This is a genomic window from Nocardiopsis lambiniae (assembly GCF_031845465.1).
Taxonomy (GTDB): Bacteria; Actinomycetota; Actinomycetes; order Streptosporangiales; family Streptosporangiaceae; genus Nocardiopsis; species Nocardiopsis lambiniae.
The window spans coordinates 171,461-228,716 of sequence record NZ_JAVREP010000005.1 but is presented as its reverse complement, the minus strand read 5'-3'; the positions used below and the strand labels follow the sequence as shown (position 1 = coordinate 228,716).

The 57,256-nt window shown below is 70.9% G+C and carries 52 protein-coding genes and 2 pseudogenes (2 of these 54 cut by a window edge); 25 read left to right on the top strand and 29 right to left on the bottom strand.

Going from position 1 to position 57,256, the window contains the following annotated elements; genetic code table 11:
- From RM479_RS10245 to ctaC, 4 genes are all read right to left on the bottom strand, one after another.
- Window positions 1–789 carry the 5' portion of a L,D-transpeptidase gene (locus RM479_RS10245; RefSeq protein WP_311511481.1) on the bottom strand. 489 nt of this gene lie to the left of the window's left edge, so 789 of the gene's 1,278 nt are visible here — the first part of the coding sequence; the start codon lies at window positions 787–789; its stop codon lies off the left edge, out of view.
- A gap of 155 nt (window positions 790–944) precedes the next feature.
- Window positions 945–1,370: a cytochrome c oxidase subunit 4 gene (locus RM479_RS10240; protein ID WP_274812000.1), complete on the bottom strand. Its 426-nt coding sequence runs from the start codon at window positions 1,368–1,370 to the stop codon at window positions 945–947.
- Window positions 1,371–1,376: 6 nt separating this feature from the next.
- Entirely contained in the window at window positions 1,377–3,053 is a 1,677-nt protein-coding gene (gene ctaD / locus RM479_RS10235; protein WP_311511480.1) for an aa3-type cytochrome oxidase subunit I, read from the bottom strand.
- The gene (ctaC, locus tag RM479_RS10230; protein WP_449589941.1) at window positions 3,053–4,000 is read right to left on the bottom strand and encodes an aa3-type cytochrome oxidase subunit II; all 948 of its coding nucleotides are present in this window, start codon (window positions 3,998–4,000) and stop codon (window positions 3,053–3,055) included. The genes ctaD and ctaC overlap by 1 nt, the downstream gene beginning before the upstream one ends.
- Before the next feature lie 461 nt (window positions 4,001–4,461).
- On the opposite strand from ctaC, the gene RM479_RS10225 reads away from it, so the two are divergent.
- Entirely contained in the window at window positions 4,462–4,704 is a 243-nt protein-coding gene (locus RM479_RS10225) for a sulfurtransferase TusA family protein (protein ID WP_397221850.1), read from the top strand.
- Window positions 4,705–4,852: 148 nt separating this feature from the next.
- On the opposite strand, the gene rpsD is transcribed toward RM479_RS10225, so the two are convergent.
- From rpsD to RM479_RS10190, 7 genes are all read right to left on the bottom strand, one after another.
- Window positions 4,853–5,464: a 30S ribosomal protein S4 gene (gene rpsD / locus RM479_RS10220; RefSeq protein ID WP_311511478.1), complete on the bottom strand. Its 612-nt coding sequence runs from the start codon at window positions 5,462–5,464 to the stop codon at window positions 4,853–4,855.
- A 301-nt stretch (window positions 5,465–5,765) separates the two neighbouring features.
- Window positions 5,766–6,737 (bottom strand): carbohydrate kinase family protein, encoded by a 972-nt coding sequence (locus RM479_RS10215; RefSeq protein ID WP_311511477.1) that lies wholly within the window; start codon window positions 6,735–6,737, stop codon window positions 5,766–5,768.
- A 277-nt stretch (window positions 6,738–7,014) separates the two neighbouring features.
- Window positions 7,015–7,362 carry a HesB/IscA family protein gene (locus tag RM479_RS10210; RefSeq protein ID WP_311511476.1) on the bottom strand — a complete coding sequence of 116 codons (348 nt, stop codon included), beginning with the start codon at window positions 7,360–7,362 and terminating at the stop codon, window positions 7,015–7,017.
- Between the two features lie 391 nt (window positions 7,363–7,753).
- On the bottom strand, window positions 7,754–8,350 hold the full coding sequence (gene pspAB / locus RM479_RS10205; RefSeq protein ID WP_311511475.1) for a PspA-associated protein PspAB: 597 nt from the start codon (window positions 8,348–8,350) through the stop codon (window positions 7,754–7,756).
- A gap of 31 nt (window positions 8,351–8,381) precedes the next feature.
- Complete coding sequence (gene htpX / locus RM479_RS10200) at window positions 8,382–9,302, bottom strand: zinc metalloprotease HtpX (RefSeq protein ID WP_311511474.1); 921 nt, start codon at window positions 9,300–9,302, stop codon at window positions 8,382–8,384.
- Window positions 9,303–9,528: 226 nt separating this feature from the next.
- Window positions 9,529–9,807, bottom strand: a complete 279-nt coding sequence (gene pspAA / locus RM479_RS10195) for a PspA-associated protein PspAA (protein WP_274811787.1) — start codon at window positions 9,805–9,807, stop codon at window positions 9,529–9,531.
- On the bottom strand, window positions 9,804–10,568 hold the full coding sequence (locus RM479_RS10190; protein WP_311511473.1) for a PspA/IM30 family protein: 765 nt from the start codon (window positions 10,566–10,568) through the stop codon (window positions 9,804–9,806). The genes pspAA and RM479_RS10190 overlap by 4 nt, the downstream gene beginning before the upstream one ends.
- A gap of 96 nt (window positions 10,569–10,664) precedes the next feature.
- Between RM479_RS10190 and RM479_RS10185 the strand changes: the two genes are divergently transcribed.
- Entirely contained in the window at window positions 10,665–11,330 is a 666-nt protein-coding gene (locus RM479_RS10185) for a DUF3043 domain-containing protein (RefSeq protein WP_311511472.1), read from the top strand.
- A gap of 152 nt (window positions 11,331–11,482) precedes the next feature.
- The gene (locus tag RM479_RS10180) at window positions 11,483–12,487 is read left to right on the top strand and encodes an aldo/keto reductase family protein (RefSeq protein WP_311511471.1); all 1,005 of its coding nucleotides are present in this window, start codon (window positions 11,483–11,485) and stop codon (window positions 12,485–12,487) included.
- 232 nt (window positions 12,488–12,719) lie between these two features.
- Here RM479_RS10180 and RM479_RS10175 read toward each other — a convergent pair whose 3' ends face one another.
- Window positions 12,720–12,926: a hypothetical protein gene (locus RM479_RS10175; protein WP_274811791.1), complete on the bottom strand. Its 207-nt coding sequence runs from the start codon at window positions 12,924–12,926 to the stop codon at window positions 12,720–12,722.
- Between the two features lie 212 nt (window positions 12,927–13,138).
- Here RM479_RS10175 and RM479_RS10170 point away from each other — a divergent pair, with 212 nt between their 5' ends.
- From RM479_RS10170 to RM479_RS10125, 10 genes are all read left to right on the top strand, one after another.
- Window positions 13,139–14,128 carry a bifunctional adenosylcobinamide kinase/adenosylcobinamide-phosphate guanylyltransferase gene (locus RM479_RS10170; RefSeq protein ID WP_311511559.1) on the top strand — a complete coding sequence of 330 codons (990 nt, stop codon included), beginning with the start codon at window positions 13,139–13,141 and terminating at the stop codon, window positions 14,126–14,128.
- Window positions 14,125–14,913 carry an adenosylcobinamide-GDP ribazoletransferase gene (locus RM479_RS10165; RefSeq protein ID WP_311511470.1) on the top strand — a complete coding sequence of 263 codons (789 nt, stop codon included), beginning with the start codon at window positions 14,125–14,127 and terminating at the stop codon, window positions 14,911–14,913. Before RM479_RS10170 ends, RM479_RS10165 begins: the two co-directional genes overlap by 4 nt.
- 298 nt (window positions 14,914–15,211) lie before the next feature.
- Entirely contained in the window at window positions 15,212–16,726 is a 1,515-nt protein-coding gene (locus RM479_RS10160) for a leucyl aminopeptidase (RefSeq protein WP_311511469.1), read from the top strand.
- A 129-nt stretch (window positions 16,727–16,855) separates the two neighbouring features.
- Window positions 16,856–18,232 carry a dihydrolipoyl dehydrogenase gene (lpdA, locus tag RM479_RS10155; RefSeq protein WP_311511468.1) on the top strand — a complete coding sequence of 459 codons (1,377 nt, stop codon included), beginning with the start codon at window positions 16,856–16,858 and terminating at the stop codon, window positions 18,230–18,232.
- Window positions 18,233–18,337: 105 nt separating this feature from the next.
- Window positions 18,338–20,095, top strand: a complete 1,758-nt coding sequence (gene sucB, locus RM479_RS10150; protein ID WP_311511467.1) for a 2-oxoglutarate dehydrogenase, E2 component, dihydrolipoamide succinyltransferase — start codon at window positions 18,338–18,340, stop codon at window positions 20,093–20,095.
- 142 nt (window positions 20,096–20,237) lie between these two features.
- Window positions 20,238–20,807: an NADPH-dependent FMN reductase gene (locus RM479_RS10145; RefSeq protein ID WP_311511466.1), complete on the top strand. Its 570-nt coding sequence runs from the start codon at window positions 20,238–20,240 to the stop codon at window positions 20,805–20,807.
- A 317-nt stretch (window positions 20,808–21,124) separates the two neighbouring features.
- Window positions 21,125–22,057, top strand: a complete 933-nt coding sequence (locus RM479_RS10140; RefSeq protein WP_311511465.1) for a TIGR01777 family oxidoreductase — start codon at window positions 21,125–21,127, stop codon at window positions 22,055–22,057.
- A gap of 9 nt (window positions 22,058–22,066) precedes the next feature.
- Entirely contained in the window at window positions 22,067–22,774 is a 708-nt protein-coding gene (gene lipB / locus RM479_RS10135; RefSeq protein WP_274811798.1) for a lipoyl(octanoyl) transferase LipB, read from the top strand.
- 85 nt (window positions 22,775–22,859) lie between these two features.
- Window positions 22,860–23,807 (top strand): lipoyl synthase, encoded by a 948-nt coding sequence (gene lipA, locus RM479_RS10130; RefSeq protein ID WP_311511464.1) that lies wholly within the window; start codon window positions 22,860–22,862, stop codon window positions 23,805–23,807.
- A gap of 223 nt (window positions 23,808–24,030) precedes the next feature.
- Complete coding sequence (locus RM479_RS10125; RefSeq protein WP_311511463.1) at window positions 24,031–24,750, top strand: DUF4191 domain-containing protein; 720 nt, start codon at window positions 24,031–24,033, stop codon at window positions 24,748–24,750.
- An 80-nt stretch (window positions 24,751–24,830) separates the two neighbouring features.
- On the opposite strand, the gene RM479_RS10120 is transcribed toward RM479_RS10125, so the two are convergent.
- The 5 genes from RM479_RS10120 to RM479_RS10100 all read right to left on the bottom strand — a co-directional run bounded on the left by RM479_RS10120 (window position 24,831) and on the right by RM479_RS10100 (window position 29,520).
- Window positions 24,831–25,064: a helix-turn-helix domain-containing protein gene (locus RM479_RS10120; protein ID WP_274811801.1), complete on the bottom strand. Its 234-nt coding sequence runs from the start codon at window positions 25,062–25,064 to the stop codon at window positions 24,831–24,833.
- A complete protein-coding gene (locus RM479_RS10115) occupies window positions 25,064–25,717 on the bottom strand; it encodes a DUF2975 domain-containing protein (RefSeq protein ID WP_311511462.1) in 654 nt (217 codons plus the stop codon). The genes RM479_RS10120 and RM479_RS10115 overlap by 1 nt, the downstream gene beginning before the upstream one ends.
- 138 nt (window positions 25,718–25,855) lie before the next feature.
- Window positions 25,856–27,250: an LCP family protein gene (locus tag RM479_RS10110; RefSeq protein WP_311511461.1), complete on the bottom strand. Its 1,395-nt coding sequence runs from the start codon at window positions 27,248–27,250 to the stop codon at window positions 25,856–25,858.
- Between the two features lie 220 nt (window positions 27,251–27,470).
- A complete protein-coding gene (locus tag RM479_RS10105) occupies window positions 27,471–28,898 on the bottom strand; it encodes an LCP family protein (RefSeq protein ID WP_311511460.1) in 1,428 nt (475 codons plus the stop codon).
- A 151-nt stretch (window positions 28,899–29,049) separates the two neighbouring features.
- Window positions 29,050–29,520, bottom strand: a complete 471-nt coding sequence (locus RM479_RS10100) for an RDD family protein (RefSeq protein WP_311511459.1) — start codon at window positions 29,518–29,520, stop codon at window positions 29,050–29,052.
- 399 nt (window positions 29,521–29,919) lie between these two features.
- Here RM479_RS10100 and glnA point away from each other — a divergent pair, with 399 nt between their 5' ends.
- Window positions 29,920–31,344: a type I glutamate--ammonia ligase gene (glnA, locus tag RM479_RS10095; protein WP_274811806.1), complete on the top strand. Its 1,425-nt coding sequence runs from the start codon at window positions 29,920–29,922 to the stop codon at window positions 31,342–31,344.
- A 216-nt stretch (window positions 31,345–31,560) separates the two neighbouring features.
- Entirely contained in the window at window positions 31,561–34,590 is a 3,030-nt protein-coding gene (locus RM479_RS10090) for a bifunctional [glutamine synthetase] adenylyltransferase/[glutamine synthetase]-adenylyl-L-tyrosine phosphorylase (RefSeq protein WP_311511458.1), read from the top strand.
- On the opposite strand, the gene RM479_RS10085 is transcribed toward RM479_RS10090, so the two are convergent.
- Both RM479_RS10085 and RM479_RS10080 read right to left on the bottom strand, forming a co-directional pair.
- Window positions 34,578–35,687: a sensor histidine kinase gene (locus RM479_RS10085; RefSeq protein ID WP_311511457.1), complete on the bottom strand. Its 1,110-nt coding sequence runs from the start codon at window positions 35,685–35,687 to the stop codon at window positions 34,578–34,580. The genes RM479_RS10090 and RM479_RS10085 overlap by 13 nt on opposite strands.
- Window positions 35,684–36,358: a response regulator transcription factor gene (locus RM479_RS10080; protein WP_311511456.1), complete on the bottom strand. Its 675-nt coding sequence runs from the start codon at window positions 36,356–36,358 to the stop codon at window positions 35,684–35,686. The genes RM479_RS10085 and RM479_RS10080 overlap by 4 nt, the downstream gene beginning before the upstream one ends.
- Window positions 36,359–36,529: 171 nt before the next feature.
- Here RM479_RS10080 and RM479_RS10075 point away from each other — a divergent pair, with 171 nt between their 5' ends.
- Window positions 36,530–37,129: a D-alanyl-D-alanine carboxypeptidase family protein gene (locus RM479_RS10075; RefSeq protein ID WP_311511455.1), complete on the top strand. Its 600-nt coding sequence runs from the start codon at window positions 36,530–36,532 to the stop codon at window positions 37,127–37,129.
- 93 nt (window positions 37,130–37,222) lie between these two features.
- Here RM479_RS10075 and RM479_RS10070 read toward each other — a convergent pair whose 3' ends face one another.
- The 3 genes from RM479_RS10070 to RM479_RS10060 form a co-directional block, all read right to left on the bottom strand.
- The gene (locus RM479_RS10070; RefSeq protein WP_311511454.1) at window positions 37,223–39,022 is read right to left on the bottom strand and encodes a carbohydrate-binding module family 20 domain-containing protein; all 1,800 of its coding nucleotides are present in this window, start codon (window positions 39,020–39,022) and stop codon (window positions 37,223–37,225) included.
- A gap of 376 nt (window positions 39,023–39,398) precedes the next feature.
- Window positions 39,399–39,740 carry a hypothetical protein gene (locus RM479_RS10065; RefSeq protein ID WP_311511453.1) on the bottom strand — a complete coding sequence of 114 codons (342 nt, stop codon included), beginning with the start codon at window positions 39,738–39,740 and terminating at the stop codon, window positions 39,399–39,401.
- A gap of 73 nt (window positions 39,741–39,813) precedes the next feature.
- Window positions 39,814–40,461 (bottom strand): hypothetical protein, encoded by a 648-nt coding sequence (locus RM479_RS10060; RefSeq protein ID WP_311511452.1) that lies wholly within the window; start codon window positions 40,459–40,461, stop codon window positions 39,814–39,816.
- 666 nt (window positions 40,462–41,127) lie between these two features.
- Between RM479_RS10060 and RM479_RS10055 the strand changes: the two genes are divergently transcribed.
- Window positions 41,128–41,334 (top strand): hypothetical protein, encoded by a 207-nt coding sequence (locus RM479_RS10055; RefSeq protein WP_311511451.1) that lies wholly within the window; start codon window positions 41,128–41,130, stop codon window positions 41,332–41,334.
- A gap of 65 nt (window positions 41,335–41,399) precedes the next feature.
- Window positions 41,400–44,399 carry a helix-turn-helix transcriptional regulator gene (locus RM479_RS10050; protein WP_311511450.1) on the top strand — a complete coding sequence of 1,000 codons (3,000 nt, stop codon included), beginning with the start codon at window positions 41,400–41,402 and terminating at the stop codon, window positions 44,397–44,399.
- 106 nt (window positions 44,400–44,505) lie between these two features.
- Here the strand turns inward: RM479_RS10050 and RM479_RS10045 are convergent, their stop codons facing one another.
- The 3 genes and pseudogenes from RM479_RS10045 to RM479_RS10035 all read right to left on the bottom strand — a co-directional run bounded on the left by RM479_RS10045 (window position 44,506) and on the right by RM479_RS10035 (window position 47,462).
- Entirely contained in the window at window positions 44,506–45,180 is a 675-nt protein-coding gene (locus RM479_RS10045) for a hypothetical protein (protein ID WP_311511569.1), read from the bottom strand.
- A 200-nt stretch (window positions 45,181–45,380) separates the two neighbouring features.
- Window positions 45,381–45,440 (bottom strand): annotated as a pseudogene (locus RM479_RS10040) (RNA polymerase subunit sigma-24); the annotation flags it as partial.
- 243 nt (window positions 45,441–45,683) lie between these two features.
- Window positions 45,684–47,462: an NAD+ synthase gene (locus RM479_RS10035; protein ID WP_311511449.1), complete on the bottom strand. Its 1,779-nt coding sequence runs from the start codon at window positions 47,460–47,462 to the stop codon at window positions 45,684–45,686.
- A gap of 244 nt (window positions 47,463–47,706) precedes the next feature.
- On the opposite strand from RM479_RS10035, the gene RM479_RS10030 reads away from it, so the two are divergent.
- Window positions 47,707–49,068: a glutamine synthetase family protein gene (locus RM479_RS10030; protein ID WP_311511448.1), complete on the top strand. Its 1,362-nt coding sequence runs from the start codon at window positions 47,707–47,709 to the stop codon at window positions 49,066–49,068.
- Between the two features lie 89 nt (window positions 49,069–49,157).
- Here RM479_RS10030 and RM479_RS10025 read toward each other — a convergent pair whose 3' ends face one another.
- Window positions 49,158–49,655: a hypothetical protein gene (locus RM479_RS10025; RefSeq protein ID WP_311511447.1), complete on the bottom strand. Its 498-nt coding sequence runs from the start codon at window positions 49,653–49,655 to the stop codon at window positions 49,158–49,160.
- A gap of 252 nt (window positions 49,656–49,907) precedes the next feature.
- Here RM479_RS10025 and RM479_RS10020 point away from each other — a divergent pair, with 252 nt between their 5' ends.
- The 4 genes from RM479_RS10020 (at window position 49,908) to RM479_RS10005 (ending at window position 52,545) form a co-directional block, all read left to right on the top strand.
- A complete protein-coding gene (locus RM479_RS10020) occupies window positions 49,908–50,762 on the top strand; it encodes a Rieske 2Fe-2S domain-containing protein (RefSeq protein ID WP_311511446.1) in 855 nt (284 codons plus the stop codon).
- A 204-nt stretch (window positions 50,763–50,966) separates the two neighbouring features.
- Entirely contained in the window at window positions 50,967–51,290 is a 324-nt protein-coding gene (locus RM479_RS10015; RefSeq protein ID WP_274811823.1) for an ArsR/SmtB family transcription factor, read from the top strand.
- Window positions 51,290–51,550, top strand: coding sequence for a hypothetical protein (locus RM479_RS10010; protein WP_311511445.1), 261 nt, complete (start codon window positions 51,290–51,292; stop codon window positions 51,548–51,550). Before RM479_RS10015 ends, RM479_RS10010 begins: the two co-directional genes overlap by 1 nt.
- Window positions 51,547–52,545, top strand: coding sequence for an NAD(P)-dependent alcohol dehydrogenase (locus tag RM479_RS10005; RefSeq protein WP_311511444.1), 999 nt, complete (start codon window positions 51,547–51,549; stop codon window positions 52,543–52,545). The genes RM479_RS10010 and RM479_RS10005 overlap by 4 nt, the downstream gene beginning before the upstream one ends.
- A 326-nt stretch (window positions 52,546–52,871) precedes the next feature.
- On the opposite strand, the pseudogene RM479_RS10000 reads toward RM479_RS10005, so the two are convergent.
- The 3 genes and pseudogenes from RM479_RS10000 to RM479_RS09990 all read right to left on the bottom strand — a co-directional run.
- Window positions 52,872–52,916: pseudogene (locus RM479_RS10000) on the bottom strand (hypothetical protein); the annotation flags it as partial.
- Window positions 52,917–53,024: 108 nt separating this feature from the next.
- Window positions 53,025–53,462, bottom strand: coding sequence for an RrF2 family transcriptional regulator (locus RM479_RS09995; protein ID WP_311511443.1), 438 nt, complete (start codon window positions 53,460–53,462; stop codon window positions 53,025–53,027).
- Between the two features lie 133 nt (window positions 53,463–53,595).
- Window positions 53,596–55,197, bottom strand: a complete 1,602-nt coding sequence (locus RM479_RS09990) for an MFS transporter (RefSeq protein ID WP_311511442.1) — start codon at window positions 55,195–55,197, stop codon at window positions 53,596–53,598.
- A gap of 410 nt (window positions 55,198–55,607) precedes the next feature.
- Between RM479_RS09990 and panB the strand changes: the two genes are divergently transcribed.
- Both panB and RM479_RS09980 read left to right on the top strand, forming a co-directional pair.
- Entirely contained in the window at window positions 55,608–56,453 is an 846-nt protein-coding gene (gene panB / locus RM479_RS09985) for a 3-methyl-2-oxobutanoate hydroxymethyltransferase (protein ID WP_311511441.1), read from the top strand.
- Between the two features lie 142 nt (window positions 56,454–56,595).
- Window positions 56,596–57,256: the 5' portion of a sulfurtransferase gene (locus tag RM479_RS09980; protein WP_311511440.1), read on the top strand. 230 nt of this gene lie beyond the right edge of the window; 661 of the gene's 891 nt are visible here — the first part of the coding sequence; its start codon is at window positions 56,596–56,598; its stop codon lies off the right edge, out of view.

Genomic DNA, 57,256 nt, shown 5'->3' with positions numbered 1-57,256 from the left:
CACGTCCATCCGGTGATCGGGGACGTGCATGGTGGCGATGAGCTCGCGGCCGACCTCGAACTCGACGCGCCGGTCGGCGACGCCGAACACCCCGTCCGCGGCCTCGACCCCGGTCAGGCGCAGGTCGACGGCGACCTTCTGGTGGGGCTCCCAGTACTCCTCGGGGCGGAACACCGCGGTGGTCCCGTCGGTCCAGTTCCAGGCGCCCTCGGTGGCCTTCTCCGAGGTCACGTGCATGGAGTTCTCGACCTGCTCGCGATGTTCCACGGGCTCGGCGAAGGTGACGACGATCGGCATGCCCACCCCGACCGTCTGTCCCTCCTGCGGCAGGACGAACGGGTCGGCCATGCGGGCGTCCTCGGCCACCTCGTGGGTGGCGAACGTGGAGACCACCTCGCTGCGCTCGCCGTCGGCGTCCTCCGCTGTGGCGTAGACGGACACCCGGGACCCGGGGGCCAGGTTCCGGTCGCTGACCCAGGAGGACCCGTCCTCGGTGAGGGAGCCGCCCACGGACGCCCGCTCGTCGCCCTCGGCCCCCCACTCCGCCGACGCCCACTCCCGGGCACCGACCTGTTCGACGGACACGTCGGTGAGGACACCGCCGTCGACCGAGACCCGTACGGGCGTGTTGGGCGCGATACCGCTCTCCCCCGGTGTCGGGCTGACGGAGATCCGCGGTCGGGGCGCCGCCGGCGCGCTCTCCTCCGTGGCCGTGCAGGCCGTGGCCAGGAGGACGGCGGCGATGGTGCCGGTGACCAGGCGCCCGGTGAACCGGACTCGTCGGTCCATGACATAACCCCCAGATGTCACTTTAAGTGACCATAAGGTTACAACGGACATGGGGCGGATCACGGTGTTCGCCACTCCGGCACCTCCCGACACGGAAAAGCCCCGGCGGCGACCCCCTGAGGGGCCGCCGCCGGGGCGGAGGCTCGGTGTTCCGGCTAGTGCTGGAACTCCTTGCGGTAGTACTCGAAGACCCAGCCGATGGAGGTGAGGATGACGGCGAAGCCACCGATGATCACCATCCACCAGCCGATGGCCACGCCCACCGCGGTGAACGCGACGGCCAGTGCCACGAACATCGGCCACCAGCTGTGCGGGCTGAAGAAGCCGTACTCTCCGGCGTTCTCGGCGATCTCACCGTCGAGCCGCTCCTCCGCGGGCAGACCGTGGAAGTGCTCGCTGCGGCGGGCCGCCTGCCAGAGCCAGAAACCGATCATCCAGCCGAAGCCGATCGAGACGACCAGCGCCGTGGTGCCGGTCCACTCGATGGCCCCGGTGTCCTGCCAGGACCAGTAGACGTACAGGGCGGCAGCCAGACCGAAGAAGGTCGAGACGCCCATGAACAGATAGGCCTGCGTCTTCATGCGCCCCTACTCCTTCGTGGCACCGACGGGGACCGCGCCAGGGGCGGCGGCGTGCGGGTGGTTGAGGTCGAACGCCGGACGCTCGGACCGGATCCGCGGCAGCGACGTGAAGTTGTGCCGGGGCGGCGGGCAGGAGGTCGCCCACTCCAACGAGCAGCCGTAGCCCCACGGGTCGTCCACACCGACCATGGGCGCGTTCTTCGACGTGATGTACATGTTCCAGAAGAACAGCAGCGTCGAGGCGGCCAGGACGAACGAGGAGACCGAGGAGATCTGGTTCAGCAGCGTGAAGCCGTCACCCGGCAGGTAGTCGGCGTAGCGGCGCGGGAAGCCCATGGCGCCCAGCCAGTGCTGGACCAGGAACGTGCCGTGGAAGCCGAGGAACAGCAGCCAGAAGTGGACCTTGCCGAGCGGCTCGTTGAGCATCTTTCCAGTGAACTTGGGCCACCAGAAGTAGAAGCCCGCGAACATCGCGAACACCACGGTGCCGAACACGACGTAGTGGAAGTGCGCCACCACGAAGTAGGAGTCGGTGACGTGGAAGTCGATCGGCGGGGAGGCCAGCAGCACACCGGTGAGCCCGCCGAAGAGGAAGGTCACCAGGAAGCCGATGGTGAAGAGCATCGGCGTCTCGAAGGTGAGCTGGCCGCGCCACATCGTGCCGATCCAGTTGAAGAACTTCACACCGGTCGGCACCGCGATGAGGAACGTCATGAACGAGAAGAACGGCAGCAGGACCGCGCCCGTCGGGAACATGTGGTGGGCCCACACGGTGACGGACAGGCCCGCGATGGCGATCGTGGCGGCCACGAGGCTCTTGTAGCCGAAGATCGGCTTGCGGCTGAACACCGGGAGGATCTCCGTCGCGATGCCGAAGAACGGCAGGGCGATGATGTACACCTCGGGGTGTCCGAAGAACCAGAACAGGTGCTGCCACAGGATGGCACCGCCGTGCTCGGCGTTGTACACCTGCGTGCCGAGCATGCGGTCGGCGCCCAGGGCGATCAGGGCCGCGGTCAGCACCGGGAACGCGATGAGCACCAGCACGCTGGTGAGCAGGGTGTTCCAGGTGAAGATCGGCATGCGGAACATCGTCATGCCGGGCGCGCGCATGCACAGCCCGGTGGTGATGAAGTTGACCGCGCCCAGGATGGTGCCCAGACCGGAGACGGCCAGGCCCAGGATCCACAGGTCGCCGCCCAGGCCCGGGGAGCGGACCGCGTCGGACAGCGGCGTGTAGGCGAACCAGCCGAAGCTGGCCGCGCCGCCCGGGGTCAGGAACCCGCTGATGGCGATGAGGCTGCCGAACAGGAACAGGTAGTAACTGAACAGGTTCATCCGGGGGAACGCCACGTCGGGCGACCCGATCTGCAACGGCATGATGACGTTGGAGAACCCGACGAACAGCGGGGTCGCGAACATCAGCAGCATGATCGTGCCGTGCATCGTGAACATCTGGTTGAACTGCTCGTTGGACATGACCTGCATGCCCGGGTAGAACAGCTCGGCGCGCATGAGCAGCGCCAGGACGCCACCGAAGAGGAAGAACGCGAACGAGGTGATCAGGTACATGTACCCGATGACCTTGTGGTCGGTCGACGTCAGCCAGTTGACGATCTTCGAGCCCTTGTGGGTCGTCGCCCCCTGACCTTCGGTGTGCGTCGGGGTGGTGGTCGTGCTCATTACTCGTTGGTCTCCTCGGCCTCGTCGGCGCCGGAGCCCGTGCCTTCGGCATTGGAACCCTCGGCGCCGGTGTCCTCGCCGGAGTCCGGGGTGTCGGGGGTCTCGGCTGCCTCGGTCCGTTCGGCCTCGGCCGCCTGCTCCTGCTCGGTGGCCCAGGACTCGTAGTCGCCCTCGGACAGGACCTGGACGTTGAAGAGCATGCGGGTGTGGTCCACACCGCACAGCTCGGCGCACCGGCCGATGTACTCACCGGCGGTGTCGTCACCCAGGTTCACCTGGAACGCGTTGTCCCGGCCGGGGATGACGTCCATCTTGAACCCGAACTCCGGGACCCAGAACGAGTGGATCACGTCCGGGGAGTGGAGGTCGAAGTGGACGACCGCGTTCTCCGGAAGCACCAGGGTGGACTGGGTGGAGGGGTCGGCGGTGCCGTCCGGGTTGGGGATGCCGACCTCGGAGAACAGCACCTGCCCGCCCTCCTCCTTGGGGGCGTCCAGGTAGTTGAACTGCCAGGCCCACTGGAAGGCGACGACCTCGACGTGGACGTCGGCCTCCTGCTCGGTGTCCAGCAGGTAGTTCTGATCGCGCGCGGTGAAGTAGAAGAGCACCGCGACCACGACGATCGGAAGAACGGTGTAGAGCGCCTCGATGGGCATGTTGTAGCGCACCTGGGGCGGCAGCTGCTCAGAGCGCTTGCGGTGGAAGATGACCGACCAGATGATCAGTCCCCACACGAGAATGCCGACCGCGAAAGCCGCCACCCAGGAACCCTGCCAGAGCGAGAGAACACGCTCGGCCTGCTCGGTGATCGGCTCCGGCATGCCCAAACGAGTGAGCTCGTTCGACGCGCAGCCGGTCGCGGCCAGCCCCAACACGGCGAGCGCGGCGCCGCGTGGTGCCCATCGGCGCAGACTTGAACGCCGATTTTCTTGGCGGGTCGGACTCACGGATTGCCTTCCCAGCGGTGTAGCCCGTGGATCCCCACGGGCGGCCTAAGTATCCAAAGCTTGTCAGGGGGAAACATTATCGCGAACCGCCCAGGGTCCCGTTCATGGGCTTGCCTGGTCAGCGTGTTGCCGAAGGCCCGTGTACGGGACACTCGGTGGTCCGTGGAGCCGGGCCCGTCGGCCCCGTCGGGGATGACCCCTCCCGGCGGACGGCGAGGCGCGGCCCGGCGTTCCCCCGGGCCTCTCCCCCATGAGGCCGCCGACCCGCCTGAGCGGGTCCCGGGCGGTGCCCGCGTCCACTGCGGGGGCGGCCCGGAGGCGTCTCACGAGGAGAGAACAAGGTGAGCGTACCGCTGGGTTTACGACGCCCTTAACCGGGTTCGCCTTACCGCGCGGGACGGGTCAAGATTGGGACACGGAACGACAACGCACAGGGGGTTCCCGTGTCCGATCGACGGCCGATCCCGCGGCCGACGGCGCCGTCGGTGATCGTGGAGGCGGTGGGCCGCAAGTGCCCGATCCCGATCATCTGGGTGGCCCGGCGACTGCACGAAGTGCCCATCGGCGGGGTCATCGCGGTCACCGCGGACGACCCCGCCGCCAAGGCCGACATCCCGGCGTGGTGCCGGATGAAGATGCACGAATTCGTCGCGGAGGTGCCCCTCGCGCGGGGTAGCGCGTTTCACATCCGCCGCATGTACTGAGCCGTTCCCGGTTCCGGCTCCGGTGGCGTAACGATTCGGACACACCGAATGCCGGGGGGCGCGGAGACGGCGAAGGCCGCGTGGACACGGGGTCCACGCGGCCTTCGCGTGCTCGCACGGGACGCCCGCGAGGGCGTCCACGGGGGTGCTAGCGGGCGTAGAACTCGACGACGAGCTGCTCGTCGAAGGGCACCGGGATCTGCTCACGCTTGGGGCGGTCGATGACCGCGATGCGCAGGTCCTTGTGGCTGACCGCCAGGTAACCGGCGATCTTGTCGTCGGCGTGGACGCCCTCGGCGGCCTCGACGAACGGCACCATGCTGCGGGACTTCTCCCGCACCGCGATGATCTGGCCCGGCTTGACCTGGTACGACGGGATGTCGACCTTCTTGCCGTCCACGGTGACGTGACCGTGGTTGATGAACTGACGCGCGGCGTAGATCGACGCGGCGAGACCGGCGCGCAGAACGACCGTGGCCAGACGCAGCTCCAGCTCGGCGAGCATCTCCTCACCGGTGCGACCGGTGCGCTTCTTGGCGTTCTCGTAGATCCTGAGCAGCTGCTTCTCGGTCAGGTCGTAGTACCAGCGCACCTTCTGCTTCTCGGCCTGGCGGACGGCGAAGTCGCTGCTGTTGCGGCGAACGCGACGGCCGTGCTCACCGGGCGGGTAGGGGCGCTTCTCGAAGTAGCTGACCGCCTTACGGGTCAGCGGCATTCCGGCGCGCCGCGACAACCGCACCTTGGGTCCGGTGTAGCGCATGCAATGTCCTTTCACGGGGAATGCGGGGAATCCCAGGTAAGGCTGACCTAGAACTGGGAGGCGTCCCGTGGACGCCCGGGCTCCGGGCACGTCCGTCGGACGTGGACCGGGGCGGGTTCCCCACCGTCGCGGTGACCCGGCGCTGACGGTTCGGGCGATACACCGACACGCGTTTCAGCGCATCGGCGGGCACGGGGGATCCACCGAACGAGGCGGTGGGGATCCGTGCGAATCGTGTCCCGGGCACGCGAGTGCTCGGGACACGGGGTCACGACGATCTACTCTACGGGGTCCGGAGGACCTAGACGAACGGGCGGACCTCGGCGGCGACCTCCGCACCGTAGGAACGCTCCAAACGCTCCAACAGGGAGGCGCCGGTGAGCATGTACTCCTGAGGGCCGTCGACCTCCAGGCAGTGGACGGCGGTGGCGTTGCCCACCTGGGCGGCGCGCTCCAGGGCCAGGCCCCAGGAGTGGGCGGCCAGGAAGCCGGCGCGGAAGGCGTCGCCCATGCCGGTGGGGTCGACCAGGTCGCCGACGGCGGCGGCGGGCACGTGGACGCTCGGCTCGCCCTCGCGGTCGATCCGGGCGCCCTTGGCGCCGAGGGTCGTGATGCGGGTGCCGACCTTGGCCAGGACCTCGGCGTCGGACCAGCCGGTCTTCTGCTCGGCCAGGGCCTTCTCGTACTCGTTGGTGAAGAGGAAGGTCGCCCCCTCGATGAGGGTGCGCACCTGCGGCCCCTCCATCCGGGCGAGCTGCTGGGAGGGGTCGGCGGCGAAGGCGATGCCCCGGGTCCGGCACTCCTCGCTGTGGCGGACCATGGCGGCCGGGTCGTCGGCGCCGATGAGCACCAGGTCCAGTCCGCCCAGGCGGTCGGCGATCGGCTGGAGTTCGATGTTGCGGGCCTCGGCCATGGCGCCGGCGTAGAACGACGCGATCTGGTTCTGGTCGCGGTCGGTGGTGCAGATGAACCGGGCGGTGTGCCGAAGCTCGGAGATGTAGACGTGGGAGGTGTCCACGCCGTGGCGGTCCAGCCAGGCGCGGTAGTCCTCGAAGTCGGCACCGGCCGCGCCGACCAGGACCGGGGACAGCCCGAACCCGCCCAGCCCGAAGCAGATGTTGGCGGCGACGCCGCCGCGTCGGACGTCCAGCTCGTCGATGAGGAAGGAGAGGGACAACTGCTGGATCTGCTCGGGGATGATCTGCTCCGCGAACCGCCCCTCGAAGGACATCAGGTGATCGGTGGCGATGGATCCGGCAACCGCGATACGCACGGGACGGGGGCTCCTTGCTCGGGACGCACCGGTCGGGGACCGGACGTGGTTCCGGGCACGTCGACGACGCGCCCGTTCGGACCGACCCAGGGTATCCGGCCCCTCACTCCCGCCGGAAGGAGGGACCGCGCCCGGGCACGACGAAGGGAGGGCGGACCGGGTCCGCCCTCCCTCACGAGCCACCGGCCGGCCGCAGGCCGTCCGCGGTGGTCCGGGGCGTGTCCCGCGCGGATGCCCGTCCCGCCGCACGGCGGGCGGCCTCCACACGGGAAGCGCCCTAGTTGAACGAGTCGCCGCAGGCGCAGGAACCGGTGGCGTTGGGGTTGTCGATGGTGAAGCCCTGCTTCTCGATGGTGTCGACGAAGTCGATGGTCGCGCCGATGAGGTACGGGGAGCTCATCCGGTCGGTGACGACCTCGACGCCGCCGAAGTCGCTGACGACGTCGCCGTCGAGCTCGCGCTCGTCGAAGTAGAGCTGGTAGCGCAGACCGGAACAACCGCCGGGCTGGACCGCGACGCGAAGGCGCAGGTCGTCCCGGCCCTCCTGGTCGAGCAGAGCCCGGATCTTGTTGGACGCGTCGTCCGTGAGGTTGATCCCCTCGGTGGTCTCGCTCTGAACCGTCATCGTGTAAAGCTCCTCATGGAAAGGGGTTGCGGCCCGCTTGCGCCCGCGGCCCCGGACTGGCCCCGTCCTAAGAACGGATGTCCTCTTCAACGGATGCCAACGCCCGGCGCCGGCGCCGCATTCCAACGCGCCGCCACCGTGTCCGTCCGACCTCGCGGACCCTGGCGAGGGTCCGGTACGGGCTGACTTGCGCGTGTTCCACCAGGGTACCCATCCGGCCCGGCCACCACACCGCGCGTCCGGGCCGATCGGCGCGACCGGCGGTGGGCCACCGCGGCGGCCGGGGATCGCGGTTCCTCGGCGGGGCGTTGTGCCGCGTCACCTGGCCCGGGAGCAGGGTGCGGCACCGAGAAACATCCACAGATGAATTCTTGACTCCATGACGCGACGCTCAGAGGCCGGGCGCACCGTACACCGGGAACCAACGTGACCGATCGGCCTCCATCGGCAGGTCCCCGCCGATGGCCGCCTCCGCCTGGAGCTCCAGGGCGTTGTCCCGCCGCTGCCCCGGCAGCGGTGCGAACGGGTAGAAGGTGCCGCGCTTGTAGAGGTAGACCAGGGCCAGCGAACGTCGCCCGTCGGTGAACCCCAACAGCGAGCACAGCAGTGAGGGCCCGTACCCGTTCTCCTCCAGGGTGGAGTTGACCGCGTGGAGTGAGGTGACCAGCCCCGTGATGTCGGGATCGGTCACCTCGCCCTGTTCCGCCGGCGGGTGGTCGGAGCGCACCACGAGCCACGTGTACCCGTACTCGTCGGTGACCTGACCGACCGGCGGTCCGTCCCCGACGTCGAGGAGCGCGGTGATGTCCTTCTCCAGATCCGCGAAGGCCGCGCCCTCCGCCGAGCGGAAGGCCACCGACCCGGTCCCGGTCGGCCGGAATCCGGCCGAGGCGCGCAGGGTGACCGCGGCCGACGGCAGCCCGAACAGGGCGTCCAGGTCGGGCTGGACCGGCTTGGATCGGCCCAGCAGGGCCCGCCAGAAACTCACGATGTCTCGACTCCCATCGGGATCGTTGTGCTCAGGCCCCCCGGCCCAACCGACGGGAGATCTCCGAGAGCTGCTCCAACCGCTTCTCCACCGGAGGGTGGGTGGCGATCAGGCTGTTCAGGCTGAAACCCTTGGCGAAGGCGGGGGCGAAGAAGAAGGCGTTGAACGGTTCCACCTGCCGCAGGTCCCGGCTCGGGATGCGGGCCATGTCGCCGGTGATCTTGGTGAGGGCGCTGCCCAGCGCCGACGGGCGGCCGGTGAGGTGGGCGGCGGCGCGGTCGGCCGCCAGTTCCCGGTAGCGCGACAGCGCCCGGGTGAGAAGGAAGCTCAGCCCCCAGGCGATGGCGCTGACCAGTACCACCAGCAGGGCGACCACGGCCGGGGCGGGTCCGTTGTTGTTGCCACCGCGGCTCGCGCCGGCGAAGACGGCGAAGCGCAGTCCGGCCTGGGTGAGGAACCCGGCGACGATGCCCAGGAACCCGGCGACCGTCATGACCGTGACGTCGCGGTGCGCGACGTGGGACAGCTCGTGGGCCAGGACCGCCTCCAGCTCCGGTCCCTCCAACCGACGCAGCAGCCCGGTGGTGACGCACACGACGGCGGTCTTCTGGCTGTGCCCGGTGGCGAAGGCGTTGGGGACGTCGGTGTCGGCGATGCCGACCCGGGGCTTGGGCATGTCGGCCATGGCGCACAGCCGGTCGATGAGGGCGTGCAGTTGGGGGGCCTGCTGGGGGGTGACCTCCTTGGCGCCCATCGCGAACATGGCGATCTTGTCGGAGGAGAAGTAGCTGAACAGCGCGAACGCGGCCACGATGATCAGGACCAGCCAGATGTTCAGCCCCACCGCGACGAGACCGACGATGAACGCCACGTACACCAGGACCAGCAGGAACATGGTGAGGGCCATCCGACCCGTCAGTCCTCGGTCCGGTGCGAATCTGGAACCCGCCATGTGTTACGCCCTCCCCTGGTCGGGACGATTCGGAGTCTAGTTCGCGAAGGTGAGAAAAGGGTGAAGAGAAGGCGTGAACACGCCGGGGCCGCCACGACGCGGAAAGGTCGTGGCGGCCCCGGTGCGATGTGCGCGCGCAGGAACCGGGCCGGTCCCGCCCGGACGGTGGAGGCGGGCCCGGTCGGTCGGTCCGGGTAGGAGGTCGGACCGTGGGGGTCCGGGTCCCCTAGCCCGGGATGAGGCCGTCGTCCTGCAACATCTGACGGACCTCGTCCATGCCGGCTTCGGCGTGCGGAAGGATGAACTGCGAGGGCTCCAGCGCGTCCGGCGGCAGCGGTGTGCCGTGCTCGCGCACCTTGGCCAGCAGGTCGTGCAGCGCCTTGCGGAAGGTGTCCTCGTCGCCCGCCTCGATCGCCGACTCCAGGGCGGAGTCGAAGGAGTTGAGCAGGTCGAGGTCGGCGTCTGTGAGGTCGAGCTGACCCTCACCCATGATGCGGACGATCACACGCCCTCCCCACGACCGGTGGTGCCGTTGCCCCGCTCGATCTGCGGTGTGGCGCTGCCGCCGCCCAGCTCCATCTTCATCCGCTCCAGCTCGTCCTCGACACCGGTGGTGCTGGCCATGCGGTCGAGCTCGGCCTGGATGTCGTCGCGGGGACCGGAGCCGGTCACGTCGTCGAGCGCGCCGGAGGCGAGCAGTTCGTCGACGGCCCCGGCACGGGCCTGGAGTTCCGCGGTCTTGTCCTCGGCCCGCTGTATCGCCATGCCGACATCGCCCATCTCCTCGGAGATGCCGGTGAAGGCCTCGCTGATCTGGGTCTGGGCCTGGGCCGCGGTGTAGGTGGCCTTGATGGTCTCCTTGCGGGTGCGGAACGCGTCCACCTTGGCCTGGAGGCGCTGGGCCGCCAAGGTGAGCTTCTGCTCCTCGCCCTGGAGGTTGGAGTGCTGCTGACGCAGGTCGTCGATCTGCTGGCTGAGACCGGAGCGACGGGTCAGGGCCTCGCGGGCGAGGTCCTCCCGCCCCTGCGTCAGGGCGGCACGGCCCTGGTTCTCAAGCTTGGAGGACTGCTGCTCCAACTGCTGTATCTGCAATTCGACCCGCTTGCGGGAGGTCGCGACGTCGGCCACACCACGTCGGACCTTCTGCAGGAGTTCGAGTTGTTTCTGGTACGAGTAGTCGAGGGTCTCCCTGGGGTCCTCGACCGAGTCCAAGGCCTTGTTGGCCTTGGACTTGAAGATCATCGAAAGTCGCTGAAACACGCTCATCGGCGTGGCCGTCCCCTTCTCGGTGCGTACATCGGCTGTTCCCAGCGGGCGCTTCGCCCAACCCTACGCGGTCTGGCCCGCGGTCGCCATAAAGCTGTGACCGGCTACCCTGTGGGTGTGTTCCGACGTCGCTCCGCTTCCGCAGACACGGATTCGCAGTCCACCGAATCCGCCAGCCCCGAGGCCTCTGAGGCCACCCAACCTAAGGGATATACCCCCAAGAAGGGTGTCCCCACCCCAAAGCGCAGGGAATCAGAGCCCAACCCGCGCAAACCGATCAAGGCCCCGGAGACCCGCAAAGAGGCCTACCAGGCTTACCGCGCCCGTCTCGATCGTCAACGAGGCGTGAGCAAGGTCAGTTCCGGGGGCCTGAAGGGTGTTCCGCAGGACGAGGCCCGGTTCTACCGCCCGGCCGACCTCGGCCCGGCCCGCCGGTACGCCCGTGACCTGGTCGACTCGCGCCGTTCGGCCAGCGAGTTCTTCCTGCCCTTCTCGATCGTCATCATCATGTTGCTCTTCATCCCCGACCCGATCTTCCAGGTCGGCGTCGCCTACGTCGCGTGGCCGCTGATGATGGTGACGCTGGTGGCCGAGGGCATCTTCACCTCGCGGCGGGTCAAGCGCCTGACCGCCGAGCACTACCCGAACGACGATCTGCTGCGCGGCATCGGCTGGTACGCGACCATGCGCCAGCTCCAGTTCCGCCGACTGCGTCTGCCCAAGCCCAAGGTGAAGGTCGGCGAGGCGCCCGTTCCGCACTGACCGCGGGCGTTCGCATCCCCCCACGGCCACCCGGGGCCGGCGCTCAGCGCCGGCCCCCGACCCTTTCTCGGCCCGCCGGGGGCACGGGAGCGTTCCCATCGCGATCGGACGAACCTCGCGAACGGACACGATCTCCCACTAGAGTGCTCGCCATGGACTTTCGCCATCTGGGCACGAGCGGTCTCGTCGTCAGCGAGATCGCCTACGGCAACTGGATCACGCACGGTTCCCAGGTCGAGGAGGACGCGGCGGTCGCCTGCGTTCGCGCCGCCCTGGACGCCGGCATCACCACGTTCGACACCGCGGACGTCTACGCCCGCGGCAAGGCCGAGGAGGTCCTCGGCCGGGCGCTGAAGGGCGAGCGCCGGGACGGTCTGGAGATCTTCTCCAAGGTCTACTGGCCGATGGGCCCGGGCAAGAACGACCGGGGCCTGTCCCGCAAGCACATCATCCGCGGCGTGGAGGACACCCTGCGCCGCCTGGGCACCGACTACCTGGACCTGTACCAGGCCCACCGGTTCGACCACGGGGCCCCACTGGAGGAGACCCTGCGCGCCTTCGAGGACCTGGTCCGCCAGGGCAAGGTGCTGCACGTGGGCGTCTCCGAGTGGAACGCCGAACAGATCGAGCGGGCCCTGAAGATCGCCGACGAGTCCGGGTTCGACCGCATCGTCTCCAACCAGCCGCAGTACAACATGCTGTGGCGGGTCATCGAGTCGGAGGTCGTCCCCCTGTCCCGTCGCGAGGGTCTGGGCCAGGTCGTGTGGTCGCCCATCGCCGGCGGCATCCTCACCGGCAAGTACAAGCCGGGCGCGCCGCTGCCCGAGGGCACCCGGGCCACGGACCCCAACAGCAAGCACTTCATCGCCGACCGCGTCGACGACCGGGAGCTGCTGGAGCGGGTGCAGAACCTGGCCCCGATCGCCGCCGAGGCGGGTCTGAGCCTGCCCCAGCTCGCGGTCGCCTGGGTGTTGCAGAACGACAACGTGTCCACCGCCATCATCGGCGCCTCCCGGCCCGAACAGGTGCGGGACAACGTCGAGGCGGCCGGGGTGACGCTGGACGCCGAGCTGCTCGCCCGGATCGACGAGGTCCTCGGTGACAGCGTCGACCGCGACCCGACGCTCACCCGCAGCCCCGAGGACATCCGCGCCTGAGGCCTGTCCTTCGTGTGCTCTTCCGTGACCTGGGGCGGCCTCGCGCGAACCGAAGCGCAGCGGAGGTTCACAGAAGGCACCGCCGCCCACGGGGTTCCGGAGGCCGGCGCAGGAGACGCCCGAGGAACGAGGACGTCGACGCAGCGGCCGAAGGTTCCCGTTCCCGGGCGGCCGTGACGAGACGCGAGCACGAAGCCCCGGCCCTCCGAGAGGGCCGGGGCTTCGTGTCATCTCATTCGGCGGGTTCCAGGGACATCGTGTAGACCTTCTGGTCGTCCTCCAGCAGGACGACCCGATCCACCCCGCCCTCGGTGAGCTCCTGCCAGTTCTCGCCGAGCCAGCTCTCGGCGTCCCCGCGCGAGGTGAACGACTCGGAGGGGAGATCCCCCGCGAGCGCGTCGGCACCGTCGGCCTCGTGGTACCGCCAGGTCCACGCCATCGTCGAACGCCCTTTCCGTCGAGGAAGGTCGCGGCCTACGGGTCGCCGCGATCCCGTGCCGAGCTTAACCAAGCCCGGGCGGGGCATGCGGTTTACTTCTTCAGGTGCGAATCCGATTCTCGGGAACGGCGGGCCACGCCGGTTGGCCCGCTCCTCAGTGCACCTGTTCCTCCTGCAACAAGGCCCAGGGGGAACGCCGACTGCCCTTGCGCGTGACCGTCGACGACCGGTTCCGGCTGCGCGAGAACGGCGCCGTGGGCCCGGTACCCCGGGAGTACTCGGTCAGCCGGACCTCCGACGGCGTCCTGGTCGAGAGCGCCGGCGGCGGGCGTCTGCTCTACGCACGTTCCGTCGCCGGGCCGCTGCCCGCGGTACCGCCGGTGGAGGCCGCCTCGGCCGGTCACGGGTTCGCCTCGGCCCCGCCCCAGCGGGTGGACATGGTCATCGTGGACGCGGCCCAGCGCCCGGAGACCATCGGCGAACTGCGCCGCAGCGGCGTGATCGGGGTGACCACCGCCGTCGTGGCGGTCGGGGGCGACCATCGGGTCCGGTCCCCCCAGGAGTTCGCGCGGCGGGCCCTGCTGTGGGGCGCGTTCGCCCCCGGGGACGGTCACGTCATGTCGTGTCCGCCGGCGGTGTGGCCCGGGTCCCGGCCGCACGGCCCGCACCGGGTGCTCGTCACGGGCGGGGCCCGCTCGGGCAAGTCCGTCGAGGCCGAACTGCGTCTGCTCACCGAACCGCAGGTGTCCTACGTGGCGACCGGGGAACCCTCGGACCCCGGCCGTGACCCCGAATGGGCGGAACGGGTGTCCGCGCACGTCGCCCGTAGACCCTGGTGGTGGACGACCGAGGAGACCCGTGATCTGTCCTCGCTGCTCGAACGGAGCCGGGGCGCGGTCCTCATCGACTGTCTGGGCACCTGGCTGACCGCGATCATGGGGAAGCACGGCCTGTGGGAGGAGGACCCGCCGGTCGACGCCGAGGAGCGGGTCGAGGCCGAGGTCCACTCCCTGTTGGAGGCCTGGCGGGCCACCCGGGCCTACGTGGTGGCGGTGACCAACGAGGTCGGTTCGGGCGTGGTGCCCGCGACCCGGTCGGGCCGCCTGTTCCGCGATCACCTGGGACGGCTCAACCAGTGGGTGGGGGCCGAGTCGGAGGAGGTCGTCCTGGTCACGGCCGGCCGCGTACTGGAGTTGCCGTGAGGGGTGCCGTCGGCGCCGGGGCCCGTCTGGCGGTGGGGACGCTCACGGTGTTCCCCGTCCGGGTGGAGCGGGTGGATCGCGTCACGGCCGGGTCGGCGATGCTGTGGGCGCCCGGGGTGGGGGCCCTGCTGGGGGCGCTGACCGGTGCGGTGGCGGTGCTCGGGACGTGGTCGGGACTGCCGGCCGCGCTGGCCGCGCTGCTGGGGGTGGGCACGGCCGCGCTGCTCACCCGGGGTCTGCACCTGGACGGGTTGGCCGATCTGGCCGACGGTCTGGGCAGTGCCCGGCCGGCCGAGGGGGCGCTGGAGGTGATGCGCCGTTCCGACATCGGGCCGTTCGGTGTGATCACCCTGATCGTGGTGCTGGGCGCGCAGACGCTGGCCCTGGGCGGGTTGGCGGAGACCTCTCCGTGGGCGGCCCTGGCCGGCGCGACCGTGGCGGGGGCCGCGGGACGGTTGGCGATCACGTGGGCGTGCACGCCCGGGGTGCCCGCGGCACGGCCGGAGGGACTGGGCGCGCTGGTGGCCGGAACGGTCCCGGTGTCGGGCGCCGTGGCGGCGAGCGCGGGCGCGGTGGCGCTGTGCGCCCTGGGACTGCTCCGCTCCCCCGGTTTCGCGGTGGCCTGCGCGGTGGCGCTCGCGGTCGGTTCGACGGCGGCGGTCCTGTTGCGACGGCGTGCCGTGCGCCGGTTGGGCGGTGTCACCGGGGACGTGCTGGGCGCGTTGTCCGAGACGGGGGCGACGGCGACGCTGATCGTGGCCGCGGGGGCCGTCGCGTGGGTGTGAGTCCGGAGGCGGCGCCGACCGGGCTTTTTGTACCGATGGGTAACATCAGAACGCGCACAATGTAGCCATCATCACATTTCTTCACACGACGTTTCATCGATACCCACCTCGGGCACCGTGCCACCTTCCCGGCGCCCCCGTGCGACACCTCCGGTCGGCGTCCAGAGGCGCCCTCTCGGCCCGGCCGGACCGGGGCCGATCCCGGACACCCCCGGGGTCCGCGCCGCACCCGGGGGCGCTCTCGCACCCCGGGGTGCCACGTCACCGAGCGGAGCACGAGGCGACTAGCATCGTGGATGTGAGCACGACGTTGTCAGTACACACGGAGTCCCCCAGTTCGCTCGACGCCGACGCCCTCGTCGTCGGTTACCACTCCGGGGGCGACGCCCCGGAACCCGCGTCGGGCGCTCATGACGTCGACGCCGCCTTCTCAGGCGGCCTCGCCCGGGCCCTGTCGCTCCTGGGAGCGAGCGGCGCCGCCGAGGAGGTGCGCACCCTCGCCTCCCTCGGAGCCGTCACGGCCCCGGTGATCGTCACGGTCGGTCTCGGCCCCGCGCCCGCCGACGGTCCGGTCGACCCCGACGTCCTCGCCCGCGCCGCGGGCGCGGCCCTGCGCGCCCTCAACGCCCGACCGGAGGGTGCCGGGCGCGTCATCCTGGCCCTGCCCTCCGACACCGCCGCCGAGGCCGGAGCCGTCGCGGTCGGCGCCCGTCTGGGCACCTACTCCTTCGACCGGTACCGCACCGGCGAGAAGGCCGAGAAGAAGGCCGCCCGCCCCGACGTCGAACTGCTCCTCGTGAGCGGTGCCGAGGACGCCCCGGCCGCCGTCGAGCGCGCCGCCGTCCTGGCCGACGCGGTCGACCTGACCCGCGACCTGGTCAACACCGCACCCTCGGACCTGGTCCCCGAGGACCTGGCCGCGGCGGCCCAGGAGATCGCCGAGCAGGCCGGTCTGGACATCGAGGTCCTCGACGAGCAGGCGCTCGCCGAGGGCGGCTACGGCGGCCTGACCGGTGTCGGCCAGGGTTCGGCCAACCCGCCGCGCCTGGTCCGCCTGTCCCACACCCACCCGGAGGCCACCCGCACGATCGCCTTCGTCGGCAAGGGCATCACCTTCGACTCCGGCGGTCTGTCCCTCAAGCCGGCCGGCGGCATGGACGCGATGAAATCCGACATGGCCGGCGCCGCCTCCGTGCTCGCCGCCATGCGGGCCATCTCCTCCCTGGGCCTGAAGGTCGATGTCGTCGGTTACCTGGCCGTCGCCGAGAACATGCCCAGCGGCAACGCCCAGCGCCCCTCCGACGTCCTGAGCATCTACGGCGGCAAGACCGTCGAGGTCCTCAACACCGACGCCGAGGGCCGCCTGGTCATGGCCGACGCCCTGGTCCGCGCCCAGGAGGACGACCCCGACCTGGTCGTGGACATCGCCACGCTGACCGGCGCCCAGATGGTCGCGCTCGGCACCCGCGTGTTCGCGGTCATGGCCAACGACGACGACGCGCGCGAGCGGATCGTCGCCGCGGCCGGCGAGGAGGGCGAGGCCGCCTGGCCGATGCCCCTGCCCGCCGAGCTGCGCGCCGGCCTGGACTCCTCGGTCGCCGACATCGCCAACGTGGCGGGCGAACGCTGGGGCGGCATGCTCTCCGCCGGTGTCTTCCTCAAGGAGTTCATCGGCGAGAACGTCACGTGGGCCCACCTGGACATCGCCGGCCCGTCCTTCAACCAGGGCGGACCCCACGGGTACACCCCCAAGGGCGGCACCGGCGCCGGCACCCGGACCCTGATCCGGATCGCCGAGACCTACGCCGAATAGTTCCACCCCGGGGCGGGCGGCGCTCCATGAGCCCGCGCCGCCCGCCCCGACCGCGGACCCCGCAAGGGCTCCCCGATCCGCGGTCCCACCACCTGAATCACCAGCCACCACAACAAGGAGTTCGTTCCCGTGAGTGAGAGCGGCGGCACCTTCGACCTCGTCGTCCTTGGCGGCGGCAGCGGCGGCTACGCGGCGGCACTGCGCGCCGCGGAGCTCGACATGAGCGTCGTGCTGATCGAAAAGGACAAGCTCGGCGGCACCTGCCTGCACCGTGGCTGCATCCCCACCAAGGCCCTCCTGCACTCGGCCGAGGTCGCCGACTCCGCCAAGGAGAGCGAGAACTTCGGTGTCAAGGCCACCTTCGAGGGCATCGACATCGAGGCCGTGCACAAGTACAAGGACAAGGTGATCAACGGCCTGTACAAGGGCCTCAGCGGGCTGATCAAGTCCCGCAAGATCACCGTCGTCGAGGGCGAGGGCCGCCTCACCGGCAAGGACGAGGTCACCGTCGGCGACGCCGTCTACAAGGGTGGGAACATCCTCCTCGCCACCGGCTCCAAGCCCAAGACCCTGGGCCTGGACATCGACGGCGAGAAGGTCATGACCAGCGACCAGGCCCTGGGCCTGGACCACGTCCCCGCCTCCGTGATCGTCCTGGGCGGCGGCGTCATCGGCGTGGAGTTCGCCAGCGTGTGGTGCTCCTACGGCGCCGAGGTCACCATCGTCGAGGCCCTGCCGCACCTGGTCCCGGTCGAGGAGGAGTCCAGCTCCAAGCTGTTGGAGCGCGCCTTCCGCAAGCGCGGCATCAAGTACGAGCTGGGCACCCCCTTCGAGTCGGTCAAGACCACCGACTCCGGTGTCACCGTCACCCTCAAGGGCGGCAAGACCCTCGAAGCCGAGGTGCTGCTGGTCGCCATCGGCCGCGGCCCCGTCTCCGAAGGCCTGGGCTACGAGGAGCAGGGGATCACCCTGGACCGCGGCTTCGTCACCGTGGACGAGAACCTGCACACCGGCGTCGGGAACATCTACGCCGCCGGCGACCTGATCCCCACCCTCCAGCTGGCCCACGTCGGCTTCGCCGAGGGCATCTTCGTCGCCGAGCACATCGCCGGCCTCAACCCGGCCGCCATCGACTACGACGGCGTCCCCCGCGTGACCTACTGCGAGCCCGAGGTCGCCTCCGTGGGCCTGACCACCAAGGCCGCAGAGGAGCGCGGTCTGGAGGTCGTCGAGATGAACTACAACCTGGCGGGCAACGGCAAGAGCCAGATCCTCCAGACCCAGGGCGCCGTCAAGGTCATCGCCGAGAAGGACGGCCCCGTGCTGGGCGTCCACATGGTGGGCAGCCGCGTCGGCGAACTCATCGCCGAGGGGCAGCTCATCTACAACTGGGAGGCCCTGCCCTCCGAGGTGGCCCAGCTCATCCACCCGCACCCGAGCCAGTCGGAGGCGCTGGGCGAAGCGCATCTCGCGCTGGCGGGCAAGCCGCTCCACGTCCACGACTGACCGCACCCCGGGGGCGGGCCCACGGCCCGCCCCCGTCGCCGTACGACCGCGCTGCCCATCAACGGGATCGGGCAGAACACCGCGCCCATATCCAACGAGGAACCCATGCCGACATCCGTTTCCATGCCCGCCCTGGGTGAGAGCGTCACCGAGGGAACCGTGACCCAGTGGCTGAAGAACGTGGGCGACGCCGTCGAGGTCGACGAGCCGCTCCTTGAGGTCTCCACCGACAAGGTGGACACCGAGATCCCGTCCCCGGTCGCGGGCGTGCTCACCAAGATCCTCGTCCAGGAGGACGAGACCGTGGAGATCGGCGCGGAGATCGCCGTCATCGGCGGTGAGGGCGAGGACGCCGAGGCCCCGGCCCCCGCCGCCGAGGAGGAGCAGGCCGAGCCCGAGCCGCAGCCCGAACCCGAGCAGAAGGCCGCCGAGCCCGAACCCGAACCCGAGCCGGCCCCCGAGGCCGCCGCCCCGGTCGCCACCGGACCCGAGACCTCGGTGACCATGCCGGCCCTGGGTGAGAGCGTCACCGAGGGAACCGTCACCCAGTGGCTGAAGAACGTGGGCGACGCCGTCGACGTCGACGAGCCGCTCCTTGAGGTCTCCACCGACAAGGTGGACACCGAGATCCCGTCCCCGGTCGCGGGCGTGCTCACCAAGATCCTCGTCCAGGAGGACGAGACCGTGGAGATCGGCGCGGAGATCGCCGTCATCGGCGGTGAGGGCGGCGAGGGGGCCGCTCCCTCCGAGACCCCGGCCGAATCGCCGACCCCCGCCACCTCGGAAGCGGCGACCACGGCCAAGGCCGCCGAGCCCGAGCCCGAGCCGAAGCCCACCCCAGAGCCGGCGCCCGTCGCCCACGGCCCCGGGGACGAGAGCCCGTCGGTGGACATCGGGACCCTGAGCGGGACCGGTCCCTCGGGGACCGACGCCGGCGTCGAGGGTTACGTGACCCCGCTGGTCCGCAAGCTCGCCGCCGAACACCGCGTGGACCTGGGCCGGGTGCGCGGCAGCGGCGTCGGCGGTCGCATCCGCAAGCAGGACGTGCTCAAGGCCGCGGAGGAGCTCAAGGCCGCCTCCGCGCGCGCCGCCGCTCCCACCGCGGCGTCCTCGGCTCCGCGCAAGCAGGCCGGTGACGACCTCGCGCTGCGCGGTCGTACCGAGAAGCTGAGCCGTCTGCGTCGGTACATCGCCGACAGCATGGTGGAGTCCCTGCACGTCTCGGCGACGACCACCCAGGTCACCGAGGTGGACGTCACCAAGATCGCGCGGCTGCGCGAGCGGGCCGCCGAGCACGGCGGATCGGCCCCGGACTTCTTCGCCTTCTTCGCCCTGGCCACCGTGGAGGCGCTGCGCGCCCACCCCAAGCTCAACGCGGTGATCGACGCGGACGGGCAGGAGGTGACCTACCACGACGTCGAGAACCTGGGCGTGTCGGTGGACACGGAGCGCGGTCTGCTCGTCCCGGTGGTCAAGGACGCGGGCAAGCTGAACCTCGGCGGTCTGGCCGACAGCATCGCCGACCTGACCGAGCGGGCCCACACCGGCCTGCTGGGCCCGGACGAGCTGGGCGGGGGCACGTTCACCCTCACCGAGACCGGTGGTTCCGGGGCGCTGTTCGGCACCCCGATCATCAACCAGCCGCAGGTCGCGATCCTGGGCACCGGCGCGGTCGTCAAGCGGCCTGTCGTGGTCGAGGACCCGGCCATGGGCGGCGAGGTGATCGCCGTGCGTTCGATGGTGTACCTGTCGCTGGCCGTCGACCACCGCCTGATCGACGGTGCCGACGCGGGCCGCTTCCTCCAGGCGGTGAAGAGCCGGCTGGAGGAGGGCGAGTTCGAGACCGAGATCGGTCTGGGCTGAGTCGCCGCCGCATCACGCCGAAGGGCCGGACGCCGTACGGTGTCCGGCCCTTCGGCGTCGGTGAGATCACATCCGCTTGACCTCTACCGCTGTTGAGGTCTTAGCGTTGGTGCACCTACAGCACGGCACGAGGACCTCATACATGGACAACCTTCGGATCGCGGTGATCCTGGGCACGAACCGGAACGGACGCACGGGGCCGGCGGTCTCCCGCTGGTTCGTGGACCTGGCCCGGACCCGGGCGGACATGGAGATCGACGTCCTGGACGTCGCCGACCTGGCCGCCGAAGAACGGTACGGACACGGGCACGGCGCCCCGTTGGCGGACTTCGGCCCCCGGGTGGCGGCGGCCGACGGGTTCGTGGTGCTCACCCCCGAGTACAACCACGGATACCCGGGGCCGCTCAAGAGCGCCATCGACTCGGCCCGCCGGGAGTGGTTCGGCAAGGCGGCGGGGTTCGTCTCCTACGGAGGGATGTCGGGCGGCCTGCGCGCGATCGAACAGTTGCGGCTGGTCTTCTCCGAGTTGCACGTGGCGACGATCCGGGACACGGTGAGCCTGCACAACGCGAGCGCGATGTTCGCCGATGACGGGTCCCCCACCGGAGACCTCTCGGGGGCCGAGTCCGCGGTGAAACTCCTGTTGGACGAACTGCGCTGGTGGACCCTGGCCCTGCGCGAGGCCCGCGAACGACGCTCCTACCCCGCCTGAGGGGCGCGGAGGGGCCGGGAACGGTGGACGGGGCGGCGCCTCACGGCACCGCCCCGTCTTTCTACCCCACCAATCACCATCCCCTGATGATCCCCATCATCAAAGGTCTGTTGGGTGGACGCGACAGCCAGCCCGACAGCGCGTCGCCCACGGTAGCCCCGCGTTGACGCGGAGTTCCATGTCCCACGTTCAAACTAGAAGACCGCGGGCCCGCTCCGCAGGACTTTGGCGAAAAACCCCGAGAAAAAAATCCCGGCGCACCGGCAAGGGCACCCCGACCCCCGGTACTCGCTCCCATGGGGGGTAGACACCAGAGCATGAAAGTGGCGATCACGGGCACTTCGGGACTCGTCGGCAGGGTACTGGTCGAGTCGTTGCTCGCCGACGGGCACACGGTCGTGCGCATGGTGCGGCACGCGCCCCGACCCGTCTACCGTTCACGGTTGGAGGAGGCGGAGTGGCGTCCGGAACAGGGACGCGTGGACACCGTGGCCCTGCACGGGGCCGACGCCGTGGTGCACCTGGCCGGCGCACCGCTGGGCCCCTCCCTGTGGACCCGGCAGCGGCGGGCGCTCATCCGCCGCAGCAGGGTGCGCGGAACCAGGACCCTGGCCCACGCCCTGGCCGGGATGGACACCCCTCCCCCACGGCTGCTGACCGCCTCCGGGATGCAGTACTACGGGGACACCGGCGGCCGGGTGGTCACCGAGGCGGATCCGCCGGGCGCCGGGTTCCTGGCGGACATCTGCCGCGACTGGGAGGGGGCCGCCGCCCCCGCGGTGGCCGCCGGCATCTCCACCGCCCACCTGCGGTTGGCGGTGGTGCTGGACCGCTCCGGCGGCTACCTCAGATCGGTGCTGCCGCTGTACCGGGCGGGACTGGGCGGCCGGATCGGCTCGGGGGCCCAGTACATGACGTGGATCGCGATGCGCGACGCCGTGGGCGTGATCAGGTTCCTGCTGGAGCGCCCCGGGATCACCGGTCCGATCAACACCTGCGCGCCCGAGCCGGTGAGCAACGCCGCCTTCACCGAGGCGCTGGCGGGCGCCCTGGACCGGCCGGCGATCCTCCGGGTGCCGGCGACGGCGCTGCGGGCGACCCTGGGCGACTACGCGGAGGAGACCGCCCTCCTCGATCTGAGGGGGCGGCCGGAACGTCTGCTCCAGGCGGGTTATTCCTTCACACTTCCCACCATCGACAGTGCGCTATCCGACATCCTGGCCAGACCGGTGTCCTCGCCCGGCGCGTAAAGTGAGTGTGTGAGTGATCTCGTTTACGCATGGCTCGGCGACACCCCCGTCCCTTACCACCAGGGATGGGACCTGCAAAAGCGGCTCCACGAGCGCCGCGTCGCCGACGAGGTGGCCGACACCGTCCTGCTCTTGGAGCACGAACCGGTGTACACGGCGGGCAAGCGCACCGGGAAGTGGGATCGTCCCATGTCCGATCCCGGCGCGCCGGTCGTGGACATCGACAGGGGCGGCAAGATCACCTGGCACGGACCCGGCCAGCTCACGGTGTACCCCATCGTGCGGCTGTCGGACCCCATCGACGTGATCGCCTACGTCCGGATGCTGGAGGAGGCGATCCTCCGCACCATCGCGGAGTACGGCCTCACCGGCCGGCGGGTCGAGGGGCGCACCGGGGTGTGGCTGGACGCCGACCCCGAGCGCGGCCTCGCCGAACGCAAGATCGCCGCGATCGGCTGTCGGATCGCCCGCGGGGTCGGGATGCACGGGCTCGCCGTGAACTGCAACAATGACATGTCGTGGTTCGACCGGATCGTCCCCTGCGGTATCTCCGACGCCGGGGTCACCTCGCTCACCGCCGAACTCGGCCGTGACGTCACGGTCGCCGATGCGCGACCGCTGATGGAACGCCACCTGGCGGACGTCTTCGGTGCGAAGGAGTACGGCCACATCGACGGCGCCGGGCTGTTGGCCGGTCCCGTCACCGCCCGAGGATGACACACCACACCATGAGCCGGTCCCCGCACCCCGCCCTCACGAAGGGCATCCGGGTCCGCGGGGCACAGAAGGGAACGGGTTCACGTTGACCATCGCTCCTGAGGGTCGCCGCCTGCTGCGCGTGGAGGCGCGCAACAGCGAGACCCCCATCGAGAAGAAGCCGCCGTGGATCAAGATCAAGGCGCACATGGGGCCCGAGTACACCGAGCTGCGCTCACTGGTGAAGACCGAGGGTCTGCACACGGTGTGCCAGGAGGCCGGCTGCCCCAACATCTACGAGTGCTGGGAGGACCGCGAGGCCACCTTCCTCATCGGCGGCGACCAGTGCACCCGTCGCTGTGACTTCTGCCAGATCGCCACCGGCAAGCCCAGCGCGCTGGACCGCATGGAGCCGACCAAGGTCGCCGAGTCGGTCAAGACCATGGAGCTGCGCTACGCCACCATCACCGGCGTGGCCCGGGACGACCTGGAGGACGGCGGCGCCTGGCTGTACGCCGAGACGGTCCGCAAGATCCACGAGCTGAACCCGGGCACCGGCGTCGAGCTGCTCATCCCGGACTTCAACGCCGACCCCGACCAGTTGGCCGAGGTCTTCGGATCCCGCCCGGAGGTGCTGGCGCACAACGTGGAGACGGTGCCGCGGATCTTCAAGCGCATCCGCCCCGGCTTCCGCTACGAGCGCTCCCTGGAGGTCATCACCAAGGCGCGCGAGGACGGTCTGGTCACCAAGTCGAACCTGATCCTGGGCATGGGCGAGACCCGTGAGGAGATCAGCGAGGCGATGCGCGACCTGCACGAGGCCGGCTGCGACCTGCTGACCATCACCCAGTACCTGCGTCCCTCCAAGCTGCACCACCCGATCGACCGGTGGGTCAAGCCGCAGGAGTTCGTGGAGCTGGGCGAGGAGGCCGAGGAGATCGGCTTCGCAGGGGTCATGTCCGGTCCGCTGGTGCGCTCCTCCTACCGCGCCGGACGCCTGTACCAGCAGGCGCGTGAGAAGCGTGACGCCGAGGCCGCCGCACTGACGAAGTAGCACGTAACGGGCTTTCCGCCCGAGTCGTGACCAAGCTGGAACGGTGGCCCCAGGGCCACCGTTCCGCGCACCCGGGTCCCGACGCATATCCTGGTGGTCCGGAGGCGCCCGAAAGTGGCGCCGGAGGGCGCCACACGAGGTCGACCGCGTAGAAGGAGGCAAGGCAGCTTCGGGATCTCCGTCCCCGCCGACCGTACGTCGGTGCGCGCTGCCTGAGAGCACGATGGCGAAAAAGGGTTCCGAGAGCACAGCACCCGCAGAGGGCAAAGAGAAGAAGGAGCCCGGTCGGCTCAAGCAGATCGGCATGGTCGCCAAGGTCGTCCATCGCCAGAGCCCCCGCAGCATTCCGCTCGCCGCCGGCGTGGCGGCCGTCATCCTCGCGGTGTTCGTCGGCATCGGCATCTGGACCGGTTCCTGGATCCTGTGGCCGCTGACCGGCCTGCCGATCGCCGTGCTGGTCGGTTTCATCATCTTCACCCGTTCGGCGCAGCGCGTGCAGTACCAGATCCTGGACGGCCAGCTGGGCGCGGGCGCGGCGATCCTGGACAACATGCGCGGCAACTGGGTGACCGAGTTCGCCGTGAACGCCAACCGCCAGCAGGACGTGGTGCACCGTGTGGTGGGCCGCCCCGGCATCATCCTGATCGGCGAGGGCGAGCCCGGCCGGCTCAAGTCGCTCATCGCCGCCGAGAAGAAGCGCGTCTCCCGGGTGGCCTACGACATCCCCATCTACGACTACAAGGTGGGCAACGGCGAGGATCAGATCCCGCTGTCCAAGTTGCAGCGCACGCTGGTCAAGCTGCCGCGCAACCTGGACAAGAAGGAGGTCACGCAGCTCAACTACCGGCTGCGAGCGCTGCCCGCCAAGATGCAGATGCCCAAGGGCCCGCTGCCCAAGAACGCCAAGATGCCCCGCGGTATGCGCGGCCAGATGGGCGGCTGAGCGCCCCCGGCCTCGCGGTTCGAAGGGGGCGGCGCACCGGTTCCGGTGCGCCGCCCCCTTCCGTGTGCCCCCGGACGGCCTCAGGAGCGTTCGGCGGGCGCGTAGTCGATGAGGTCGCCGGGGCGGCAGTCCAGTTCCCGGCACAGGGCGGCCAGGGTGCTGAACCGGATCGCCTTGGCCCGCCCGTTCTTGAGCACCGACAGGTTGACGACGGTGATCCCGACGCGGGCGGCCAGTTCGGTGAGGGTGATCCCGCGCTCGGCGAGCAGTTCGTCGAGGTGGACGACGATGCCCTCGGCCTCCTCCGGAGGCATCAGACCAGCCCCTGCACGTCGTCGCGCATCAGGGTGCCGCGTCGGAAGACCTCGGCCAGTCCGGCCAGCAGCAGCCCGACGAAGACGAAGGTGAAGCGGATGCCGCCTTCGCCGATGAGGACCACGGAGACCTCCAGGGGCCCGCTCCCCAGTGCGGCGGCCGTGAGCACGTCGTTCCGGAACATCTCCACCACCGGGACGAGGATCGCCCCGAGGAGGACGGTGAAGGCGATGATCCGCAACCGGCGGACGTTGGCACGGACGAAGGGGTCCCCCGCGTCGAGGCTCCGGACGATCCCCGACAGGCCGGCCATCACCACGAGGGTGGCGATCATGACCAGCAGCGACGGAAGCACCAGGAGGAACCGCTGCACCGTCGTGGGGTCGTGGAAGACGAGGGTCATGGTCCCGGCGGCCTCGACCGTGTGGTCGGCGTCGGCCGTGCCGACGGGGGGTGCGGTGGCGGGGACGCCGTCGGGGATCGCAACGGTGATGGCGTTGAAGGGCGCGCCGCCCTCGGCGGGCAACAGCGGGGTGATCCACAGCAGGGCGTAGAGGGTGGTCAGGCCGGCGAACACGAGGCCGATGACGAGAACGAACCGAGTGATGACCGCATCGCCGCGGCTCCATCGGAGAGGCGACCTCTCGGACATGCCCCACTCCCTTTCTTATCGTTTTTCGATATTAACGATAAACGATAAGTGGAGTGGTCGCCACCTCCGGACACGGACGAGGCCCCCGGAGCGTCCGTGGACGCCCTGAGGGCCTCGATCCCGATGGGGAGGGGCCCGCTATCCGCAGTCGACCCTCTCGTCGGCCGAGGTGACGCCCAGACCGGCCAACGGGTCGTCCTCGGACCCCTCGTCACCGGAGTCCGCACCGTCCTGTTCGACGCCCTGCCAGTCGGAGCCCATCACGAGTTCCACCGAGCCGGAGAGGTCGGCGGCCTCCTCGATCGCGGCGCCACCGACGAGCACGTCGGCGAGGGCCGCGGCCTTCGCCTCCTCGCCGGGAGCGTGGTAGACCGTGGTCTGCCCCGGGGCCCGCGTCGTGGGGTTGCCCGATCCGGTGACCGTGAAGCCGAGCCCGCTCAGGAGCGGCTCGACCTGGGCGGCCAGCCCCGGGGTGCCCTCGTTGTTGACGATGTGCACCGACACCTCGGAGGGGGAGACGGACTCCTCGGCCGACTCTCCGGCCTCCTCGCCGCCCTCGTCCTCCTCCGGATCGGAGGCGGCCTCTCCGGCGGCGATCGCCGCGAACAGCCCCGACGCCTCCGGTTCCCGGAGCTGGACCTTGTCCCTGTTGTTGACGTAGTCGTCGACGGGGACCATCAGCATGTTCATCCGGCCCAGGTCCACGTCGCGCATGGCGATGGCCAGCTCGCCCATCTCGTCGACGGTGAACCCGTCGTCAGTGATGAGACTGTCGGTGACCGAGGCGAAGAAGTCGTAGAGCGTGGTGGGGCTGGACATGATCTCGCCGGTGGTGACCTTGCGCAGGATCGCCCCGATCATCTCCTGCTGGCGCTTGATCCGGTCGAGGTCACTGCCGTTCTCGGTGGTGTCCCGGGAGCGGGCCAGGGCCAGGGCCTGTGTGCCGTCCAGGGTCTGCTGACCGGCCGGGAGGTCGAGCTTGGCGTTCCTGTCCTGGAGCGGCTCGGGAATGCACATGTCGACCCCGCCGATGGAGTCCACGATGGCCTGGAAGCCGGCGAAGTCGACGATGACCATGTGGTCCAGGTGGACGTGGGTGATGGCCTCGATGGTCTTGCCCTGGCAGTCCAGTCCGCCGAAGAACATGGCGTGGTTGAGCTGGTCCACCGTGCCGGCGGCGACACCGGGCTTGTCCTCGGCCGGGTCGCAGCCGGGGCTCGTGACCATGAGGTCGCGGGGCAGGTTGACCATGGTCACCCCGCCCTTGTCGACGTCGATGTTGACCAGGATCAGCACGTCGGGCCGGATGCCGTTGACCTCGTTGAACGCGGCGTCCTCGCCCGCCCGCTCGTCGGTGGCCAGCAGCAGGATGTTGCGGATGCCCTCCACCTGCGCGGGGCGGTCGCCCCAGGCGTCGGTGTTGATCTGCTCCGTCTGCACCGCCAGGGCGTCGCGGTAGCCGACGTATCCGGTCAGGCTCGCGGCGATGACCACGCCGGTCATACCGCAGGCCACCCACTGGCCCGGGGACATCTTCGCCTTCGCGGCCTTCGACCTCGCGGCTTTGGACATGTGTCTGGGAGCCAAAAGGGCACCTGCGATCCGTTCAGGGACAAGGGAGGGGGGCGACCGAGGCCGGCGCGCAGCGGGGGATCACGCCGAGATCACGGTCGAGCGCTAGCACGGTACGCCTTGGGACAGGTTTCGGTCAAGCGAGGGCAATGAGCCCTAATAACCGGAAATCCCTCGCGGGTCAGCAGACGCTCTCCGGCTCCTCCTCCGCGGTGATCCCGCCCAGGTCCTCGGTGACCGAGAGCCCCGGTCCCGTCGCGTCGCCCTTGAAACCGCTCCAGTCCGGACCGATGACCAGCTCCAGGGTTCCCGTGAGCCCCGAGGCCTCCTCGGTGACCGCGTTCTCCAGTGACTTCGCCAGCAGGTCGGCGGCGGCCTCCTGGCCGGTCGCGTAGTAGACGGTCGTGACCGAGGGGAAGCGCACCTCGGGGTTGCCCGTACCGGTGACCACGTAGCCCTCGGAGGTCAACCGATCGGCGGCCTGACCGGCCAGGCCCTCGATGTCGGTCCCGTTGAGCACCTGCACGGAGGTCTCGGCGGGAGCGGGCGCCGCGGGCGCGTCGTCGCCCTCCTCCTCCTTCTCCTCCTCACCGGCGTCGGAGAGGTCCGCCCCGGAGTTGATCGCCTGGAAGAGCTCGGTGGCCGCCGGCTCGCTGAGCGCCAACCGGTTGGGGTCGGCCGGGTGCTGACCGTTGGGCACGGTGACGAACTGGACCTTCTTCAGATCGACCTCGCGCATGGAGATCGCGAGGTCGGTCATCGTGTCGATGGTGAGCCCGTCGTCGGTGGTGACCGAATCGGTGACCGCACCCAGGAAGTTGGTGATCGTCAGCGGGCTGGTCATCACCTCACTGCTGAGGACCTGGCGCAGCATGGCGCCCATGAACTGCTGCTGGCGCTCGATGCGGGACAGGTCGCTGCCGTCGCCCTGTCCGTACCGGGAGCGCACGTACCCGAGGGACTGCTCGCCGTCGAGGGTCTGCTCACCGGCTTCGAGGGTCAGGTGGGCCTTGGGGTCGTCGATCGGCCCGGGGATGCACATGTCGACGCCGCCGAGGGCGTCCACCATGTCCTTGAACCCGGTGAAGTCCATCATCACGAAGTGGTCCAGGTGCACCTCGGTGACCTGCTCGACCGCGTTCCACTGGCAGCCCACGCCGCCGAAGGTCATCGCCGAGTTGATCATGCCGCTCTGGGCGACCATCCCCTCGTGACCCTCGGTCGCCTCACAGCCGGGCAGGTCCACGACCAGGTCGCGGGGGAGGTTGACCATGGTGACGGTGCCGTTGTCGACGTTGATGCTGGCGATGAGCATCATGTCGGGGCGCGCGCCCTCGACCACCCCGTAGTTGGCGTTCTCCCCCGAGCGCACGTCGGAACCGATGACGAGCAGGTTCATCACGCCCTCGACGCTGGTGGGCCGGTCCCACTCGTCGGTGTCGACCTGCGTCGTGGTGATGTTGTTGACGATGCCCTGGTACCACATGTAGCCGCCCAGGCTCGCCATGATCGACAGCGCGGTGACGGCACAGGCGACCCACTGGCCCGCGGACAACCGGATGGCGTCGAGCACGCCGGCGGGGCGGGGGGCGGAGCGTTTTCCAGCCATGCGAACCTTCGAGGGTGCGGTGAGGCCCGGGAGGGAGCGGACGCGCGGCGTCCGATGAGGGGTTCACGACCGTCCCGGCACGATGTGACCGAATTCGGATGCTAACAGCACCGGGGGTACCGTGAATCCACTCGTGACCTGGGGCGGTACCTCAGAAACGGACGGAGACGGTACCGGCGGCACGGTCGTGCAGCCCGCGGGTGTCGCGATCGTAGATGACGGCGGGGATGACCAGGCAGAGCAGGAGGGTGCGCACGGTCATCGACACGAACCACGGCCAGGAGCGCTCTCCGGTGGCCTCGACGCGGACCCCGACGAGGCGGCGACCGACCGAGGTGCCGAACAGGGTGAGCAGCAGGATGTTCGACACCGCGAACACGACCATCGCCATGTTGCTGATCAGGGTCGTGGCCTGCTGCTCGTCGGTGACACCCGCGCCGATGAGGCCCGCGCGGTACAGTCCCCAGGCGATGAGCAGGGCGAGCGTCCAGTCCAGGATCAGCCCCACGAGGCGACGCCCGACGCCGGGCACCGATCCGGAGCCGCTCTCGGGCAGGCCGAGCCGGTTGCCCCGGTATCGGAAGTCGTCGGTCGCGGCCGCTCCGCCCCTGTCGTCGCTCATGTCCTCAACGGTAGCGACCCCCGTGAGCGTTTCCGACCCGCCCCACCCGTCATCCCGGGTCCTTCGGGCACGCCCCTCCCCGAGCCGTCGCCCTCGACGGGGCGTCCGGGGGCGGTTCCCGGGCGAACACGACCGGCTCCACCGGAACGGTGGCGCGGAACACATTCGACTTCCCTGATGTCCGGTTTTCGCCCTGAACACGGTGGAATCACCGGGTCAGGCGGGGTGGTCTGCGAAAACACCGGGCTCCGTAACATACAGGAAACAATGGAGACATGGCGCGGAAATCACCCGCTCCTAGCTTCGACACCGAAGCCGGGAGACGCCGCGATGGTCCGACGTGGCCGCGATGGAGCGGGCGCGGACCCGTCGTCTCAGCCACCTGCACGGAGGTTCGTTTTGTTCAGCAGCGTCGACGAGGTGCTCGCTTTCATCCGAGATGAGGACGTCAAGTTCCTCGACGTCCGTTTCACGGACCTGTTCGGAGGCGTGAACCACGTTACCCTCCCGACCGAGAACGTCGACGCCTCGACGTTCACCGACGGTCAGATGTTCGACGGTTCGTCGATCCGTGGCTTCCAGGCCATCCACGAGTCCGACATGCTGCTGCTCCCCGACCTGAGCACCGGCGTCCTGGACCCGTTCCGCAAGTACAAGACGCTGAACATGACGTTCTTCGTCCACGACCCGCTCACCCTGGAGTCGTACAGCCGCGACCCGCGCAACGTCGCCCGCAAGGCCGAGGCGTTCCTGCGCGGCTCCGGTGTCGCCGACACCGCCTTCTTCGGCCCCGAGGCCGAGTTCTACATCTTCGACGACGTCAAGTTCGAGACCCGGTCCAACACCGGCTTCTACGAGATCGACTCCATCGAGGGCGCCTGGAACACCGGCTCGGCCCTCGAAGGCGGCAACCGCGGCTACCGTCCCCGGTACAAGGGCGGCTACTTCCCCGTCGAGCCGGTCGACCACTACAGCGACCTGCGCTCCACCATGGTCCGCACGCTCATCGAGTCGGGCATCGAGGTCGAGCTCCAGCACCACGAGGTCGGCACCGCCGGCCAGGCCGAGATCGGCATCAAGTTCGGCACGCTGCTCCAGCAGGCCGACCGCGTGCAGCTGTACAAGTACATCGTCAAGAACGTCGCCAACGAGGCGGGCAAGACGGCGACCTTCATGCCCAAGCCGCTGTTCGGCGACAACGGCTCCGGCATGCACTGCCACCAGAGCCTGTGGAAGGACGGCGAGCCGCTGTTCTTCGACGAGTCCGGTTACGGCCAGCTCTCCGACACCGCCCGCTACTACATCGGCGGTCTGCTCAAGCACGCCCCGGCGCTGCTCGCCTTCACCAACCCGACGGTGAACTCCTACCACCGCCTGGTGCCCGGCTACGAGGCCCCGATCAACCTGGTCTACAGCCAGCGCAACCGCTCCGCGTGCATCCGCCTGCCGCTGACCGGCTCCAACCCCAAGGCCAAGCGCATCGAGTTCCGCGTGCCGGACCCGTCGGCCAACCCGTACCTGGCCTTCTCCGCCATGCTGATGGCCGGCGTCGACGGCATCAAGAACAAGATCGAGCCGCCGGAGCCCATCGACAAGGACCTGTACGAGCTGCCCCCGGCCGAGGCCAAGGCCATCAAGACCGTCCCGGCCTCGCTGGACGACGCGCTCAACGCGGTGGAGGAGGACCACGAGTTCCTCCTGGAGGGCGGTGTGTTCACCAAGGACCTCCTGGAGACCTACGTGGACTTCAAGCGCACCGAGGAGATCGACTCCCTGCGCCTGCGTCCCCACCCGCGCGAGTTCGAGCTCTACTACGACATCTAGGTCGTAGGCACAGCTCCTCGGAGTGACGCGCCCGGTGGGCGCGCCCTCCTCCTCGGGGCCGGTATCCGTTCGGATACCGGCCCCGACCCGGTTCCGGACCATCCCCTGGCGAACCCAACGGCGGGAGCGTGTGGAGGTGTTCCGGCCCGCCACCGTGCGGTCCACCATCGGCCGTGCGGCTACCGTTGACGCGTGGCAAGGGACGGAAGAGACACCATGACGGCAGGCGCGCTCGCTCGGCGCGGGTTCAGTGACAGTCCGCGGGCCCTACGACTGCTGACGGGGGCAGGGCTGGACGCCTCCTCCGACACGGTCGTCATCGACTCCCTGGGGACGGCTCCCGATCCCGATCAGGCCCTGCTGGGGCTGATACGGATCCTGGAGACCGACCCCGACCCGGCGGGGCTGCTCGACGACCTGCGCGAGGACCCCGCCCTGCGGGACCGCCTGTGCCGGGTCCTGGGCACCGGAACCGCCCTCACCGACCACCTCGTGCGCCACCCCGGCGACTGGCGGGAGCTGCGCGGCGCCGACGCCGCCCGCACACCCGAACCGGAGGAGCTGCGCCGAGGGCTGATGCACACCGTGGGCGCCGACCCCTACGCGCCCACCCCCGTCGCCGCGCTCTCCGACGCCGACCCGCGCCATGCGCTGCGCGTCGCCTACCGCCGCCGGGTCCTGCGACTGGCCGGGCGCGACCTGACCGGCCTGGTCAGCATGGAGGCCGTCGCCGCGGAGCTGTCCGACCTGGCCGCGGCCCTGCTGGACGCCGCCCTGGCGGTGGCCCGCGCCGAACACCCCGAGGACGCCGCCCGGTGCCGGTTGGCGGTCATCGGCATGGGCAAATGCGGCGGACGCGAACTCAACTACGTCAGCGACGTGGACGTCGTGTTCGTCGCCGAACCCGCCGAGGTCCCCGAGGGCGACGAACCGGTGGACGACCAGGCGGCGATGCGCTCGGCGACCCGATTGGCCACCGCCATGATGCGGGTGCCCGTCGAGACCGACGCCGAGGGCAGCCTGTGGGAGGTCGACCCCGCGCTGCGCCCCGAGGGCAAGAACGGACCGCTGGTGCGGCCCCTGGCGGGGCACCGCGCCTACTACGAGCGCTGGGCCAAGACCTGGGAGTTCCAGGCCCTGCTCAAGGCGCGCCCCATCGCCGGGGACGCCGAGCTGGGCAGGGCCTACATGGAGGTCATCACCCCCATGGTGTGGCAGGCCTCGTCCCGCAAGGACTTCGTCGAGGACGTCCAGGCGATGCGCCGCCGGGTCCTGGAGCACATCCCCGCCGACCAGACCGACCGGGAGCTCAAACTGGGCCCGGGCGGGCTGCGCGACATCGAGTTCTCCGTGCAGCTGCTGCAACTGGTGCACGGGCGCGCCGACGACCGGCTGCGCTCGGGTACCACCCTGGTGGCCCTGACCTCCCTGTCCGAACACGGGTACGTGGGCCGCCAGGACGCGGTCGGTCTCGCCGACGCCTACCGGTTCCTGCGCCGGCTGGAGCACCTGTTGCAGTTGCGGCGGCTGCGCCGCACCCACCTGATGCCCGCCGCCGACAGCGCCGACGCGCAGTCGGAGCTGCGTCTGCTGGGCCGGGCCCTGGGGTTCACCGCGGACCCGGTGCGGGAGCTGACCGAGGCGCGCCGACGGGTCGCCGCCGAGGTGCGCCGCCTGCACGAGAAGCTGTTCTACCGGCCGTTGCTCAACGCCGTGGCCAAACTGCCCGGCGAGGAGGCGCGCCTGTCCCCCGAGCAGGCCCGGGACCGGCTGGAGGCCCTGGGGTTCGCCGACCCGGCCGGGGCACTGCGCCATCTGGAGTCGCTCACCTCCGGGGTGTCGCGACGCGCCGCCATACAACGCACCCTGTTGCCCGTGATGCTGGGCTGGTTCTCCGACTCCCCCGACCCCGACGCCGGACTGCTCGGGTTCCGTCAGGTCAGCGAGGCGCTGGGGACCACACCGTGGTACCTGAGGCTGCTGCGCGATGACGTGCGGGTCGCCGAGCGCATGGCGTGGCTGCTGGGCACCAGCCGTTACGTCACCGAACTGCTGCTGCGCGCTCCCGAGGCGGTGGCGATGCTCGCCGACGACTCCGAACTGGTACGCCGCGATCCCAAGGTCCTGTCCACCGAGGCCGACGCGGCCCTGCGCCGCTACGACACCGCCGAGGAGTCGGTGTCGGCGGTGCGGGCGCTGCGCCGCCGCGAACTGCTGCGCACCGCCGCCGCCGACCTGTTGGAGGTCTCCAACGTCCAGGAGGTCGGCGCGGCGCTCACCGACATCGCCGCGGTGACCATCGACGCGGCCCTGCGCGTGGCCGCCGCCCGGGTCCTGGAGTCCGAGGGCGAGTCGCTGACCCGGGTGTGCGTGATCGCGATGGGCCGCTTCGGCGGCGGCGAGCTGACCTACGCCAGCGACGCCGACGTGATGTACGTGCACTCGCCGCTGCCCGGGGTGGACGGCACCAAGGCGACCCGGCAGGCCATGGCGATCGTTCGGGAACTGGCGCGACTGTTGGAGACGCCCGCCGCCGAACCGCCGTTGAAGGTCGACACCGATCTGCGCCCGGAGGGCAAGAGCGGACCGGTGGTGCGCACCCTGGACTCCTACGCCGCCTACTACGGTCGCTGGTCCCAGGTATGGGAGAGCCAGGCGCTGCTGCGGGCCCGGCCGGTGGCCGGCGACCCGGAGCTGCGCACGGCGTTCACGGCGCTCATCGACCCGATCCGTTACCCGTTGGGCGGCGTCGACGCCTCGGCGGTGCTGGAGATCCGCAAGCTCAAGGCCCGCATGGAGGCCGAACGGCTGCCGCGCGGCGCCGATCCCACCCTGCACACCAAGCTGGGACGCGGCGGGTTGTCGGACGTGGAATGGGTGGTGCAGCTGATCCAGTTGCGGCACGCCCACGAGTACCCGGACCTGCGCACCACCGGCACCCTGGAGGCGTTGGGGGTGGCGGTCGCCCACGGGCTCCTGACCGCCGACGACGGCGTCGTCCTGGAACAGGCCTGGCGGTTGGCCTCGCGGGTGCGCGGCATGGTGATGCTGGTGCGCGGCCGGAGCGGCGACTCCCTGCCCTCCGACCTGCGGATCCGTGCGGCGCTGGCCAACGCCATGGGCTGCCGCAGCGCCGAGGACGAGGAGGGCGTGTGGGAGGGGCCCGCCGAACAGTTGACGGAGGCCTACCTGCGTACGACGCGTCGGGCGCGGGCCGTGATGGAGCGGGTCTTCTACGACGACTGAACGCGGCCGGGCAGGCGCACCGTGACGGTGAGCCCTCCCCCTTCGCGCGGGGTGACGTCGAGCGCCCCGTCGTGGACGTCGACGACCCTGGCGACCAGGGGCAGGCCCAGGCCGTACCCGTCCCCGTCGCGTCGGGTGCGGCCCTCACCGCGCAGGAAGGGTTCGGTGAGCCGGGCCGCCCCCTCGGCGGTGTGCGCGGTCCCGGTGTTGGTGATCCGCAGTAGGGCCGAGCCGTCGCGGTCACGGCCGACCGTGATCGACGCGTTCCCGTCCCGGACGTTGTGGCGGACGGCGTTGCGCACCAGGTTGTCGGTCAGGCGCAGGAGCAGTTCGTCGTCGCCGAGCACCGGTGCCGGGCAGGTCGTGAGGTCCAGGGCGACGTCGCGCTCGCGGGCCTCCTCCTGCGCGTCGGCGACGGCGCGGCGGGCGATGCCGGCCAGGTCCACGGGGACGGACGCCGCGGTCACGGCGTCGACGTCGGCCAATCGCAGCAGCGCCTCGGTGAGTCCGACCGCCCGGGCGTTGACCGCGCCCAACCGTTCCAGCAGCACGGTGTGGTCGTGGCCGGGGTCGCGGCGGGCGACGTCGATCATGGTGGCGGTGATCGCCAGCGGGGTGCGCAGCTCGTGGGAGGCGTTGGCGGCGAACCGCTCCTGGGCGGCGAAGGCGTCCTGGAGTCGGTCGAGCATGTGGTCGAAGGCGTCGGCGAGACGTCGGAACTCGTCGTCGGGGCCGGTCGGGCGGATCCGGTGATCCAGCCGGCCGGCGGCGACGGCGCGGACCGCCGCGTCGATGCGGTGCAGGGGGCGCAGCACCCATCCGGCCAGGAACCAGCCACCGGTCAGGCCGATCACGGCGAGCGCCGCCAGCACCCACAGGGAGATCTCCACCAGTACCCTCAGGATCTCCCCTCGGGCGGTGATGGTGACCTGATCGCGCAGGCTGGGATCGTCGGTGATCAGCGGGTAGGCGGGGATGAACCGCACGACGACGTACACCCCGACCAGGACCGCCAGTCCGGCCACGACCAGGAACACGGCGTAGCCCAGGGTGAGCCGCGACCGGGCGCTGATCCGCACTCCGGGACGCCGGTTCACCGTTCCTCCCCGGGGTCGACGAGGCGGTACCCGACGCCCGGGACGGTGATGATGGGGTCGGGGTCGCGCAGCGCCTTGCGCAGGTGGGACACCGTGACCCGGGGCGCGCTGGTGAAGGGGTCGGCGTGCTCGTCCCACACCTTCTCCAGCAGGGTCTCGGCGGTGACCACCGCCCCGTCCGCGCGCATGAGCAGTTCCAGGACGGCGAACCGCTTGCGGGGCAGACGCAGGGGCCGGCCGGCCCGGTGGGCCTCGCGCCGGTAGGGATCCAGGCGCAGGTCGCCGACCCGCAGGACGGGATCGACGGCGGCGGCGGGACGGCGGGCCAGCGCGCGCAGGCGCATCACCAGTTCCTCCAGCGCGAACGGTTTGGTGAGGTAGTCGTCGGCGCCCAGGGTGAACCCGTCGACCTTGTCGCGGAGCCGTCCGGCGGCGGTGAGCATGAGCACCCGGGTGCCCGGATGGTCGCGGACCAGGACGGCGCACACGTCGTCTCCGTGCACACCGGGGATGTCGCGGTCCAGGACGACGGCGTCGTAGTCGTTGACCGCGATCCGCTCCAGCGCCTCGTCGCCGTCCAGGGCGATGTCGACGGCGATGGTCTCCTGACGCAGCCCCGTCTGGAGGGCCTCGGCCATGAAGGGTTCGTCCTCGACGACCAGTACGCGCATGGGTGTCCCCCGTTCGGCGGGCCGCTCCCCCGGCGGTCCGGATCCGAGTCTAGGAGGGCACCGTGTTGCGCGAGTGTTGCGCGATCGTCCGACACGGGCGCAACACCCCTCCTGGTGGCCTGGGACCCGTCGACCGGGCACGGGGCCCGGTTCCGGAGCGAGGGGGAGACCGTGGGCGCATCGCGTCGGTTCGCGGCGATCGCCGCCGTGGCGGCCGTGCTGGTGTCGGGTGGTTGTGCGGTCGGGACCGCACAGGGCCCCACGGGGGACGCCGGCGGGGAGGAGGCCGCGATGTCGCGGACACCGGTGACCCGGTTCACGCCGCTGACCGAGGACGACGGGTACGTGCCGGAGGGCGAGGGGCTCGACGTCGACGCGGACGTGCCCGCCTTGACCCGTCTGGACGCGGATCTGCTGGCGGCGGTGCGCGAGGCGGCCGAGGCCGCGGAGGCCGCCGGGGTCGAGGAGGTGGTGGTGATCAGCGGCTGGCGCAGCGAGCGGTACCAGGAGTTCCTGTGGGACGCGGCGGTGGACCTGTACGCGAGCGAGGAGGAGGCCCGCCGGTGGGTGGCGTCCCCGGAGGGGTCCGCCCACGTCACCGGGGAGGCGGTGGACATCGGCCGTACCGAGGCCGCCTACTGGTTCTCACGGTTCGGCGCCGAGTACGGGCTGTGTCAGACCTACGCCAACGAGGTGTGGCACTACGAGTCGGTGGTCGAACCGGGCGAGGAGTGTCCTCTTCCGGCCGACGACGCCTCGGTCAGGAGGTGAGGGGACAGGGGATCCGGTGAACCGCCGGCCGGACGGAGGTGCCCCCGCGCCGAAGGAGGAGGGAGCGCGGGGGCACCGGTATCGAGGGGAGGGTCAGCCGTTGTTCCAGGTGACGCTGGTGGCGGGGCCGATCCGGTTGGACCCCGACTCCCATTGCACGTTCCCGGAGCCGTCGACCTTGACGAGCTTCCACTCGGTGTCGGCTCCGATGGTCACCGTGCCGGCCCAGGTGGGGTAGATGGTGGCGTCGGTGGACAGCTTCACGCCCTGGTGCGGGTTCCAGGACCCGAGCGCCGGCGTGGAGCCGACCACGTACACCTCCTGCCCCCAGTTGGTGTGGACCACGGCGGAGAGCTCGTCGTCGGGGACGACCGGGTCGGTGCCGCCGCAGTCGCCCTCGCACTCGGCGTCGACGTGCAGGGCCACGGCGCCGTTCGCGGGCACCTGGACGGTGACCCGGCCCCCGGAGACGGTGGCGGTGCCGCCGCCGGCGGCGTTGTCGTAGGTGCCGTCGGGCAGTGAGGTGTCGGCGGTCAGGTTCCAGGCGCTCCCGGTGGCGTTGAACGCGGCGAACCCGCGGGAACCCCGGTCGAAGGCGAGACGGCCGTTGCCGTCGGTGGCCCGCTGGGTCAGCCCGGCGTTCCCCGCGGAGGCGCGGAAGGCGGCCATGCCCGCGACGGTGGGGTGGCGGTGGGAACAGACCCAGTCACCGGTGGAGCAGTCGGTGTCCTCGGTGATCCAGCCCGCCGGGTTGCCCCCGACGGTCCCGATGTTGGGCGGGCCCTCGGTGACGTTGGTGCCGAAGTCGTAGCCGGCGGTCACCACGGGGGTGCCGTAGGGGTGGGCCAGCATGAACGCGGTCGCCAGGTGGTAGCGGTCCCCGTCCTTGTAGGTGAGGGTCGGGTGGTAGCGCTGGGTGTCGTGGTTGTCGATGAACACCGTGGCCTGGCCGGAGGTCAGGCCGCCGTAGTTCGGGAGCTGGGCGAGCCCGGAGATGTTCCCGTCCTTGAACTTCCCGGCCAGGTCGCGCTGGTAGTCGAAGTTGGTGACCTGGCCGTAGGGGGCGTAGGCGGTGTAGGGGACGGTGGCGTCGCCGTAGACCTCGTGGAAGACGCGCGGGGTGCCGCCGAAGCCGGGCACCGTGTTCAGGTCTGCGAAGATGTCGGCGATGTGCGCCTCGGGGACGTGCTTGGCGGCGTCCACCCGGAAACCACCGACCCCGAGGTCGACGAGCCCGTTGAGGTAGCGCTTGATCTGGTCACGGACCCGCGGGTCGGCGGTGTTGAGGTCGGCCAGCCCCACCAGCTGGCAGTTCTGGACCTCCTCCTTGTCGTTCCAGTTCGTGATCTCCTCGTAGCAGGGCCCGAAGTCCGCGTGGGAGTAGCCGGCGGTGCCGTCGCCGAAGAGGTCGGGGTGGTCGTACTTGGCCCACGCGGTGCCGGCGCTGCCCACGCCGTCGCCGTCACCGGTCATGTGGTTGACGATGGCGTCGACGTAGATGCGCACGCCGTTGTCGCGGCAGGTCGCGACCATGTCGGCGAACTCCTCGGCGGTGCCGCGCCGGGTGTTGTCGAGCTTGTAGGAGACCGGCTGGTAGTCCTGCCACCAGGGGTGGTTGCCGCCCTCGGCGAAGGGGATGACGACGTGTTCCTGGGGCGGGGAGACCTGGACCCCGGAGAAACCGTTGGGGCCGAGGAACTCCTCGCATTCGGTGGCGACGGAGTTCCAGTTCCACTGGAAGAGCTGGACGAGGGTCTCGTCGTTGGGGGTGACCGGGGCGGCGCCCGCCTCAGCGGGGACGGGCAGGGGTGCCGCGGACGCGGGGAGGGCGGCCAGCGGCAGCAGAAGGAGGGTCGCGGCGGCGGCCGCTCGGAGGGGGGTGCGTCGGTGCATCGGCGCTCCTGGTTCACTTGTGCGGAGGTCGCGCATTCTCTTGCGGTTAACGCAAGATTTTGCGTGATGCCGAGCACATTACCGACCCGTGTCGGCTTTGTGAATACACCTGAACCCGCGCGTAAAAAAGGGACTCGGTCCCCGGACCGACGAGGAACGGTGCCGATTCCAGCGCGTGACGGCCCGCTACGGGGACGGATCGCGCAAGAACTTTCGTCACCCGGCACAGCGAAAGGCCGGCGGGGCGCGGATCACGGGTTCCGCACCACCACCGGCCTCGAAGGGGACGCCGCCCCTCGGTGCTCAGGTGTTCCTGTGAACCTCCACCGCGCTTCGGTTCGCACGAGGGCACGGAGGAGCATTCGAAAACGGGGCCTCAGCCCCAGAAGACGGCGACACCGATGTTGACGATGGCGAGCACGCCGGCGATGATCGCCAGGTTCTTGGCGGGCTTGCGCAGGTTGAGCACCCCCAGGACCACGATGGCCAGCGCGATCACGAGCTTGACCGCGACCTTGACGTGGTCCGGGTCGTAGAGGTCGGCCATCTCGGCCACGCCCACCAGGGCCAGGCCGGTGACGAACTGGAGCAGGGAGCTGTGCAGCAGGACCTTGGGGGATTTGGGATGGTCGGTCATCAGCTGCATGAGGAAGCCCGCGATGATGCCGGCGAGCCCGAGCATGTGCAGGAAGACGAGCGCGGAGTAGAAGATGTCCATGCGACTAGAGTACTACCGCGCGTAGTACTCGAATGCTTTTTACTGACACCCTGACGTAACGATCGGGTGGACTTCACCGCGTCCCGACACGACGCCGCCACACCGCCCATCCCAGCCCCACCAACAGCGCCACCCCCGCCATCCGGGCCAGGGTCCCGCCGTTCATCGCCTCCGACATCCGCGACATCACCGTCGGGGAGGCCACCACCACCGTGTCGCTGGCGCACGCCGTCGGGTCGGCGTCCCGCTCCAGCAAGAGGCAGGCGGTGCTCATCAACCGCTCCGTGCCCTCGGTGTCCTCGCCCACCCGCACCCGCACCGTGTAGACCTGCTCCCCGCCCGCCGGCACGTCGACCCGCCAGTTGACGATTCCGCCCGCCAGGACGCCCTCGCCGTCCACCTCGACCACCTCCAAGTCGTCGGGCACGTGCTGGGCCAGGTGGGCGTCGCGCACCTCCCCCTCCGGGTCGCCGTTGGCCACCGTCGTCCGCAGCACCACCTCGTGCCCGGGCAGCGGCGTCCCCCCGCCCTCCGCCACCAGGGAGAGACCGACGAAGGCCTCCTGCCCCGGCGCCGCCGCGGACGGGTCGGCCTCCGCTCTCCCCCGGTCGGGGTCCGCGAGCGCCGCCGGGGCGACGGCCAGGAGACCCGCCCCCACCAACGCGGCCACCCCGGCGGCCCGCCACCGACCGCGTCGATCGTCCTCGTTGTTCACCATCATCCGAGTCCTCCGTCCGTACGGATCCGACACGGATCAAGCCAACTATGAGTAAGTGTCCAATCGCCTTGAGTGACACACCCGAAGTGCCCCTCCATCCGCTCGACGAACACCCCGAACCCGACCAAGGCGCCCGTGCCCGCCTAAGACCACGAGAACACCCGGAAGCAGGGATTTCTCCCGATGCGCCCTCCCCCGCCTCAGACCGATCGTGGAGGTGAAGGCGGCGGACGTACCCCGTCGCCGCCCCCAGAAGGAGGAGACCGTGTACCACGAGGCCCTGTTCCCGGACCGCCCCCGACGCCTGACCGAGGAGGACGTCCGCCGCATCGCGCACCGCGCCGCCGCCCGTGCGGCGGAGGCCGGGGCACGCTCCGAACGCCGCACCGCGCGTCGTGCCGAACGCCGGAGGCGCCGGTCCGGCGAGGTCCCGACCGGTTCCGCGACCCGCCCCGGACCGCGGCCCGGATCGCCGCCGAGCGTCCCGGGGAGTCCGGAACCGGCCCGTGCTCAGGACGGACCCGTGATGTCTCAGACGCGACCCCGATCCGCCGGGGTCGGGCCCCCGATGTCTTAGACACGGTCCGCGGCGTGCCGGGCGGCCCCTTCGGGAACAGGGTTTTCTCCCGATGCGGAGGTGGGGTTCTCAGCGAGAACGTGGAGTCGTCGGTGAGGGACACCGACGGACACCACCGCTTCGAGGAGCACCCCGTGATGCACACCGAACTACTCGGTCAGACCGCCCGCGCCATGCACGAAGAGCGTCTGCGCGACGCCGGGATCCGACGCGAGGCCGCGCGTCGCCGCGACGAGGCCCGCGACCGGGCCAAGGTCGAGAACACCGGCGCGAAGGGGCGCTTCGGCCGGGCCGCGTAGGCCCGGCCGTTCCGGCCCCCGAGCCCCCGCGTAATTTCCCGACAAAGTCATACGAGGTTGGCATAATGAGCGATATGCCCCTTCTTGCCGACAACGGGTCGGTGTTCATCGGCCGTGAGGCCGAGCTTCGCGTCCTGAGCGATCACGCCCACCGCACCCGCACCTCCACCCCCGGCATGGTCCTCGTCGGCGGTGACGCGGGTGTCGGCAAGAGTCGGCTCATCAGCGAGTTCGCCGCCACCCTCCCGCAGGGCGCGGTGTACGTCGGCGCCTGTCTCCAACTCGGCGGCGACGGCCTGGCCTACGCACCCTTCACCGCGATACTGCGCCAGCTCCTGCGCGAACACGGACCCGAGATCTTCACGGCGGCAGCCCCCGGCGGCACCGGCGAACTCGCCCGTCTCCTTCCCGAACTGGGCGAACTCTCCATCGGCCGACCCGAGAACCGGGGCATCCTCTTCGAACAGGTCCTGCGCCTGTTGCACCACAGCGTCGGCGACACCGGCGTCACCTTCGTCCTCGAAGACCTGCACTGGTCCGACAGCGCCACCCGCGACCTGCTCGTCTTCCTCATCCGCAACCTCGAACTCCCCGGTGTGCAGATCGTCGCCACCTACCGCAGCGACGACCTGCACCGGTCCCACCCGCTGCGCCGGCTGCTCCCCGAACTCGAACGCGTCCCCGGCGTCACATCACTGCGGCTGGCCCCGCTCACCCTCACCGAGACCGGCGACCACGCCACCGCCCTGCGCGGCGGCCGTCCCCTCTCGCCGCACGACCTCGAAGAGCTCTACCGGCGCACCGAGGGCGTCCCCCTGTTCGTGGAGTCCCTGGCCACCGCTCCCGCCACCGAGGACGACGTGCCCGACCGGTTCCGCGACCTGCTCCTGGAACCCCTCCACCGGTTCGACGACACCGCTCGGGCCGTCCTGCGCACGGCCTCGGTGGGAGCCGTCTCCGGCGGCATCGACCACGAAGTGCTGCGCCACGCCGCCGATCTGCCCGACCGCGAACTCGAAACCGCCCTGCACACCCTGGTCGACGCCAACGTCCTCAAGGTCCACGGCGACGGCTACCGGTTCCGGCACGCCCTGCTGCGCGACGCCGTGCACGGTGAACTCCTCCCCGGCCCGCACACCCGCCTGCACCTGCGCTTCGCCCTGCTCATCGACGAACGGCCCGACCTGTTCCCCTTCGACCGGCGCGCCGCCGAGGAGGCCCACCACTACATGGCCGCCCGGGAACTGCCCCAGGCGCTGGAGTCGGCCTGGTGGGCCGCCGTCCGCGCCGGCGACACCCTCGCCTACAGCGAGGAACTCGACATGCTGGAACGGGTCCTGTCCCTGTGGGACAAGGTGCCCGACGCCCACGAACGCGTCCAGGGCCACACCTGGGCCGAGGTCGTCTCCCGGGCCGCCGGGGCCGCCGTGGAGGCCGGGCGCGACCGCCGCGCCCTCGAACTCGCCGACGAGGCCCTGGCCACCCTCCCCGAGACGCCCTCCGACGAGCACACCCGCGCCGTCAAGGCCACCCTGCTGCGCCGCCGCGGCCTGGCCCGTTCCCTGAGCACCTGCGGCGGAGGCATCACCGACCTCGTCAAGGCCCTGGAACTGCACCCGCCCCACATGCCGGGCTACGCCCCGCTGCTGTCCACCCTGGCCCGCGAGAGCCTGCGCCACCGCGCCGACCGCGTCGTCCCACCCGACCAGGAGCAATTGCGGGACCTGCGCGAGGCGGGCTACTCGGCCCGCGAACTCGCCGAGAAGGCCATCGCCCTGGCCGAGACCGCCGAGCCCGCGGACCGGTGCGCGGCAGCCGACGCCCGCATCACCCTGGGCAGCCTCCACATCGGCGACGGCGACATGGACCGGGGGCGCCCGCTCATCGAGGAGGGCATGGAGATCGCCGCGAAGCTCTCCCAGCCCTCCCTCCAGGCCCGCGGCGCCGGCAACCTCGGACACTTCCTACGCGAACTGGGCCGCCACGAGGAGGGACTGCGGGTCCTGGAGGAGTCCCTGGCCCGCCACGAGGAGATGGGCTGGGCCTCGGTCCACAAGACGTTCAACCACCAGAACCGCGCCGAGATCCACTTCGAACTCGGCGACCTGCGCCAGGCCCGCGAGATCTGCGAGATGATCCTGCGCACCCGCGCCACCGTCAAGGACCGCTCCTACGTGGACGCGGTACTGGCCCGCAGCGCCGCCGCCACGGGGGACCTGGAGACCGCGCGCAGGGTCTCCGGCTGGGCGCGCGAGGACCGGGTCCCGGGCGCCCAGCGCATGAACGTCGTCCAGCTGGACCTGTTGGCCAAGCTGGAGACCGGCCTGGCCGAAGGTTCGGTGGACGCCGTGCTCGTCCTGTCCGAACGGGCCTTGGAGCAGCTGGAGCTGGAGGCCTCGCGCGGCTACACCTGGCCCCTCGTCGACGTGATGGTCGAGGCCGCCCTCCGGGGGATCGAGCCCGGCCGCCCCGAGGAGACGGCGGCCCGGGCCCGCCGTGTCCTGACCCTGGCGGTGAAGGTCGTCGAGGCCATGAGGATCACCGGCACCCCCCAGCGCGCCCACCGGGCCCGCGTCCTGGCCGGGGCCGCCGAGATCGACGACACCGGCGCCGCCGAGCGGCTGGAGCTGTGGACCGAGGCGGTCACCGCGTGGGAGGCCACCCCCATGCCCCTGTACCTGGCCTCCGCCCGGCTGCGGGCCTCCGTCGCCGCGATGAACGCGGGCCACCGCGACCGGGCCCGCGACTGGGTGCGCGCCGCCCACGCGACCGCCGCCGACCTGGGCGCGGTCCCCCTGGCGGCGTCCGCCGCCGACCTGGCGCGCCGTATCGGCGTCGGACCCGGCGGCGATACGTCCGCCCCCGCGGCCCCGGCCGGACTGACCGCCCGCGAAGCGGAGGTCGCCCGGCTGCTCACCGCCGGCGGCACCAACGCGCGCATCGCCGAGGAACTGTTCATCTCCACCAAGACCGCGAGCGTGCACGTGTCCAACATCCTGGCCAAGCTGGGCGTGCCCAACCGCGCCACCGCCGGTGCCCGGCTGAGGGAGCTCGGTCTGGGCTGAGGTCCCTCCCCCCGGGGCCCCGCCCCCTCATCGCCCGTGTCCGCCCCGGGCCCGCCGTCCTCGGGCCGGGGCGGAGAGGGGCCCTCGTTCGAAGGCCCCCTCGCGGTCAGGGCTCCAGTTCGATGTACACGCCGCCCGGGGACTCCAGGATCACGTCCGCCACGATGCGGTCGTCGCCGACCTCCCCCTCGGAGAGCACCGCCATCTCATTCTCCCCGTACCCCTCGGCGCCCTCCGGCGGGGACGCGATGTAGAAGCCCACATCGAGACCCCGCTCGACCAGTACCGTGCGGATCTCTCCCACGGTGACCCCCTCCAATGCCACGCCCTCCAAGGGCTCGCCCGGGGCGTTCGCCGCCTGCGACATGGAGTAGGGCTCGTCCGGACGGGCCTCACGGCCGAAACCGATCACCACCGGCGTCGGGTGCCCCACCGGGATCCGGACGACCGCCGGGCACCCGTCCTCGATCGAGCACTCCCCCAGGGGTTCCTCGACCTCGATACCGCCGCCTTCCTCCAGGCTCTCGGTCCCGGCGTCGGTGTCCAGGTGCACCAGCTCGCCCACCATGCCCGGGGACACCGGTTCGAACACGATCCGCGCGTCCACCCCGTACTCGGCGAACTCGGCCCGATAGTCCGCGGGCTCGGCGTCGGCGCGCAGCAGCCTCGCGGTGACGAACCCGTCCTCGACGACGATGTCCGCCACCGGAGGCCCGGCCGGGCCGTGCCCCGGGCACACCCGAGCACGACCGCGTTCCGCCCCGCGTCGAGGCGTTCCCACCCCGCCAGGGTGAGGACCTCCCGGTCTTGTTCGGACAGCGACCGGAGCACCCGTCCGATCTCCCCCATGCCGTGCTCCGGGGACGGCGGCGAGACCGTCACCCCCGCCAGTTCGGTGCGCAACCGCATCGCCGGCGCCGGCCGGCGGCGGTCCCCGCGCCGGTGGTTGGCGAGCACGTTGCGCGCCATCCCGAACATCCAGGGCCGGGCCTCCTCGCCCGACGGAACGTCGTCGATCCGGGACCAGACCGCGGTGAACACCTCCGCGACGAGGTCGGCGGCCCCTCCGGATCCCGTGTGCGACGCAACAGGTAGCCCAGGACGTCATGGAACGTGGCCTCGTACAGTTCCTCGAACCGGGCGACGTGCTCCTCGCGCGACCGTGTCTGATGTTGTCGGGGCAACGGTCGACCCTTCTTCCTCGGTGATCGATGCTTACGACCCCGTACATGTCCGGACCCCGCCGTGCGTTACGGCGGGGTCCGGGGAAAGAGGGAAGGAGGGTCAGACCGTCCAGCGGTTGGTGATCGGCAGCCGCCGGTCCCGCCCCAGGTTCCGGGCGCTGATCTTGGTGCCCGGCGCGGACTGGCGGCGCTTGTACTCGGCCCGGTCCACCAACCGGATCACCTTGCGCACCAGTTCCGGGTCGTATCCGGCGAAGATCAGCTCCGCCTCGCCCTTGTCGGTGCCGATGTAGGCGTCGAGCACCGCGTCCAGCATCGTGTAATCGGGCAGCGAGTCGGTGTCGAGCTGGTCCGGGCGCAGTTCGGCGCTGGGCGGCTTGCCGATGGAGTTCTCCGGGATCGGCGGGGTCTCACCGTTGCGCGACGCCTCCTCGTTGCGCCACCGGGACAGCTCCCACACCAGGGTCTTCCAGCAGTCCTTGATGGGCGCGAACCCGCCCACCGAGTCGCCGTACAACGTCGAGTAGCCGGTGGCGGCCTCGCTCTTGTTGCCGGTGGCCAGCACCAGATGGCCCTCCTCGTTGGACAGGGCCATCACGAGGGTGCCGCGCACCCGGGCCTGGAGGTTCTCCGCCGCCAATCCGCCCAGGCGGGCCTCCGCCTTCTCCGTGGCCGCCTCGAAGGCGTCCACCATGGGCGCGATCGCGATGGTCCGGGCCGCGAACCCCTGCCGCCGGGCCAGTTCCTCGGCGTCGGTGATGGAGTGGTCGCTGGAGTGCGCGCTGGGCAGCAGCACCCCGTGGACGCGGTCGGCGCCGACCGCGTCGACCGCGATGGTCGCGGCGAGCGCGGAGTCGATCCCCCCGGAGATCGCCACCAGCACGGAGGCGAACCCGTTCTTGACCGTGTAGTCGCGCAGACCGGTGACCAGCGCCCGGTACACCTCACCGACGTCGGAGAGCGGATCCGGACGGGGGGTGACGACGTTCTCCAGCGGCTCGTAGGGCTCGACGGTGTCGGCCGACACGGTGTGCCGCACGATGGTCAACCCGTCCACCACGTCGCCGTCCCGAGCGGCCCGGGGGTCCCGACCCGCCTCCGGCAGCTCCAGGTCGGCCACCAGCAGGGTCTCGGTGAACTGGGGGGCGCGCGCCACCAGCTCCCCCTCGGCGTCGACCACCAGCGAGTCGCCCTCGAAGACCAGCTCGTCCTGGCCGCCGACCATGTTCACGTACGCCAGCGCGGCCCCCACCTCGCGGGCGCGCCGCCGGCACAGCTCCAGGCGCACGTCGTCCTTGTGCCGTTCGTAGGGGGATCCGTTGAGCGACAGCAACAGCCCCGCGCGGGCCGCTCGGGTGGCCGTGACCGGGCCGCCCTCCTGCCACAGGTCCTCGCAGACCGCGATCGCCACGTCCACCCCGCGCACCCGCACCACCGGCAGCGTGTCGCCGGGCACGAAATTGCGGAACTCGTCGAACACCCCGTAGTTCGGCAGATGGTGCTTGGCGGAGGTGAGCGCCACCTCGCCCCGGTACAGGACGGCCACCGCGTTCTGGGGGGCGCCCGCCGGTTGGCCGTAACGGGCCCCGGGCCCTTCCCGCCGCGACAGGAAACCCACCACCACCGGCAGGTCGCCGAGGCCTTCGGTGACCAGGTCGGCGGCCAGTCGGTGCACGGCCTTGACCGAGGCCGAGACGAAGGAGTTGCGCAGGGCCAGGTCCTCCACCGGATATCCGGTGACGACCATCTCGGGCAGGGCGAGCAGGTGCGCGCCCCGCTCCCGGGCCTGCCGCGCGGCGTCCACGACGATGGACCGATTGCCTTCCAGGTCCCCCACCGTCGGGTTGACCTGGGCGAGTGCGATTCTCAGCTGTGCCACGGCACCGAGCCTAACCGGGGGGTTCCCTCCGGTCTCGGAGCGGGTAGGCCCCGGGACGGGTCGAAGGACCCCCGTCACCGGCCATAATGCGAGTACAGGGGAGGAACCGGACGGCCCGGAGGGCGGCTGCGGAAATACCCCGGAAATATGCGCACGGCACACTGGGGCCGGGACACCCAGCCCGGCCGGGCTCCGAGAACGTCGGACCGTGACACGGGACGACCGCCATCGAGGAAGGTTGATCGTGAATCGACAGCAGGAATTCGTGCTCCGCACGTTGGAGGAGCGCGACATTCGGTTCGTGCGGCTGTGGTTCACCGACGTGCTCGGGTACCTCAAGTCCGTGGCGGTGGCCCCCGCCGAACTGGAGGCCGCCTTCTCCGAGGGCATCGGTTTCGACGGCTCGGCCATCGAGGGCTTCGCCCGCGTCTACGAGGCCGACATGCTGGCCCAGCCGGACCCGACGACCTTCCAGGTCCTGCCCTGGCGCAACGAACCGCACGGCACCGCGCGCATGTACTGCGACATCCTCATGCCCGACGGGTCGCCCTCCTCGGCCGACCCCCGGCACGTCCTCAAGCGCCAGCTCAGCAAGGCCTCCGACCTCGGGTTCACGTTCTACACGCACCCCGAGATCGAGTTCTACCTGCTCAAGAAGATGCCCGAACTGGGCGAGCTGCCCGTGCCCAACGACTCCGGCGGCTACTTCGACCACACCCCGCACAACAGCGCCCACGACTTCCGGCGCAACGCCATCAACATGCTGGAGGCCATGGGCATCTCCGTGGAGTTCAGCCACCACGAGGGCGGGCCGGGCCAGCAGGAGATCGACCTGCGGTACGCGGACGCGCTGACCACCGCCGACAACATCATGACCTTCCGGCTCGTGATGAAGGAGGTGGCGATGGAGCAGGACGTGTACGCGACGTTCATGCCCAAGCCGTTCACCCAGTACCCGGGTTCGGGCATGCACACGCACCTGTCGCTGTTCGAGGGCGACCGCAACGCCTTCTACGAGCCGGGCGCCGAGTACCAGCTGTCCAAGGTGGGACGCGGGTTCATCGCGGGCCTGCTGCGACACGCCGACGAGATCACCGCGGTGACCAACCAGTGGGTGAACTCCTACAAGCGCCTGTGGGACGACCCGGCCGCCTCGGCGGGCATGGGCGGCGAGGCGCCGGCGTACATCTGCTGGGGGCACAACAACCGCTCCGCCCTGGTGCGGGTGCCGATGTACAAGCCCGGCAAGTCCAACTCCAGCCGGATCGAGATCCGGTCCATGGACACGGCGTGCAACCCGTACCTGGCGTACGCGGTGATCCTGGCGGCGGGTCTGAAGGGCATCGAGGAGGGGTACGAGCTGCCCCCGGGCGCCGAGGACGACGTGTGGGCGCTCACCGACTCCGAGCGTCGCGCGCTGGGGATCCGGCCGCTACCGCAGAGCCTGGACGAGGCGCTGCGGTTGATGGAGAACAGCGAGCTGGTCGCGGAGACGCTGGGCGAGCACGTGTTCGACTTCTTCCTGCGCAACAAGAAGGCCGAGTGGCGGGACTACCGGCGTCAGGTGACGCCGTACGAGCTCCAGCGGTACCTGCCGACCCTGTAGGACCTCGCGTGAACGAGGCCCCGTCCCTCCCAGGACGGGGCCTCGTCGTCGCGGGGCCGGGCCCCGGCGCCCGGAACGGCGCGCGCGGCTCACTCGGCCGGCGGACGGGGTGAGGACGCCCGGTGGGCGAACACGGCGGTGACGACGGCACCGACGAGGAGGAGCGCGCTCGCCGCCCCGAACGCCATCACCGCCAGACCGAGGCCGATGTTGGCGCCGATGACCGGCGCCGTGGCGATCGCCCACGTCACCCCGGCCATCAGGGCGATCGGCACCGGCAGCAGGACCGTCAGCCCGCGCAACGGGGCGATCCTCCGGGTCGCCATTCCCCGGATGAGCAGCGCCCCGGTCGCGACCATGAGGACCGCTGCCCCGATCCCGATCACCGTCTCGGCCCAGCCGGGCAGTGGCAGCGGCCGGATCGCGTAGTCGGCTTCGCCCAGCGGAAAGCCCTCGGCGGCGGCGACCTTCTCGGGCGGGGTGTGGGAGACCCACCAGGCCGTGATCGCGGAGGTGATCAGGAGCACGAGGCCCTGGAGGGCGAGGATCGGACCGGAGGTGCGGGGGGCGTGCGCCGTCGTGTTCATCCCCCCATGTTCGTGCGCGCGGCGCGCGGGCGCATGAGTGCGGGTACTCACCGGGGCCCACCGTCGGTCCCACCGCGCGACGGGGCGGGCGGGAGCGGCCCGGACACCGCCCCGGAGTGACCGGGTCGCCGAGGGCTCCCACGGGGAGGCGACCGCGCCCCGTTCCGCCGAGGCCGGGGAAAGGCCTGTTCAAACTTGTGCGAGGTGCCCCGTGGCACGCGTGACGCACCGCGGTCCGGGTAGCCGACCATCATGAGACTCGGTGAACGCATCCGTGAGATCGAACGCGACGACCGCCTCGACCCGGCGGTCTCCCGCTTGAAGAGGCTCGCCGAACGCCTGCCGTCCGGCACGGTTCGCGACATGCTGCACGGCGTGCAGCTCGGCCACCCCGCTCACCCGATCCTGGTGCAGCTGCCCATCGGGACGTGGACGGCCGCGACCCTGTTGGACATGCTGCCCGGCGACCACCGCCGCAGCGCTCACGCGCTGATCGACATCGGCCTGTTGACCACCCTGCCCGCCGTGGTCAGCGGCCTGGCCGACTGGTCGCGGCAGCACGAACGCCAACAGCGCGTGGGAGTGGTGCACGCGGCGACCAACGGTGTGGGAACACTGCTGTTCTGCGTCTCCTCGTTGGCACGGGCGCGGGGACGTGAGGGGTGGGGGCGATTCCTGGCCTTGGCCGGGATGGGCGCCGTCGGTCTCAGCGGATCGTTGGGCGGGCACATCGCCTACTACCGTGCGAGCGGCGCGAACAGCGCCGACCACCTCGCCGACCTGGTGCCCGGGGGATGGCACGACCTCGGTCCGCTGAACGGCTTCCCCGACGGGGGGATCGGCGAGAGCGAGGTGAGCGGTGTCCCGATCGTGGTGGCGCGTACCGGCGCGTCGGCGTCCGCGCTGATGGGCACGTGCCCGCACATGGGCGCGCCCCTGGCGCAGGGCGAGCGGGTGGACGGGTGTGTGCGCTGTCCGTGGCACGGAAGCGAGTTCCGTCTGGACGACGGGGTGGTGGTCCACGGACCCGCGACGGCGTCGCCGGAGACGTTCGAGACGTCGGTCGTGGACGGCCGCCTGATGGTCCGCCTGCGGTCGCCCGAGTAGCGGCGGCCCTGCCGCGCGGGCCGGGAGGGGGCCGCCTCCTCGGGGCGGGGCCCCTCCCTGTCACCTCCGAGCCCCTGCCCCCACGTCCCCGGAGCACCCGCGCTGTCGCGCGCCGCGGTGATACGGGTCCGCCGGGGCTTGCGGATGCACAGGGGTACGTCTATCTTTCATGTGTAAGTGTTTTCTTACACGCATAGGAAAGACATGACACAGCGCGATCTCTCCGGCGACGAACTCGTCGAGTCGCTCGCCGCGCTCGCCAACCCGATCCGCCTGCGGATCATCGCGACGCTCACCGGCGGTCGCGACTACGTGAGCAACCTCGCGCGCGTCATCGGCATCAGCCGCCCCCTCCTCCACATGCACCTGCAACGCCTCGAAGCGGTCGGCCTGGTCACCGGCTCCCTGGAGCTCTCGGAGGACGGCAAGGCGATGAAGTACTTCGAGCTCACCGACTTCGACATCGGTCTCACCCCCACGACGATCGCCGCCGCGGTCGAGACCCTCACACGCAAGGAGAAGAACTGATGGACTGGCCAACGGTCGTCCTCATCCTCGGCCTGGGCGCGATCGCCACCTTCATCGGTGTCGTGGTCGTCTCCAGCCGGCACGAGTTCCGCAAGACCGCCGTCGACGCCGCGCGCAACGACGAACTCCGCCGCCTGGTGACGCGGTACGAGGAACTCGCCTCGACGACGCTCGACGCCCAGCAGCGCACCGCGGCCGACGTCGCCGAACTGCGCGCTCGCACCACCTCCATCGAAAAACTCCTGAGAACGGTGGAATGACCGCCATGACCCGCACCATGAAGGCGATCGCGCACGACGAGTACGGCGAGGCCGCCGATGTGCTGGCGCCGCGCGAGGTCCCCGTCCCCGAGCCCGGCCGGGGCGAGGTACGCGTCGAGGTCCACGCCGTATCGCTCAACGCCGCGGACGTGTACCTCACGCGCGGCGAGCCGACCATCGGCCGACTCGCCTTCGGGTGGCCGCGACCGAAACGGACCATCCGGGGACGGGACGTGGCCGGCGTCGTCGACTCCGTGGGCCCGGGGGTCACCGAGTGGTCCCCGGGCGACCGGGTCGCCGCCGAAGGGGAGGAGTCCCTGGCCGAGTACACCTGTGTGAAGGCCTCCCTGCTGGCACGCGTGCCCGACGGGGTCCCGTTCACCGAGGCGGCGGCGGTACCGCTCGCCGGGGTGACGGCCCTCCAGGCCGTGCGCGTCGGCGAGGTGAAGGCCGGCGACCGCGTTCTCGTCAACGGCGCCTCGGGCGGCGTCGGCACGTTCCTCGTCCAGTTGGCCACCGCGGCGGGCGCCGAGGTCACCGGCGTGTGCGGGGCGGGCAACACCGACCTGGTGCGCTCGCTGGGCGCCGTCCACGTCGTCGACTACGGCGTCGAGGACTTCACCGAGGCGAAGGAACCCTACGACGTCGTCATCGACCTGGCCGGCAACCGGAGCCTGCGCGAGCTGCGGAGCGCTCTCGCGCCGGGTGGGACGCTGGTGCTGACCTCGGGCCATGGGAGCCGGGCCATGGGACCCCTGTGGCGCAACGCCGCGGCGTCCCTCACCTCGCCGTTCGTGCGGCAGCGACTGCGCCCGTTCCTCGCCCGCAGCGGGGTGGACGGCGAGGTCGAAGGACTCCTGGAGCGGGTGGCGGCGGGGACCCTGAGGCCCGCGGTCGGACGGACGTACCCGTTCGAGCGGGCCGTCGACGCGCTCGCGCACGTCGCTCGGGGGCACGCGCGCGGGAAGGTCGTGGTGGTGCTGCGGGAGGGGTGAGCCGCGCCGCGCGCCGTGCGCCCCCTCGTGGTCATTCCTCCCCCGCGTCGGGTGGACCGCGCACCGGGGCGCGCGGCGCGGGCGGCCTCGGCCGACGAACACCGAAGGGACCCACCCCTCGTCGGGTACGCCCGGATCGGGTCGTCGCGCAGAGGACCGAAGACCCGACCTTTACGCCATAGATCACACATGGGACGAAAAGGACGCTCCGTCGACGTCCAGGTCCCTGGCCCGCACCGCCGCCGCGTTGCGGTTGGACACCCCGAGTCCGCCATGAGGTTCCACATGTGCGCGCTCACCGTCTTCGCCGAGACGAACGGCCTCTCCCCGATCTCCCGGTTCGTCAGCCCCCGGGCCGCCGGGCGCGGCACCTCCGCCTCCCGGGGCGTCGGCCCGGCAGGTGCGTCCCCCTCCGCCGGGACGCGCGGACGGGCCGATCCGTGGCGGTCGCGGGCACGACCGGCGGCGGAGGCGGACCGTCAGTCGGTGCCCTGCCACAGGTCGGGGCCGAACACCTCTTCGGAGGCCACCAGGGACTCCACGGACACCTCGTCGAGGGAGGCGTGGAAGGCCTCCCGGGCCCGGTGCAGGGCGCCCCGCAACCGGCAGGCCGCACGCAGCGGACAGGGCGGATCGTCCTCGCAGCCGGCCAGGTCTCCCCCGCCCTCCGGTTCCCGGACGATCGACCCCACCGAGGCCCGGCGGCCCCGCTCGCTCAGGCGCAGCCCGCCGCCCCGGCCCCGGCGTGCCTCCACCAGGCCCAGGTCGGACAGGCGCGCCACCGCCTTGGCCATGTGGGTGTAGGGCACGGAGGTCATCTCCGCCACGGCACGGGTGGTGAGGAGTTCGCCCTCCCCCGCCACCGCGAGCCGCATGACGAGGCGGAGGGAGACGTCGGTGAAGGCGGTCAGGCGCATGTCCGCGAGCGTAGTCGGCCGCGGGGGTCCGCCTCGGCGGAGGCCCGAGGCGGAGCGACCGGTGGTGGGACGACCGGTGGTGGGACGGCCGGGGGCGGCCCGAGGCGGGACGCGTCCTCCGGGCCGGGTCGCGTCAGTTGTGTTCGTCGAGGTCGGGGCTCTGCTCGCGGGGTTCCGCCGCGGCCCGGTGGGCGACGGTGTCACGCGGCATCCACACCAGCACCACGATCACCCCGACGACCCCGCAGCACAACGACACCAGGGACGCGGTGTGCAACCCCGCCAGGAACGCCTCCTTGGCCGGGGCGACCAGGACGGCGCCCTGTTCCCCCAGGCCGCGGGCGACCGCCAGGGTGGCCTCGATCGACTCGCCGGCCGTGTGCAGCCCGCTCCCGCTCAAGTGGGCGGCGGCGCCCTCGTCGCTCTCCGCGAACCCCTCCAGGGTGGGTGTGATGTCGGCCCGGTAGCGGAAGGAGATGATCGCGCCGAGGACGGCCACGCCCATCGCCGTGGCCACCTGACGGACGGTGTTCTGCGTCGCCGAGGCCGCGCCCGCCTTGCCCGGCGGCACCGCCGAGACGATCGCGTCGGTGGAGGGGGTGAGCACCACCGCCATCGCGGCGGCCTGGGTGAAGAAGAAGATCAGGATGAGCCAGACCGGGGTGTCCACCTTCAGGAACGAGAAGAACGCGAAGCTCGCGCACACGGTCCCGATGCCGACGGCGGCGACCGCGCGCGGCCCGAACCGGCGCACGAGGGCGGGACTCAGCGGGGCCAGGAGCATCTGCCCGACGGCCGCCGGCAACACCAGCAGCCCCGCGATGAACGGCGAGAACTCCCGGACGCTCTGCCAGTAGAAGCTCAGGAAGAAGATCAGCCCGGACATGCTGAAGAACATCAGCATGATGGTGGCGATGGCGACGCTGAACCTCGGGTTCTTGAAGAACCGCACGTCCAGTGAGGGCTCGGGGGTGCGCGCCTCGTGGATCAGGAACAGGGTGATGACCGCCAGGCCGCCCAGCAGCGCGCCCCACACGTCGAGGTCGGCCAGGGAGGAGCGTTCGCCCGCGGTGATGATCCCGTAGATGAGCAGGACCAGCCCGGGGATGGACAGCAGCACCCCGAGCACGTCGGGCCGGCCGGGGTCCTCGTCACGGGTCTCGGGGATGAGGAAGAACATCAACGCCAGGCCGAGCAGCACGAACGGCACGTTGACGAGGAAGATCGACCCCCACCAGAAGTGCTCCAGCAGCAGGCCGCCGGCCGACGGTCCGATCGCCATCGCCAGGCCGACCGAGCCCGACCACAGGCCGATGGCGCGGCCTCGTTCCTCGGCCGGGAAGATGTTGGTGATGATCGACAGCGTCTGCGGCATCACCATGGCCGCTCCGAAGCCCATGACCGCGCGGGCGGCGATGAGCTGTTCGGGATTCTGGGAGTAGGCGGACAGGGCCGACGCGGCACCGAACACCACGAGTCCGGCGGTGATCATCCGGCGCCGTCCCCAGCGGTCGCCCAGGACGCCGAAGGTGAACAGCAGCCCGGCGAAGACGAGGGTGTAGGAGTTGATCGCCCAGGCCAGTTCGGACTGACCGGCGCCCACTCCCAGTTCGGGATCGGACAGGGTGCGCAGGGCGACGTTGAGGATGGTGTTGTCGGCGACGATCACGAGCAGGCAGATGATGAGGACCGCCAGTCCGCCCCACCGCCGCCGATAAGCCGTCCGCGCGTCCACGTGAGCACCCTCTTCCACGAACCGGTCCGCACCGGGGGCCGACGCGACCCGGGGCCGGGAACCGCCATCGTAACGGCCACCCGTCCCTGATTCCCGTTTCGCCCCCGATCATCGGATGTGTCCGTTCGGGGCCTCCCCCGCACCGTCCGAGAGATCCGGGTACGGGGGGAAGTTCCCGGGGCGCGTTCCGGTTGTATCCCGAGGGAAGCGGACGCGCGGGGCCCGTGCGATGATGCTCGCACGACACGCGGACCCGGCCTTCCCATCCGTCGTACACGGCGGCCGGATCGGCGACCGTCCTCCAGGTCCCTCGGGACCACCGCGACCGCGTTCGCGCGGCGCACATCATCATTTCGTCCACACGTCCGGGGACACCCACGCGGTGCTTCGAGACAACGGAGGAAGACATCATGAGCACCACCGACAAGACCACCACCGCCCTGTACGGCGGGGTCACCAACCGGCGCGTCACCATCCGCGACCTGGCCGCCGCCAAGGAGCGCGGCGAGCGCTGGCCGATGCTGACCGCCTACGACGCGCTCACCGCGCGGGTGTTCGACGAGGCGGGCATCCCCGTCCTCCTCGTCGGCGACTCCGCCGCCAACGTCGTGTACGGCTACGACACCACCGTCCCGGTCACCGTGGACGAACTCCTCCCCCTCACCGCCGCGGTCGCGCGCTCCACCAAGCGGTCCCTGGTGGTGGCGGACCTTCCCTTCGGCTCCTACCAGGCCTCGCCGCACCAGGCCCTGGAGACCGCCTCCCGGTTCATGAAGGAGGGCGGCGCCCAGGCGGTGAAACTGGAGGGCGGCCACGCCGTGGCACCGCAGGTGGAGCTGCTGGTGTCGGCGGGCATCCCGGTGATGGCGCACCTGGGGCTCACCCCCCAGTCGGTGAACACGCTGGGCGGCTACCGCGTGCAGGGGCGCGGTGAGGCCGCCGCGGGTCTGCTCAAGGACGCCAAGGAGCTGGAGCGGGCGGGCGCGTTCGCGGTCGTGCTGGAGTGCGTGCCGAGTGAGCTGGCCGCACAGGTCACCGAGCAGCTGAACATCCCGACCGTGGGCATCGGGGCGGGCAAGGCCACCGACGCCCAGGTCCTGGTGTGGCAGGACATGGCCGGGTTGAGCCCGCGTGTGGCCAAGTTCGTCAAGACCTACGCCAACCTGCACGAGACGCTGCGCGAGGCCGCGTCGGCCTACGCCGACGAGGTCGTCGGCGGCGCCTTCCCGGAGGAGCGCCACTCCTACGCGAGCTGATCGCCTGCGGAGAACGCCGGTCGGGGCCGTGCCCCGGCCGGCGTTCCGCGCGTCGTCCCGAATGGAGCGGGCCGGAAGGGGTAAGGGGAGGGGCGTCGGAGTAGCCGACACCCGTTCTTCCCGCTCACGAAGGGTTCATCCCGTGTCCGCTCGCATCGCCCCGGTCGTCGACGTGGCCTGGCTGGCCGCCCACCTCCATGACGGGGACCTGGTGGTGGTCGACGCCACGACCCTGACGGGCGCCCCGGGCGGGGGTCCGCACGCCGTCGGGTCCGGTCGGGCCGGTTACGAGGCCGAGCACATCCCCGGCGCGCTGTTCGCCGACCTGACCACCGACTTCGCCGACACCGAGGCCCCCGAGCCGTGGACGGTGCCCTCCTCGGAGAAGTTCGCCGTCCAGGCCGGACTGCTCGGCATCGGCGTGGACAGTCGTGTGGTGGTCTACGACCGGAGCGCCGGCTTCTGGGCCACCCGCCTCCACTGGCAGCTGCGGTTGGAGGGGTTCGACGACGTCGCGGTGCTCGACGGCGGCCTGCGCGCCTGGAAGGCCGCGGGCGAACGGGTGACCGCCGACCCCACGCCCGACCCGATCGCCGCCGCCTTCCAGGCCGAGCGCCGCCCCGAACTGCTGCGCTCGACCGAAGAGGTGGCGAAGTCGCTGGACGACCCCGGAACGGTGCTGGTCGCCGTCCTGGACCCGGCCGTCTACCGGGGTGAGGTGCGCGCCTACGCCCGCGAGGGCCACATCCCCGGCAGCGTCCTCCTGCCCCCGACGGAGATCCTGGACCCCGCGACCGGCGGGC

Coding starts and splice junctions, on each gene's coding strand:
- RM479_RS10065 (WP_311511453.1), bottom strand. CDS start 39,740: ATGGACATCTTCTACTCCGCGCTCGTCTTCCTGCACATGCTCGGGCTC.
- RM479_RS09995 (WP_311511443.1), bottom strand. CDS start 53,462: ATGCGCCTGACCGCCTTCACCGACGTCTCCCTCCGCCTCGTCATGCGG.
- RM479_RS10105 (WP_311511460.1), bottom strand. CDS start 28,898: ATGGCTGGAAAACGCTCCGCCCCCCGCCCCGCCGGCGTGCTCGACGCC.
- RM479_RS10125 (WP_311511463.1), top strand. CDS start 24,031: ATGGCGAAAAAGGGTTCCGAGAGCACAGCACCCGCAGAGGGCAAAGAG.
- RM479_RS10100 (WP_311511459.1), bottom strand. CDS start 29,520: ATGAGCGACGACAGGGGCGGAGCGGCCGCGACCGACGACTTCCGATAC.
- RM479_RS10070 (WP_311511454.1), bottom strand. CDS start 39,022: ATGCACCGACGCACCCCCCTCCGAGCGGCCGCCGCCGCGACCCTCCTT.
- panB (WP_311511441.1), top strand. CDS start 55,608: ATGAGCACCACCGACAAGACCACCACCGCCCTGTACGGCGGGGTCACC.
- RM479_RS10210 (WP_311511476.1), bottom strand. CDS start 7,362: ATGACGGTTCAGAGCGAGACCACCGAGGGGATCAACCTCACGGACGAC.
- RM479_RS10180 (WP_311511471.1), top strand. CDS start 11,483: ATGGACTTTCGCCATCTGGGCACGAGCGGTCTCGTCGTCAGCGAGATC.
- RM479_RS10080 (WP_311511456.1), bottom strand. CDS start 36,358: ATGCGCGTACTGGTCGTCGAGGACGAACCCTTCATGGCCGAGGCCCTC.
- RM479_RS10115 (WP_311511462.1), bottom strand. CDS start 25,717: ATGTCCGAGAGGTCGCCTCTCCGATGGAGCCGCGGCGATGCGGTCATC.
- RM479_RS10025 (WP_311511447.1), bottom strand. CDS start 49,655: ATGAACACGACGGCGCACGCCCCCCGCACCTCCGGTCCGATCCTCGCC.
- RM479_RS10110 (WP_311511461.1), bottom strand. CDS start 27,250: ATGTCCCCGGGCCAGTGGGTGGCCTGCGGTATGACCGGCGTGGTCATC.
- RM479_RS10120 (WP_274811801.1), bottom strand. CDS start 25,064: ATGCCTCCGGAGGAGGCCGAGGGCATCGTCGTCCACCTCGACGAACTG.
- RM479_RS10060 (WP_311511452.1), bottom strand. CDS start 40,461: ATGATGGTGAACAACGAGGACGATCGACGCGGTCGGTGGCGGGCCGCC.
- RM479_RS10240 (WP_274812000.1), bottom strand. CDS start 1,370: ATGAAGACGCAGGCCTATCTGTTCATGGGCGTCTCGACCTTCTTCGGT.
- RM479_RS10010 (WP_311511445.1), top strand. CDS start 51,290: ATGGACTGGCCAACGGTCGTCCTCATCCTCGGCCTGGGCGCGATCGCC.
- RM479_RS10190 (WP_311511473.1), bottom strand. CDS start 10,568: ATGAGCGTGTTTCAGCGACTTTCGATGATCTTCAAGTCCAAGGCCAAC.
- htpX (WP_311511474.1), bottom strand. CDS start 9,302: ATGGCGGGTTCCAGATTCGCACCGGACCGAGGACTGACGGGTCGGATG.
- rpsD (WP_311511478.1), bottom strand. CDS start 5,464: ATGCGCTACACCGGACCCAAGGTGCGGTTGTCGCGGCGCGCCGGAATG.
- ctaD (WP_311511480.1), bottom strand. CDS start 3,053: ATGAGCACGACCACCACCCCGACGCACACCGAAGGTCAGGGGGCGACG.
- RM479_RS10005 (WP_311511444.1), top strand. CDS start 51,547: ATGACCGCCATGACCCGCACCATGAAGGCGATCGCGCACGACGAGTAC.
- RM479_RS10015 (WP_274811823.1), top strand. CDS start 50,967: ATGACACAGCGCGATCTCTCCGGCGACGAACTCGTCGAGTCGCTCGCC.
- RM479_RS10145 (WP_311511466.1), top strand. CDS start 20,238: ATGGACAACCTTCGGATCGCGGTGATCCTGGGCACGAACCGGAACGGA.
- sucB (WP_311511467.1), top strand. CDS start 18,338: ATGCCGACATCCGTTTCCATGCCCGCCCTGGGTGAGAGCGTCACCGAG.
- RM479_RS10140 (WP_311511465.1), top strand. CDS start 21,125: ATGAAAGTGGCGATCACGGGCACTTCGGGACTCGTCGGCAGGGTACTG.
- RM479_RS10090 (WP_311511458.1), top strand. CDS start 31,561: ATGACGGCAGGCGCGCTCGCTCGGCGCGGGTTCAGTGACAGTCCGCGG.
- RM479_RS10050 (WP_311511450.1), top strand. CDS start 41,400: ATGAGCGATATGCCCCTTCTTGCCGACAACGGGTCGGTGTTCATCGGC.
- RM479_RS10020 (WP_311511446.1), top strand. CDS start 49,908: ATGAGACTCGGTGAACGCATCCGTGAGATCGAACGCGACGACCGCCTC.
- RM479_RS10175 (WP_274811791.1), bottom strand. CDS start 12,926: ATGGCGTGGACCTGGCGGTACCACGAGGCCGACGGTGCCGACGCGCTC.